The sequence below is a fragment of the Escherichia whittamii genome (genome assembly GCF_014836715.1).
Classification (GTDB): Bacteria; Pseudomonadota; Gammaproteobacteria; order Enterobacterales; family Enterobacteriaceae; genus Escherichia; species Escherichia whittamii.
This window is the reverse complement of record NZ_JACSQI010000017.1, coordinates 1-57,671: the sequence shown is the minus strand read 5'-3', so window position 1 is coordinate 57,671 and position 57,671 is coordinate 1. Positions and strand designations below refer to the sequence as shown.

General features: G+C 51.6%; 50 protein-coding genes, 1 pseudogene and 1 riboswitch (1 of these 52 running past the window's edge). Of the genes and pseudogenes, 19 read left to right on the top strand and 32 right to left on the bottom strand.

The features are described from left to right. The 11 genes from fcl to wza all read right to left on the bottom strand — a co-directional run. Positions 1-244 carry the beginning of a GDP-L-fucose synthase gene (fcl, locus tag H9644_RS19885; protein ID WP_064529446.1) on the bottom strand. It extends 722 nt beyond the left edge of the window, so only the first 244 of its 966 coding nucleotides appear in the window; its start codon is at positions 242-244; its stop codon lies beyond the left edge, outside the window. Positions 245-246: 2 nt separating this feature from the next. Then, positions 247-1,368, bottom strand: coding sequence for a GDP-mannose 4,6-dehydratase (gene gmd / locus H9644_RS19880; RefSeq protein ID WP_105289021.1), 1,122 nt, complete (start codon positions 1,366-1,368; stop codon positions 247-249). Between the two features lie 26 nt (positions 1,369-1,394). Continuing rightward, the gene (gene wcaF, locus H9644_RS19875; RefSeq protein ID WP_191776222.1) at positions 1,395-1,943 is read right to left on the bottom strand and encodes a colanic acid biosynthesis acetyltransferase WcaF; all 549 of its coding nucleotides are present in this window, start codon (positions 1,941-1,943) and stop codon (positions 1,395-1,397) included. Between the two features lie 15 nt (positions 1,944-1,958). Then, entirely contained in the window at positions 1,959-2,705 is a 747-nt protein-coding gene (gene wcaE, locus H9644_RS19870; protein WP_191776219.1) for a colanic acid biosynthesis glycosyltransferase WcaE, read from the bottom strand. A gap of 126 nt (positions 2,706-2,831) precedes the next feature. Further along, the gene (gene wcaD / locus H9644_RS19865; RefSeq protein WP_064529449.1) at positions 2,832-4,052 is read right to left on the bottom strand and encodes a colanic acid polymerase WcaD; all 1,221 of its coding nucleotides are present in this window, start codon (positions 4,050-4,052) and stop codon (positions 2,832-2,834) included. Then, positions 4,027-5,244, bottom strand: a complete 1,218-nt coding sequence (wcaC, locus tag H9644_RS19860) for a colanic acid biosynthesis glycosyltransferase WcaC (RefSeq protein WP_191776216.1) — start codon at positions 5,242-5,244, stop codon at positions 4,027-4,029. Before wcaC ends, wcaD begins: the two co-directional genes overlap by 26 nt. Beyond that, positions 5,241-5,729, bottom strand: coding sequence for a colanic acid biosynthesis acetyltransferase WcaB (gene wcaB / locus H9644_RS19855; protein ID WP_064529451.1), 489 nt, complete (start codon positions 5,727-5,729; stop codon positions 5,241-5,243). The genes wcaC and wcaB overlap by 4 nt, the downstream gene beginning before the upstream one ends. A gap of 2 nt (positions 5,730-5,731) precedes the next feature. Next, complete coding sequence (gene wcaA / locus H9644_RS19850) at positions 5,732-6,571, bottom strand: colanic acid biosynthesis glycosyltransferase WcaA (protein WP_064529452.1); 840 nt, start codon at positions 6,569-6,571, stop codon at positions 5,732-5,734. Positions 6,572-6,676: 105 nt separating this feature from the next. Next, on the bottom strand, positions 6,677-8,839 hold the full coding sequence (gene wzc / locus H9644_RS19845; protein ID WP_064529453.1) for a tyrosine-protein kinase Wzc: 2,163 nt from the start codon (positions 8,837-8,839) through the stop codon (positions 6,677-6,679). A gap of 2 nt (positions 8,840-8,841) precedes the next feature. Beyond that, entirely contained in the window at positions 8,842-9,285 is a 444-nt protein-coding gene (wzb, locus tag H9644_RS19840) for a low molecular weight protein-tyrosine-phosphatase Wzb (RefSeq protein ID WP_064529454.1), read from the bottom strand. 5 nt (positions 9,286-9,290) lie between these two features. Next, positions 9,291-10,430, bottom strand: coding sequence for a polysaccharide export protein Wza (gene wza / locus H9644_RS19835; RefSeq protein WP_064529455.1), 1,140 nt, complete (start codon positions 10,428-10,430; stop codon positions 9,291-9,293). Between the two features lie 657 nt (positions 10,431-11,087). On the opposite strand from wza, the gene H9644_RS19830 reads away from it, so the two are divergent. Then, positions 11,088-12,671, top strand: coding sequence for a TerC family protein (locus tag H9644_RS19830; RefSeq protein ID WP_064529456.1), 1,584 nt, complete (start codon positions 11,088-11,090; stop codon positions 12,669-12,671). A 534-nt stretch (positions 12,672-13,205) separates the two neighbouring features. Here H9644_RS19830 and asmA read toward each other — a convergent pair. The 3 genes from asmA to udk form a co-directional block, all read right to left on the bottom strand. Continuing rightward, positions 13,206-15,059 carry an outer membrane assembly protein AsmA gene (asmA, locus tag H9644_RS19825; protein ID WP_191776213.1) on the bottom strand — a complete coding sequence of 618 codons (1,854 nt, stop codon included), beginning with the start codon at positions 15,057-15,059 and terminating at the stop codon, positions 13,206-13,208. 21 nt (positions 15,060-15,080) lie between these two features. Then, positions 15,081-15,662, bottom strand: a complete 582-nt coding sequence (gene dcd / locus H9644_RS19820; RefSeq protein ID WP_001234767.1) for a dCTP deaminase — start codon at positions 15,660-15,662, stop codon at positions 15,081-15,083. Positions 15,663-15,753: 91 nt separating this feature from the next. After that, entirely contained in the window at positions 15,754-16,395 is a 642-nt protein-coding gene (gene udk / locus H9644_RS19815) for a uridine kinase (RefSeq protein ID WP_064529458.1), read from the bottom strand. 318 nt (positions 16,396-16,713) lie between these two features. Between udk and H9644_RS19810 the strand changes: the two genes are divergently transcribed. Next, entirely contained in the window at positions 16,714-20,031 is a 3,318-nt protein-coding gene (locus H9644_RS19810; RefSeq protein ID WP_191776209.1) for a diguanylate cyclase, read from the top strand. 110 nt (positions 20,032-20,141) lie between these two features. Here H9644_RS19810 and alkA read toward each other — a convergent pair whose 3' ends face one another. Then, the gene (gene alkA / locus H9644_RS19805; RefSeq protein WP_191776206.1) at positions 20,142-20,990 is read right to left on the bottom strand and encodes a DNA-3-methyladenine glycosylase 2; all 849 of its coding nucleotides are present in this window, start codon (positions 20,988-20,990) and stop codon (positions 20,142-20,144) included. A 133-nt stretch (positions 20,991-21,123) separates the two neighbouring features. On the opposite strand from alkA, the gene yegD reads away from it, so the two are divergent. Then, complete coding sequence (yegD, locus tag H9644_RS19800; RefSeq protein ID WP_064529461.1) at positions 21,124-22,476, top strand: molecular chaperone; 1,353 nt, start codon at positions 21,124-21,126, stop codon at positions 22,474-22,476. 12 nt (positions 22,477-22,488) lie between these two features. On the opposite strand, the gene H9644_RS19795 is transcribed toward yegD, so the two are convergent. The 4 genes from H9644_RS19795 to H9644_RS19780 all read right to left on the bottom strand — a co-directional run bounded on the left by H9644_RS19795 (position 22,489) and on the right by H9644_RS19780 (position 26,117). Next, positions 22,489-24,429: a helix-hairpin-helix domain-containing protein gene (locus H9644_RS19795; RefSeq protein ID WP_191776203.1), complete on the bottom strand. Its 1,941-nt coding sequence runs from the start codon at positions 24,427-24,429 to the stop codon at positions 22,489-22,491. Beyond that, complete coding sequence (locus H9644_RS19790) at positions 24,426-25,187, bottom strand: PP2C family serine/threonine-protein phosphatase (RefSeq protein ID WP_191776201.1); 762 nt, start codon at positions 25,185-25,187, stop codon at positions 24,426-24,428. The genes H9644_RS19795 and H9644_RS19790 overlap by 4 nt, the downstream gene beginning before the upstream one ends. Next, complete coding sequence (locus H9644_RS19785; RefSeq protein ID WP_191776199.1) at positions 25,184-25,843, bottom strand: vWA domain-containing protein; 660 nt, start codon at positions 25,841-25,843, stop codon at positions 25,184-25,186. The genes H9644_RS19790 and H9644_RS19785 overlap by 4 nt, the downstream gene beginning before the upstream one ends. Before the next feature lie 217 nt (positions 25,844-26,060). Further along, complete coding sequence (locus H9644_RS19780; RefSeq protein ID WP_012767741.1) at positions 26,061-26,117, bottom strand: type I toxin-antitoxin system Ibs family toxin; 57 nt, start codon at positions 26,115-26,117, stop codon at positions 26,061-26,063. Between the two features lie 277 nt (positions 26,118-26,394). On the opposite strand from H9644_RS19780, the gene mdtA reads away from it, so the two are divergent. From mdtA to yegS, 11 genes and pseudogenes are all read left to right on the top strand, one after another. Further along, positions 26,395-27,642, top strand: coding sequence for a multidrug efflux RND transporter subunit MdtA (gene mdtA / locus H9644_RS19775; RefSeq protein ID WP_191776197.1), 1,248 nt, complete (start codon positions 26,395-26,397; stop codon positions 27,640-27,642). Beyond that, positions 27,642-30,764 carry a multidrug efflux RND transporter permease subunit MdtB gene (gene mdtB, locus H9644_RS19770; RefSeq protein WP_064526978.1) on the top strand — a complete coding sequence of 1,041 codons (3,123 nt, stop codon included), beginning with the start codon at positions 27,642-27,644 and terminating at the stop codon, positions 30,762-30,764. Before mdtA ends, mdtB begins: the two co-directional genes overlap by 1 nt. Then, entirely contained in the window at positions 30,765-33,842 is a 3,078-nt protein-coding gene (gene mdtC, locus H9644_RS19765) for a multidrug efflux RND transporter permease subunit MdtC (protein ID WP_191776195.1), read from the top strand. Further along, on the top strand, positions 33,843-35,258 hold the full coding sequence (gene mdtD, locus H9644_RS19760; protein WP_191776193.1) for an MFS transporter: 1,416 nt from the start codon (positions 33,843-33,845) through the stop codon (positions 35,256-35,258). Next, complete coding sequence (baeS, locus tag H9644_RS19755; protein WP_191776190.1) at positions 35,255-36,658, top strand: envelope stress sensor histidine kinase BaeS; 1,404 nt, start codon at positions 35,255-35,257, stop codon at positions 36,656-36,658. Before mdtD ends, baeS begins: the two co-directional genes overlap by 4 nt. Then, complete coding sequence (gene baeR / locus H9644_RS19750) at positions 36,655-37,377, top strand: envelope stress response regulator BaeR (protein ID WP_064526970.1); 723 nt, start codon at positions 36,655-36,657, stop codon at positions 37,375-37,377. Before baeS ends, baeR begins: the two co-directional genes overlap by 4 nt. A 243-nt stretch (positions 37,378-37,620) precedes the next feature. Next, positions 37,621-37,953 carry a YegP family protein gene (locus H9644_RS19745; protein ID WP_064526966.1) on the top strand — a complete coding sequence of 111 codons (333 nt, stop codon included), beginning with the start codon at positions 37,621-37,623 and terminating at the stop codon, positions 37,951-37,953. 209 nt (positions 37,954-38,162) lie between these two features. Next, positions 38,163-38,460, top strand: a pseudogene (locus H9644_RS19740) (type II toxin-antitoxin system ParD family antitoxin). 1 nt (position 38,461) lies between these two features. Further along, positions 38,462-38,758 carry a type II toxin-antitoxin system RelE/ParE family toxin gene (locus tag H9644_RS19735; protein ID WP_064526965.1) on the top strand — a complete coding sequence of 99 codons (297 nt, stop codon included), beginning with the start codon at positions 38,462-38,464 and terminating at the stop codon, positions 38,756-38,758. A 102-nt stretch (positions 38,759-38,860) separates the two neighbouring features. Then, positions 38,861-40,222 (top strand): prephenate-dependent tRNA uridine(34) hydroxylase TrhP, encoded by a 1,362-nt coding sequence (gene trhP, locus H9644_RS19730; protein ID WP_000476028.1) that lies wholly within the window; start codon positions 38,861-38,863, stop codon positions 40,220-40,222. 258 nt (positions 40,223-40,480) lie between these two features. Then, entirely contained in the window at positions 40,481-41,380 is a 900-nt protein-coding gene (gene yegS / locus H9644_RS19725) for a lipid kinase YegS (protein WP_064526948.1), read from the top strand. A 90-nt stretch (positions 41,381-41,470) separates the two neighbouring features. On the opposite strand, the gene H9644_RS19720 is transcribed toward yegS, so the two are convergent. The 8 genes from H9644_RS19720 to fbaB all read right to left on the bottom strand — a co-directional run bounded on the left by H9644_RS19720 (position 41,471) and on the right by fbaB (position 49,004). Beyond that, a complete protein-coding gene (locus tag H9644_RS19720; protein ID WP_064526946.1) occupies positions 41,471-42,244 on the bottom strand; it encodes a DeoR/GlpR family DNA-binding transcription regulator in 774 nt (257 codons plus the stop codon). A gap of 105 nt (positions 42,245-42,349) precedes the next feature. Beyond that, a complete protein-coding gene (gatD, locus tag H9644_RS19715) occupies positions 42,350-43,390 on the bottom strand; it encodes a galactitol-1-phosphate 5-dehydrogenase (protein WP_064526943.1) in 1,041 nt (346 codons plus the stop codon). A gap of 48 nt (positions 43,391-43,438) precedes the next feature. Beyond that, positions 43,439-44,794 carry a PTS galactitol transporter subunit IIC gene (locus H9644_RS19710; protein ID WP_064526941.1) on the bottom strand — a complete coding sequence of 452 codons (1,356 nt, stop codon included), beginning with the start codon at positions 44,792-44,794 and terminating at the stop codon, positions 43,439-43,441. A gap of 3 nt (positions 44,795-44,797) precedes the next feature. Continuing rightward, entirely contained in the window at positions 44,798-45,082 is a 285-nt protein-coding gene (gene gatB / locus H9644_RS19705; RefSeq protein ID WP_000823263.1) for a PTS galactitol transporter subunit IIB, read from the bottom strand. A 34-nt stretch (positions 45,083-45,116) separates the two neighbouring features. Beyond that, positions 45,117-45,566, bottom strand: a complete 450-nt coding sequence (gatA, locus tag H9644_RS19700) for a PTS galactitol transporter subunit IIA (protein WP_191776187.1) — start codon at positions 45,564-45,566, stop codon at positions 45,117-45,119. Between the two features lie 12 nt (positions 45,567-45,578). Further along, complete coding sequence (gene gatZ, locus H9644_RS19695) at positions 45,579-46,841, bottom strand: tagatose-bisphosphate aldolase subunit GatZ (protein ID WP_191776184.1); 1,263 nt, start codon at positions 46,839-46,841, stop codon at positions 45,579-45,581. Positions 46,842-46,869: 28 nt separating this feature from the next. After that, the gene (locus tag H9644_RS19690; protein WP_064526935.1) at positions 46,870-47,724 is read right to left on the bottom strand and encodes a tagatose bisphosphate family class II aldolase; all 855 of its coding nucleotides are present in this window, start codon (positions 47,722-47,724) and stop codon (positions 46,870-46,872) included. Between the two features lie 227 nt (positions 47,725-47,951). Further along, positions 47,952-49,004, bottom strand: a complete 1,053-nt coding sequence (fbaB, locus tag H9644_RS19685; protein WP_064526933.1) for a class I fructose-bisphosphate aldolase — start codon at positions 49,002-49,004, stop codon at positions 47,952-47,954. Positions 49,005-49,260: 256 nt separating this feature from the next. On the opposite strand from fbaB, the gene H9644_RS19680 reads away from it, so the two are divergent. From H9644_RS19680 to H9644_RS19670, 3 genes are read left to right on the top strand one after another with little or no spacing between them, the layout of a single operon-like run. Next, complete coding sequence (locus H9644_RS19680; protein ID WP_064526931.1) at positions 49,261-50,538, top strand: nucleoside permease; 1,278 nt, start codon at positions 49,261-49,263, stop codon at positions 50,536-50,538. Next, entirely contained in the window at positions 50,535-51,539 is a 1,005-nt protein-coding gene (locus H9644_RS19675; RefSeq protein ID WP_064526929.1) for an ADP-ribosylglycohydrolase family protein, read from the top strand. The genes H9644_RS19680 and H9644_RS19675 overlap by 4 nt, the downstream gene beginning before the upstream one ends. Beyond that, positions 51,536-52,501, top strand: a complete 966-nt coding sequence (locus H9644_RS19670) for a carbohydrate kinase family protein (RefSeq protein WP_064526927.1) — start codon at positions 51,536-51,538, stop codon at positions 52,499-52,501. Before H9644_RS19675 ends, H9644_RS19670 begins: the two co-directional genes overlap by 4 nt. Here the strand turns inward: H9644_RS19670 and H9644_RS19665 are convergent. From H9644_RS19665 to rcnR, 5 genes are all read right to left on the bottom strand, one after another. After that, positions 52,475-53,221, bottom strand: a complete 747-nt coding sequence (locus H9644_RS19665; protein WP_064526925.1) for a GntR family transcriptional regulator — start codon at positions 53,219-53,221, stop codon at positions 52,475-52,477. The two genes, H9644_RS19670 and H9644_RS19665, sit on opposite strands and share 27 nt — an antisense overlap. A gap of 51 nt (positions 53,222-53,272) precedes the next feature. Next, entirely contained in the window at positions 53,273-54,091 is an 819-nt protein-coding gene (locus H9644_RS19660) for a glycoside hydrolase family 25 protein (protein WP_064526923.1), read from the bottom strand. 65 nt (positions 54,092-54,156) lie between these two features. Next, on the bottom strand, positions 54,157-54,957 hold the full coding sequence (thiD, locus tag H9644_RS19655) for a bifunctional hydroxymethylpyrimidine kinase/phosphomethylpyrimidine kinase (protein WP_191776181.1): 801 nt from the start codon (positions 54,955-54,957) through the stop codon (positions 54,157-54,159). Next, positions 54,954-55,742, bottom strand: a complete 789-nt coding sequence (gene thiM / locus H9644_RS19650) for a hydroxyethylthiazole kinase (protein WP_191776178.1) — start codon at positions 55,740-55,742, stop codon at positions 54,954-54,956. The genes thiD and thiM overlap by 4 nt, the downstream gene beginning before the upstream one ends. A gap of 34 nt (positions 55,743-55,776) precedes the next feature. Then, a riboswitch (TPP riboswitch) is annotated at positions 55,777-55,873 on the bottom strand. 91 nt (positions 55,874-55,964) lie between these two features. Then, entirely contained in the window at positions 55,965-56,237 is a 273-nt protein-coding gene (gene rcnR / locus H9644_RS19645) for a Ni(II)/Co(II)-binding transcriptional repressor RcnR (protein WP_137428176.1), read from the bottom strand. Here rcnR and H9644_RS19640 point away from each other — a divergent pair. Both H9644_RS19640 and rcnB read left to right on the top strand, forming a co-directional pair. Next, positions 56,229-57,020 carry a nickel/cobalt efflux protein RcnA gene (locus tag H9644_RS19640; RefSeq protein WP_191776175.1) on the top strand — a complete coding sequence of 264 codons (792 nt, stop codon included), beginning with the start codon at positions 56,229-56,231 and terminating at the stop codon, positions 57,018-57,020. The two genes, rcnR and H9644_RS19640, sit on opposite strands and share 9 nt — an antisense overlap. A gap of 217 nt (positions 57,021-57,237) precedes the next feature. Next, positions 57,238-57,576 carry a Ni(II)/Co(II) efflux transporter accessory subunit RcnB gene (gene rcnB, locus H9644_RS19635; RefSeq protein ID WP_000153060.1) on the top strand — a complete coding sequence of 113 codons (339 nt, stop codon included), beginning with the start codon at positions 57,238-57,240 and terminating at the stop codon, positions 57,574-57,576. The last annotated feature ends 95 nt before the right edge of the window (positions 57,577-57,671 follow it).

Below are 57,671 nucleotides of genomic sequence, written 5' to 3'. Positions count from 1 at the left end.
GGTAGATGAAATCCGCCGGATACGTGTTGTTGGCAACAATACCGCCCACTTTCGCCGCCGCCAGATAAACCTGGTCAATGCGCTCGCGGGCAAAGAAATCATGCACCGCGCGGCTGTCCAGCAGATTCAGTTCGTCGCGGGTACGTAATACCAGTTCCACATCACCACGCTGTTCGAGCTGACGTTTGATGGCGGAACCGACCATCCCGCGATGGCCTGCGATAAAAATTCGTTGTTTACTCATGCTTATGACTCCAGCGCGATCGCCACGTCGTAGCCGTGAGATTTCAACAGCGAGTGTTTTTTCGCCGCTTCAAGGTCGTTAGCCACCATTTCAGATACCATCTCTCTGAGGGTGATTTCCGGTTTCCAGCCCAGTTTTTCATGCGCTTTAGTCGGGTCGCCGAGCAGCGTTTCAACTTCAGCAGGACGGAAATAACGCGGGTCAACGGCGATAATCACATCGCCCGGTTTAACGCCCGGCGCGTCATGCCCGGTGACGGAAACCACAATGCCCTTCTCTTCAACGCCCGTGCCTTCAAAGCGCAGTTTGATACCCAGTTGTGCCGCTGCCATTTCCACGAACTGGCGCACGGAGTACTGAACACCGGTAGCGATAACGAAATCTTCCGGCTGTTCCTGTTGCATCATCAGCCACTGCATTTTCACGTAGTCTTTGGCATGGCCCCAGTCACGCAGGGAATCCATATTTCCGAGATACAGACAGGACTCCAGCCCCTGGGCGATGTTGGCGATTGCGCGGGTGATTTTGCGGGTGACGAAGGTTTCGCCACGGCGCGGGGATTCATGGTTAAACAGAATGCCGTTGCAGGCGTACATGCCATAGGATTCGCGGTAGTTAACGGTTATCCAGTAGGCGTACAGTTTGGCGACGGCATACGGAGAGCGCGGGTAGAACGGCGTGGTTTCTTTCTGTGGGATCTCCTGCACCAGACCGTACAGTTCAGAAGTGGAAGCCTGATAGAAACGGGTTTTCTTTTCCAGACCGAGGAAGCGGATCGCTTCCAGCAGACGCAGGGTACCCATCGCATCAACGTCAGCGGTATATTCCGGTGATTCAAAGGAAACCGCAACGTGGCTCATCGCGCCCAGGTTGTACACTTCGTCGGGCTGCACTTCACGCAAAATACGCGTCAGGTTGGAAGTATCACTCAGGTCGCCATAATGCAGATGGAATTTCGGGTTGCAGGTGTGCGGATCCTGATAAATATGATCCACGCGCTCGGTGTTGAATGACGATGCACGACGCTTAATACCATGCACTTCGTAACCTTTCTCCAGCAGCAGTTCTGCCAGGTAAGAACCGTCTTGTCCGGTTACACCGGTGATGAGAGCGACTTTTGACATGTCTTATTCCTCTGTATTTTTTGAATTTATTCAGTTTCAACGCGTTCGCGTATCACCACTGCGGGATTCCCCCGGCAAATGGCATTTGCCGGAAGCGATTTAAAAACACTGCTTCGCGCCCCCACGACGGTGCCGTCGCCAATCGTGACACCAGGGGCAACAAAGACATCGGTTGCCAGCCAGCATTTCTCACCAATCACAATGGGCGTGGCGTTAATGGTGAAATGTCGACTTGCATGGTCGTGGCTGCCGGTGCATAAATAACTTTTTTGCGATATCACCGAATGCGCACCAATGGTTATTTCGCCGAGGGTATATAAATTGACCTCATCACCAACCCACGCGTAATCACCTAAGGTTAATTTCCACGGATAGGTAATTTTTACTGACGGGCGAATCACTACGTTTTTTCCTATTTTTGCGCCGAATAAACGTAATAAAAATGCCCGCCAGCGATACAATACTTGTGGCGACCAGGCAAATACTGTTGCCTGTACCGCCCACCATAATTGAACTTTAATAGCGTTGCCGCCCCGGAACCCTTTCGGCACCGAGAAACCACTTAAATCTTGCATCGTTTCCCCTTATATTCAGCTTTTGTTATATAAGGCTTTCGTCTTTGAGGTAGTACGTTGGCGTAAATGCCAGGATAATTCAGCCCAAAAGCCAGGCACATGTAATATTTGCCGTTGGACTTTTTTGGCGTCAGCACACAACTCCATATTATTGGTGGTAGATACCCCACCCATAGAAAATTCAGACACCAGGCCATTGAGTTTTTTAAATGCATAACCGGCTTTATACATTTTGGCCGCCAACGCGTAATCGGAAGAAACTTTATATTCCAGGTCATAACGCCATTTTTTCAAGCCAGATACCGGGAAAAATATCGCCTGATGACTGGCAGGCAGGCTGTGATAAATATACCAACCCGGTTTGGCGCTACGTTTAATTTTATGCCCGTCGCCAAAGTCCAGCAGCGCATCGCCGGTGATCATCACGTTATCTCGTTGCATTTTTAACTTACGGACAAAATTTGCGGCATCCTGATGAAAAATATCACCTGAGTTGAGAAACAACGCGAACTTGCCTTGCGCCATCTCAATACCTTTATTCATGGCATCGTAGATACCGTTATCTGGCTCGCTAACAAAGCGTAGGTTATAGATACCATTGAGATTTTTCAGATACTCACGGGTGCCATCGTTAGAACCGCCATCGACAACAATCCATTCGAAGCTGATATCGACCGCCTGCGCCAGATGTGCCAGCGAGGCGTGTGTTTTGACTATCCCTTCAAGGTTACGAAACGCGACGGTGATTATACTAAGCAACATGTTCTTACCTCGTAATACCCGTCATACTTCAAGCTGCATGTGCGTTGGTTTTCCTCGCTCACCCTAGTCACGTACTCGTGTACGCTCCTGGGGATTCGCTGCGTCACCAACTTCCTGCAACTCGAATTATTTAGGGTGTATATTTAACGCCTTTCGCAAAATAAACGGACAGACGATTAAAAATGCATATTCCGGGCTAAATATCGAACCGGTAAAAAACAGCGACACAGGCGTAAAAAGATAAAGCTGCACGCGAAAATTGCGATTATCGCCAAAAGCGTTGAGCATCATTTTTATCACTTTCCCCATGTACCACAGCGATAAAAACACAGCAAACCAGGAAAAATAAATAATCAGCAGATACAAACCATTGTCTATGGTTTTTCCGACATCCGCACCGTTAAATATTCCGAATGATGCGACATATTCATAAAGTGAGCCAAATCTGACTACACCGTCAATATGGGTCAAAGAATAACCGACCATCACCAGCGGACCGACAATACGATAATACGATGACGATCCTTCCGTACCTAAATCTCCCAGACGGGTGGAAATATAAGGAAAAGCAATTACCACACCAACCAGGAATACAGCCAGAGAAATCAATGCTAACGGTAACTTTTTCTTAATCGCTTCTTTGTTCAGATATTGAAATGCCCACTCCAGCAAATAAAACAGGATAAAAGTCATAACCCCTGAAAACGATCCGGATAATATTATTCCTGCGAGAATCATAGCATCTGTTTTAGGCGTTTTGATACCAAACTGTTTGATACTGAGCCAAATTGAGATTAATGCCAGAGCGAAAAATGCCGGTTCGAAATAAAGTGCCGTAGTTCGCTTGCCGCCGAATTTAATGAAATTCAGTACATAGCTATTGCTGTAAATCAGATATTTCGAAATCGACTCCATAATACTGCTGCCGCCAGTGAGGATAATTTGCGCCATCTCCACCGCCGCCAGCGCCACCACCAGCCCGACCACCAGATAAAAGAAACGTAATATCTTGCGATGGTTGTGTGGCGAAATCGTTTTAAAGCGAATACTCCACACCATGCCAATAATGATCACAATATAGACAAACAGCATGGTTGAAGTGACGTATTTACTGGCATCCAACGACTGACCAAACAGGTAGTTGAACGCAGTGAGTCCCGCACCAACCCCTAAGGCAATCATCAATTTTTTAACGCTGATGCGCTCTAAAAACAGCAGTAACAAGACGGGTAAAAAAGTGACGATGGTGATGGGGAAACTTTCGCCAAGTTGGGCGATTTTGACGTTAACCAGCAGGTAAATCAGCGGCAGCAGCAGGTAGCTACAGATTCTGATAGAAGTTGACATACTCCTCCAGCATCTGTTGTCCACTGTAGGCGGCGCGGCTGCGTTGGCTGAACTCAGCCAGCGTGGTACCAAATATCGCCTGTGCGATTTCCGGTTTGCTTAACTGCACCAGTTGCAGCACATCTTCTTCGCTGACGGTTTTACCACCGGATTTTTGCAGCACTTCCCGCGCCGCATCGCTATGGGTGGCGATCACCGGCACGCCAATCGATAGCGCCTCACACAAAATCAGCGGGTAGTTATCGACACGAGAACTGAACACCAGCGCATCCATCTGGTTGAGCGCACTCATCAACTTGCGCTTGTCAGTTTCAAAGCCGTGATTAACAACGTTACCAGCGGTGAACGGCGAGAACTTACCGAAAGTATGCAGTTCGATTTTGTCGCCCAGCGCCATCATCTCGCGTACCAGTTGCTGGTTAGTCTTGCCGTCGTAACGCAGGTCATGCGCTACCACCGCGATTTTCGGCTTGCCCTGAGTTTCCCGCACCGGAGGCAAGTCCGCCAGAATCGCTTCGGTTGCCACATCAATACCGTTATTGATAATCCGGCAGCGTCCTGGTCCGTACAGGCTATTAAAAGCATCAGCGACATGCTGACTGGGGGAAATAAACTGACAGCCCAGCGCCAGCATCTCGCAGAACAACTGGCGTTTACCCGCCACCAGCTGGTGTGCGCGATCAATCTTTACCGGCGGATAGTTATTTAAGGTCGGGCATTTCTGACAGCCCGTTTTCCAGCCTTCGCAACCGTCGGTAAAGGCGCAGCGCCCGGTAACACTCCAGTGGTCGTGCAGCGTCCAGACCAGGGTGACATCCGGTTTGTGGTTTTTCACCTTTTCGCAAAAGCGCACTACGCTGTTAAGATTCAACCAGTAGCTGTGCAGTACATGAAAATGCAGGACTACCGGCCCCGATGTGCGGGTAATGGAACGGTATAACTCATTGAAATTGCCGAACAGATCGCGATTAAACAGACGAAACAGTGCAATGTTCACCATCGCCGTCATCCGCGGCGTATGTTTGATTACCTGCGGATAGTGTTGATGACTGACGCTCTCTTTGCCGCCTTTGCCGTAGCCGTAGACAAAATGTGACGCCAGCCCCTGTTGCAGCGCGCGCTGGTGGAGATCTAACGCCACACCTGCCGCTCCGCCTTCCGCCAGTCGCACATTAAATTGCAGAATATTCATTTAATTACCTTCACTCGCGCTTTTTCTCCCACCACCAGCGCATTGTCCGGGACAGAATCAAGCACCACGCTGCCCGCGCCCACGGTGACGTTGTTACCAAGCGTGATATCACCAAGAATAATGACGTTGGCACCAAGTTCGACGCCGTTGCCAATTTGCGGACATGCCATGTTGTCGGCGCCTCGATTGCCAATAGTGACGCCGTGGCGAATGATGAAATCATCCCCCGCCACCACGTTTTTATTGATCACCACGGCGTAACCGTGATGGATAGTAAAACGGCGGCCAATAGTCGCGGCGGCCTGGATTTCATAACCGAAAAAGCCTTCGGTGATAATGCGATACAGCACCAGCAGCGGAGCCGCCCACAGATTGTTAATAATGTTCTTTTTGCGCCACACTGAGCAAAAATGGGCGACGCGATAGGCGAGAACCATACAGCACGGGCGTAAACTCCAGCTGTTGGCGCGCAGATCTTCCAGCATCGTTAGCGCCCCCGAATTCCATCAGCCAGCCGTTTGCCGTTACGCACCGACAGTAGTGTTAGTAAGGTGCGCCAGGTCATGCGCTTATTGCGGATCTGGTAGAGGGTAAACAACTGATATTTTTTGCTGGCGCGGTCAAATTTGTCTTTGTGCTTGCGGTAAAAATGGAAGTATCCGGAGAATTTTTTTGGTGACGAAGTGATCTGCATTTCGCCATGATTGATATGCAGGATCTGCGTCGCCTCTTCCACTTTCCACGGTTCGCCGTACTCCACCACCATTCGCAGGAAGATGTCGTAATCCTGCGCTGCTTTCAGTTCGGTATCGAACAGGCACTCTTTGAAACGCCACGCCCAGGTAAAAACCTGGTTGCCGATGATATTGCGTTTGTAGAAAAGGCGGCGTGAATAGGGTGATTTGGGATACAGCGGCAAACTTGCCGGTTGGGAATAGACTTCGCCCTGGCAAACGTAGTCGTTGGCGTACAAGAACGCATGAGTGACCAGTTGCTGTTTATGGGCGAGGAAGACGCTCAGTCGATTGGGTGTCCATTCATCATCATCATCGATCCCGGTGATGTACTCCCCTTGCGCCAGCATAATCGCCTGATTGCGTACCGCGCACGCTCCGCTGTTATTGTCGTTGTGAATGTAAGTGATACGCGGATCGTTGAGGGCGATGACGTACTGCTGAAGCTGTTCCCAGGACGTGGAGCAATCATCCACGATGATCATCTCCCAGTTGCTGTAGTCCTGGCGCAGGACCGATTTTATCGCCCGAATCGCCAGTTGTTGGCGGTTCCAGGTTGGCATATAGATTGAGATTAGCGGATTGTCTTTCATAGGTTGTTCTCCCGGCTTATGAGCTGGTTTGCTTGCCGGATGCGGCGTGAACGCCTTATCCGGCCTACGGGACGGTGTGAATGCTGGTATCGGGCAACCGCCTCGTTATTTCGCATCCGACTTATATTCGTACTCGTAATAACCGTAATCCTGATACGCACTGGCGCGGCGGAAAATGGAGTTCAGAATCACTCCTTTCACCGGGATCCCGTTCTGCTCAAAGCGGCTCAGGCTGGTTTCCACTTCTTTCAAGGTGTTGACCGCATAACGCGCCACCATCAACGTGGTTCCGGCGTGACGACCAACAATCGCTGCATCGGTTACCGCCAGAATCGGCGGCGTATCAATCAACACCATGTCGTAGTTTTTACTTGCCCAGCTCACTAATTCGGCAAAGCGTTCGCTCATCAACAGTTCAGAAGGATTCGGTGGCACCTGCCCGCGTGGGATCAGGTCAAATTTGGCAATAGAGGTCGGTTTAGCTGCGGCGGTAATATCGCCCTGACCAAGCAAAATCTCCGACAGGCCATTAACGTTATTGGTGCCGAGCAATTCGTGGGTGTAGCCTTTGCGCATATCGCAGTCGATCAACAACACGCGTTTATTGGTCTGGCTAATGACCGCCGCCAGGTTGGCACAGACAAAGGTTTTACCGATTGATGGGCTAACCCCGGTCATCATCAACACATTGTTCTGCGCCTGCATCATCGCAAAATGCAAACTGGTACGCAGGCTGCGGATGGCTTCAATCGCCAGATCGGTTGGATTCCCCACTGCCAGCAACTGGCTCTGTTTATAGCGTTTGACCCCTTTGATGGTTTTGACGCTATCGCGCGCTTTTTGCCACTCCGACAGCGGGATGCTGGCATAGACGCTGATACCGTGTTCTTCCAGCACTTGCGGGCTTTCAATGCCGCGATTAAACAACGAGCGCAGCAGCACACCAACGATAGAGAGCATCAGGCCGAGGATAATCGCCCCAAGGATAATCAGCCCTTTCTTCGGTTTCAGTACACCTGGCTGGGTGATTGCCGGGTCAACAATGCGCACATCGCCTACGGTGCTGGCTTCGGTGATTTTCAGCTCCTGCTCTTTATTCAGCAGTTGCATATAGACCTGCTGACCAGACTCGACATCGCGGGTCAGGCGCACAATCTCCTGCTGGGTTTTCGGCATCGCCGTTACGCGCCCGTTAAGTTTGGCTTTTTCGTCTTCCAGCGCCTGCCGTTTCTCCAGCAGCGTGCGGTACGCCGGATGAACTTTGGTGAACAGCTTAGAAATTTCCGCCTCTTTAAAGGTCAGTTCGTTCAGCTGCGCGTCGATGTTCACCATCGAATCGAGTACCGCTTTTGCTTCCAGCGGCAGATCAACAGAATCTTTATCCTGACGGAAGGCGTTCAGTTTGTTTTCGGCAACATCAAGGCGGTTGCGCACTTCCGGTAACTGTTGTGCGAGGAAGGCGAGGCTTTTCGACGCTTCCGCCGATTTGCGCTCAATATTTTGTTCCTGGTAGTTACGGGCGATGCTGTTAAGAATGTCGCGGATCTGTTCGCGATCTTCACCGGTATAAGTGAGGCTCAGTACGCCTGCGTCTTTGCCGTTCTCCGTTACCGTCAGGCTGTTTTGCAGTTGATTGATCATCCCCAACGTGGAGTATTTGGTGACGGTAAACTCACTGCCCGGGCTGGCGTGAATGGCTTCAACCATCAGCGTGACGCCTTCTTTTTTCAGCATCTGGCCCGCTTGCCCACGGGCGCTAAAGCCGCCGTCGCTACTCAGTGTGTAGTTTTTGTTGTCCAGAACATTAAGCGTAAACACCTGATCCGCCATCTCTTTTGGGCGGTTAAAGGTAGTCACTTTCACCGTCTCATTCTGACGTCCCATCAGACGATCCCAGCCCGCACCGAAGACAGGGAAGGTGTTTTTACTCACCGCAATATCGAGGTCAAGATCGTCCACCGTTTTACCGAGCACCAGGCGCGAGCGAATCAACTGGATCTCAGCATCCGAGGCTGGCGGTTTGTTGGCTAACGCCGAACCAATGTCCTGCACCAGCGAATTGCCGCCGCTTTGTTCGATTTGTACCAGCGCGTCGGCGCTATAAATCGGCGTGGCGAAGAAGGTGTAAATCACAGCACAGAGGGCGAACACAGCGGTGATGCCAATCACCCACCAGCGCGCTTCAATGACGGTACCGACCAGGCGACCGATATCGATTTCATCACTGCCCGTTACCGGAGCGGCATGTTGTTTTACTTTTTCTGTCATTCTTATACCTGCTCTGCGTTCAATGCCTGCGCCCACTGGCGGGCAGATCGTTCAAGTAATGTGTACACCGCTGCAAATGTTTCCCGACTTTTGCGATACGGATCGGGGATTTCACATTCGTTATCCCAGTGACCAAACAGCATCACTTTGCCGCGCATCTCTGGCGCCATCTCACATAAGCGTTCGATATGGCGCTTTTCCATGGTCAAAATCAGGTTGTAGTTGCGACACAGGCGGCGGCTGATTTGCCGGGCGCAGTGGCCTTCCAGTGACAGTTGATGCTCGGCGGCGACGCTGATGGCAGTAGGATCAGCGCCCTTACCGACCAGCGCGCCGAGTCCAGCAGACTCCACATTCAGTTCCGGGTGATAACGTTGCAGTAAGCGTTCCGCCGTCGGGGAACGGCAAATATTGCCGACACAGACAACTAAGATGTTGTTAAACATGACGATTACCAGTTATGAATGTCGCTGGCTGTATCCGTCATGTAACGGACACCGCTAATAGTTGGCAGCAACTGATTGATCAGACGGTTCCAGCGGGAAACCGGAGCGGTGGTGACGTACACCACGTCATAAGGCTGCAGGCGGAATTCCGTCGCCATCACCAGCGAAGTGGCATCGGACATATCCAGCTGGTAAATGTTGGCAATTTTGCCGTTACGCCCGCCCTCGCCTTTCAGTGGACGAATGACAAAGATGCCGCTGGCGTTGGAGGTGGTCATGTCGATACCTTCGGCATTGCCCAGGGCTTCGGTCAGGGTCATGCCACTAAAGTCCATTTTCAGGGTGCTCTGTTTCTTCACTTCCCCCATCACAAACACTTTTAGATCATCATTACGCGGCACGTAGAGGATATCGCCGGGGTAAAGCAGTCGGTTCTGATTGAGGTCGCCGTTTTGCATCAGCGCCTGCAAAGAAATGCGTTCTTCACGACCATTGTGTGTTAGCACCACGTTGCGCCAGTCAGCGGTATCGGTCAGGCCACCTGCGGCGTTAATGGCGTCGAGAATGGTCAGTGGTACGTTGGTGATGGCCTGTTGACCGGATTTATTCACCTGACCGGAGATATAGGCCTTTTGCGAGCGGAAGGCGGCGATATTAACGTCCACCTGCGGGTCAGCGATGTACGTCGCTAAACGCCCGGTAATATCACTGCGGATTTCAGCGAGCGTTTTCCCCACCACGTGAACCTTGCCGATATACGGGTAGAACATGGTACCGTCAGGCTGTACCCAGTTGCCGGTGTCGCTGGAGCTGCGGTACTGACCAGCTGGCGTGGTGAGTTCCGGGTGATCCCAGACGGTGACATTAAGAACGTCGCCCGGCCCGACGCGATATTGATAATTAGCAATCTCGCTTTCCAGCGTCATATTGGGACGCGCGACGTTGGGGCGTGGGCGTAACTGATCAATCAGGCGCGGGGTCAGCGGATAAACATTCACCATTTTGTCGAGATCGAAATCAGCGTCCTGCTGTTTGATGACGTCTTTACCCATCGTAGACATATTGCTGCCCGGAAGTACTGTGCAACCGCTTATCAAGGTTACTGACACCAATAATGGCATCAATTTCATTTTGGATTTCGTCATTGTTTATTTATCACTTTGGCAGAGTAATTATCCTGTGCGCTATTAATAGCAATGTCGCATGCACATTTACCTTGCAGTTAATTGAATAAAAATTTAACTGGCATCAGTCCTAAAAAAATTGATTTCATCCGCAGGCTATTGACAGAATAATTCAGACTGGTCTTTCAGGCATCCAGACACGCTACCGCCCCTGGCTTTTAGCTACCAATACACTGATTTATCTTAGATTTTCCAACTCTTTCATCATGCAGCCGTTTATGAAAAAGCGTTATTCCGTAAATTAATTTTCCAGATATAAGGTGGCATTATGGTATTTGAATATTGGCTCTCCAATAATGCAGGAGGAAGTGTTACAGCTAACGGAATAGCAGGCAAGGTAACAAATCGGCAATTGGCTATTTTTAAGAATTATATTAAGTTTATTCTGCGGTGTTTTTTAGGAGTTTCTTTATGTTGACAATATTTAATATAGTATCTCTATATGCGATATTTCTTAAATAACGTTTAATTATTACCGCTTTTAATTCAGGGATAATGCGATGTTATAGCCCTCAAATAAAGTGAGATAAATAGTGCAGCAACATTGCATTTTGGCCCCGAATTATCCATGATCGAATTGTGACATTTGTCATACAACGAATAGGTTTTGTACTTACTATGGAATGGATTGCCGATCCGTCTATCTGGGCCGGGTTAATCACGCTGATTGTGATCGAACTGGTCCTCGGCATTGATAACCTGGTCTTTATTGCCATCCTCGCCGAAAAACTACCGCCGAAGCAGCGCGACCGCGCACGGGTTACCGGGCTGTTGCTGGCAATGTTAATGCGCCTGTTACTGTTGGCGTCAATCTCCTGGCTGGTCACCCTGACCCAACCACTGTTCAGCTTCCGCTCGTTTACCTTTAGCGCCCGCGACTTAATCATGCTGTTCGGTGGTTTCTTCCTGCTGTTCAAAGCCACGATGGAGTTGAACGAACGACTGGAAGGGAAAGACAGCAATAATCCCACGCAACGCAAAGGTGCGAAGTTCTGGGGCGTAGTCACGCAGATAGTGGTTCTGGACGCGATCTTCTCACTCGACTCGGTGATTACCGCCGTCGGAATGGTCGACCATTTACTGGTTATGATGGCCGCCGTCGTTATCGCTATCAGCCTGATGTTGATGGCCAGCAAGGCGTTAACTCAGTTCGTTAATAGCCACCCAACCATCGTTATTCTCTGCTTAAGTTTCTTGTTGATGATTGGCTTTAGCCTGGTGGCGGAAGGTTTCGGATTCGTCATTCCGAAAGGCTACCTGTACGCTGCAATTGGCTTCTCGGTGATGATCGAGGCGCTCAATCAGTTGGCTATCTTTAACCGACGACGTTTTCTCTCCGCTAACCAGACGCTGCGCCAGCGGACTACCGAAGCGGTAATGCGCTTATTAAGCGGGCAAAAAGAAGATGCGGAACTGGATGCCGAAACTGCGTCCATGCTGGTGGATCATGGCAACCAACAAATCTTTAATCCGCAGGAACGGCGGATGATTGAGCGGGTACTTAATCTTAACCAGCGTACTGTCAGCAGCATCATGACATCACGCCACGATATTGAACATATCGATCTCAACGCGCCGGAAGAAGAGATCCGCCAGTTGCTGGAGCGAAATCAGCATACGCGACTGGTGGTTACCGACGGTGACGACGCGGAAGATTTGCTCGGTGTTGTTCACGTGATTGACCTGCTACAACAGTCGCTGCGCGGCGAACCGCTCAACCTGCGGGTACTGGTTCGCCAGCCGCTGGTGTTCCCGGAAACCTTACCGCTGTTACCTGCTCTGGAGCAGTTCCGCAACGCTCGTACGCACTTTGCTTTTGTGGTGGATGAATTTGGCTCGGTAGAAGGGATTGTGACATTAAGTGACGTCACCGAAACCATTGCCGGTAACTTACCGAACGAAGTGGAAGAGATCGACGCCCGTCATGATATTCAGAAAAATGCCGACGGTTCCTGGACGGCGAATGGTCATATGCCGCTGGAAGATCTGGTGCAATATGTGCCACTGCCACTGGATGAAAAACGGGAATATCACACCATCGCCGGGCTGCTGATGGAATATTTACAGCGTATTCCAAAACCTGGCGAAGAAGTACAGGTGGGGGATTATTTGCTCAAAACGTTGCAGGTGGAAAGCCATCGCGTGCAGAAGGTGCAGATTATTCCACTGCGTAAGGATGGCGAGATGGAGTACGAGGTGTGATGGCATGTAGGCCTGATAAGACGCGTAAAGCGTCGCATCAGGCGTTTCATTCAACCGGGAGAGTATGTGACATTAGAAGCTGTTCCGTTCACTTTATGTTCCTCGCTATTTTGGAACGCTCAAGCCGGTGAACGTGCCAGGGTGGCTCAATCGCCACCACCCTGGCAACCCGGGCTCCCGGCGGTAAATCGCCGCTAGCGCGGAATATTCGGCCCATCCCTGGGCCTCACCCCTTCGGGGCCAGCGCAGGCGCTGTTCAAAATTGCTCCCGGCAATTTTGTCCTCATCTTATTCCTTTCGGCTATCAGGTACGGGCGCGAGGTAACATCCCTGTAAAACGCGCCCTCAGCCCACATCCATGTGGGCTGACCCGGCCTACAGGAAACGATTCGGCGATTTACAGCCGGACCAACACCTTCGCTGAAGTATCTTACTTTTACTGATAATTCATCTGTGCTGAAAGTAATCTAAGTGATTGCCTGATGCGACGCTTTACGCGTCTTATCAGGCCTACAGCATATGTCATCTGGAAACTTACATCTTCTCCAGCAACTTCTTCACATCTTTGCTATTGCGGGAATCTTTATTCCGCTCGGCCCAGTCGTTAAGACGGCGTTTGGCTTCATCCTGTAAGTGTTTACGCAGTAACTGATCTACTTGCAGGCTGTAATTGAGTTGCTGCCAGTTGCCATAAACCCGCAGAGGAACCGGCGTTTCTTTGAGGAAATCAATCAGTTTGCTTTCCCCGTTCCAGCCACCAATCACACGAATGTCAAACTGGGTGTCGCAGGTTTGCTCTGCCAGATTCAACGTGCCAGTCCCTGAAAGCGCCAGCACTGGCGATTGACCTTGCATGTCGTTTAACGTCACGACGCCATCCTTCAACGTCAGATCGGTGGTAAAGCTATCAAGCCGCGTCACGTTATCGAAGTTTTCAGCGACCTTCACATCACCGCCATTACGTTCTACCGCTTGTTGGATCATCTGCTGGAAGTTCATGCCTTCCATGCGCGTATCAGCCATTTCGACATGCGCCTGTCCTTGCCAGGTGTGACGGAATGCGTTGGCATCAATGTCAGCACCAGAGAAATCCCCTGCCAGCGACATTTTCCCCGTTAGTGAGATGGGGTAGTTGAAGGCATTCAGAATGGTGCCAATCTCGACATTTTCCAGCCGAGGATGGAAGACTATCCGTGGATGTGAGGCTGTTGCATCCAGCGTACCCGGTAACGACACGACACCGTCGTTAAGTTTGCCCTGCAACTGAATAATCTCCAGCAGCCCCGACCTGTTGGTCATTTGCGCAGTGACATCGGTAAAATCCATTCCACGCCAGCGCACATTATTGGCCTGCAACAAAATATCTGCCGCAAAGCCTTTCAGCCCCTGATACGCGGGCTCATCAATGCGTGAGGAAATTACCGGACGAGGCAACGTTGGCTGGTTTTGCCCCTGTTGAGCAACGCCATTTTGCGTAGTCATCGCCTCATTCATTGGCAGCAAATTATCCAGATTTAACTGGGCAAATTGCAGTCTGAGCAGCCATTCTGGCTTCTCAAGCAGCGCTACCTGCGCCTGACCGGTCAGATTACTGTCATTAGCGGTTAAATTGATTTGTTCAAAAACGAGACGTTTTTGCGCTTCCTGCCACTGAGCCTTGAACTGACCATGACCCTGAATCCCCTGCTTCGGGAGATCTGCGCCCTGCAGTTGCCAGTCAATCTGTTGAATATCCGCCGTTAAATCATGGGGGTAATCAGAAGCATCAACAGTCCCCTTGAGCGCTAACGTGAGATCGCGTTGGTCGCGATTTACCCGACCAGAGAATTCAAACGATCCGCGATGTTGTGGATCCTGCTCCATTTGCAGGCGGATATCACGTACCGTAACCTGTTCGTCATTTTCATGCTGGAACACCAACACGCTGTCACTGACTCGCAGACTGGCGATATCGAACGACCAGCCACGATCTTCCGCGTCATCGGGTAAGGTATTGTCTTTCGGGGCTATTGGGGCGTCTTCACTGCGCACCGCTTCTGTTTCCGGCGTCAGTTGAATGACCGCCCCTTTGAGCATGACTTGCTTAACGCTGAGTTGATGACTCAATAAAGGCCACAAGGCCACATCAAGGCGCATATTATCGGCACGTACCAGCGGTTGGCTGGCCCCGTTAGCCGTTAATATCATGCGACCAGAAAGGATACTAAGCTGCGGCCAGACGTGCCAACGCAGTGGCCCGTCGAGCTGCAATTGATAACCGCTACGTGCAGCAACCTGCTTGACCATATAGTCACGGAAATCATTCGGATTCACCAGCAACACCAACGCAGATAACCCAGCCACCAGCACGACCAGGAGTATCATCAGCGTCGTCAGAAATCGTCTCATGGTATCCTCAGTGAGCCTGAATTAGTCTTTATCGATACGACTGGCGACTGCGCCCTGCTGGTTGCGATATTTCGCATCTTCACGGCGGTTATACGGACGCGCTGCCGGACCTGAAAGCGGCTCAAAACTCAGCGCGCCAATAAGCATGCCCGGACGCAGGGCCAGCGGCAGTTTACCGGAGTTGTAAAATTCAAGCACAATGCAGCCTGACCAGCCAGGATCGATACGGTGCGCGGTAACGTGCACCATCAGCCCCAGACGCGCCAGTGAAGAACGCCCATCCAGCCAGCCCACCAGATCGGCTGGCAGCGTAACCGACTCCAGCGTCACCGCCAGCGCCAGTTCTCCCGGATGGAGATAAAACGCCTCGCCCTCATCAAGCACAATTTCATCGCTCATCACCCGGTCAAGCGCAGCGCTCACTTCGTCTTTGGGACCGCTCAGATCGATAAACGCTGCCGTGTGACCACGGAAGGTACGAAATTTATTGCCCAGGCGTACATCCACCGTCGCGCCATTAATACGCTCCACTGGTGGACGTGGGTTGATCGACAAACGGCCTTCATCAAGCCAGGCTTCAATATCTCGGTCACACAGACGCATGGCATTTTCTCCTTTCGCGCATCACTCCCTTAACGCCAGTTACGTCAAGGGCATACCAGGTTATCACTGAACGGTACACAATTTATCAAGCTTATTCAAAGAACTGACTTATTTTCGCTTTCAATATATCGATCGCGATGCGGTTTTTACCGCCGCGCGGCACGATGATATCTGCATACTGTTTAGAAGGTTCAATGAATTGCAGGAACATCGGGCGCACGGTTTTTTGATATTGCGCCATTACAGAATCCATCGAACGACCACGCTCATTAACATCGCGCTTAATGCGACGCATCAGGCAGATATCCAGTGGGGTATCCACAAAAATCGAGAAGTTCAACTCGTCGCGCAGACGCGCATCCGTCAGCAGCAAAATGCCTTCAAGAATAATGACTTTCTTCGGTTCAACCTTCACCGTTTCTTTCATACGCGTATGTTCAACATAGCTGTAAACCGGCAGGTCGATAGCCGAACCGCGTTTCAGCGCCTGCAAATGTTGCAACAGCAGGCTGTGATCCATCGCGCTGGGGTGGTCATAATTAGTTTTAACCCGTTCTTCCATCGACAGATGGCTTTGATCTTTGTAGTAACAGTCTTCCGGAATAACGCCGATGTGTTCATCGCCGACTTGTTCACGTAATTCACGATAAAGGGTACTGGCAATGAGACTCTTGCCGGAAGCCGATGCGCCTGCGATACCGATAATGACGCACTGATGAGACTGATCAGTCATAAATTTAGCGACCTGATTAACCTGGATGTTAGGAAGGGGGCGCCGAAGCGCCAAACGCGGCAATTATAGGGATTTCATCCGCGTGATACCAGTCGAATAGCGTTGCCTTGCTCTCAGAGTTAATTGTTGACGATCAATTCCCTGATGCAAATTTAATTGCTCAGTTATGACGCAAGGTGAAAAATGTTATGCAGAGTTGCGCAAATTATCCGCCATTACGTCACTTTATGAGCAATTTGCATATAAAATGTAAAACTTTTGTACTAGCATAAACACAGATACTAATACTGACGGCCTTGCCATACGGATAGAGCGGTAATGAGTAAACCATCACAGCGTGTTTTAATTACCTTGCCTCATCCCCTGCTTCACCTCGTCAGTTTAGGTTTAGTCTCATTTATCTTTACCCTTTTTTCGCTCGAGCTTTCGCAATTTGGCACTCAGCTTGCGCCGCTATGGTTCCCCACTTCCATTATGATGGTGGCGTTTTACCGCCATGCCGGACGCATGTGGCCAGGCATCGCGTTAGCCTGCTCGCTGGGAAACATAGCCGCATCCGTGCTGCTCTTTTCCACCAGTTCGCTCAATATGACCTGGACGGCTATCAACATTATTGAAGCCGTCGTGGGCGCAATGCTGCTGCGAAAATTATTACCGTGGTATAACCCGCTACAAAATCTGGCTGACTGGCTTCGTCTCGCATTTGGCAGCGCCATCGTGCCGCCAGTATTAGGCGGCGCGCTGATTATCCTGCTTACACCAGGCGATGACCCCCTGAGAGCATTTCTCATTTGGGTGCTTTCCGAATCCATCGGCGCCCTGGCGCTGGTACCGCTGGGCCTGTTGTTTAAACCGCATTATCTATTACGCCATCGTAACCCACGACTGTTGTTTGAAACGCTGCTGACGTTAGCTATCACATTGACGTTAAGCTGGCTTTCGATGCTGTACCTGCCGTGGCCTTTCACTTTCATTATTGTGCTGCTGATGTGGAGCGCCGTTCGCCTGCCACGAATGGAAGCCTTTTTGATCTTCCTCACTACAGTGATGATGGTGTCGTTAATGATGGCTGCCGATCCCACCCTGCTTGCCACGCCGCGAGCGTACCTGATGAGCCATATGCCGTGGCTGCCATTTTTGCTGATCCTGCTTCCCGCCAACATCATGACCATGGTGATGTACGCCTTCCGCGCGGAGCGTAAGCATATTTCCGAAAGCGAAACCCGCTTTCGGAACGCCATGGAGTATTCCGCTATCGGCATGGCGTTAGTGGGTACTGAAGGGCAATGGCTGCAAAGCAACAAAGCCCTATGCCAGTTTCTCGGCTACAGCCAGGAAGAACTGCGTGCTCTCACCTTCCAACAGCTGACCTGGCCGGAAGATCTCAATAAAGATCTGCAACACGTTGAGAAGTTGATTAGCGGTGAAATCAATACCTACTCGATGGAGAAACGCTACTACAACCGCCACGGCGACGTAGTTTGGGCGCTGCTTGCCGTCTCACTGGTACGCCACACCGATGGCAAGCCACTCTACTTCATTGCGCAGATAGAAGACATTAACGAACTAAAACGCACCGAGCAGGTGAATAAGCAACTGATGGAACGCATCACGCTGGCTAACGAAGCTGGCGGGATTGGTATCTGGGAATGGGAGTTGAAACCAGATATTTTCAGTTGGGATAAGCGGATGTTTGAACTATATGAAATTTCCCCGCATATCAAACCAAACTGGCAGGTTTGGTATGACTGCGTGCTGCCGGAAGATCGCGAACACGCCGAAAAAGTGATTCGCGATTCGCTGCAGGCTCGTTTGCCTTTTAAACTGGAATTTCGCATTACGGTAAAAGACGGTATTCGTCATATCCGCGCACTCGCCAATCGGGTTCTGAATAAAGAAGGTGAAGTCGAACGCCTGCTTGGCATCAATATGGATATGACAGAAGTAAAACAGCTCAACGAGGCGCTGTTCCAGGAAAAAGAACGTCTGCATATCACCCTGGACTCTATCGGTGAAGCCGTGATCTGTATTGATATAGCGATGAAAATCACCTTTATGAATCCAGTCGCTGAGAAAATGAGCGGCTGGAAGCAAGAAGAGGCGTTGGGCGTTCCGCTGCTGACGGTATTGCATCTTACAACTGGCGACACCGGACCGTTAATTGAGAACATTTACAGTGCCGACACGTCACGTTCTGCTATTGAACAGGACGTGGTCCTCCACTGCCGTAGCAGTGGCAGCTATGACGTCCATTACAGTATTACGCCGTTAAGCACCCTGGATGGTAGCAGCATTGGTTCGGTGCTGGTGATTCAGGACGTCACCGAATCACGCAAAATGCTACGCCAACTTAGCTATAGCGCCTCCCATGATGCCCTGACGCATCTGGCGAACCGTGCCAGTTTTGAGAAACAACTGCGAATACTGCTGCAAACCGTTCACAGCAGGCATCAACAACATGCACTGGTGTTTATCGATCTTGATCGCTTTAAAGCGGTAAATGACAGCGCCGGACACGCGGCAGGCGATGCTTTGCTGCGCGAGCTGTCTTCGTTGATGCTGAGTATGCTGCGCTCCAGCGATCTACTGGCACGGCTCGGTGGTGATGAATTTGGTCTGTTGCTGCCGGATTGTAATGTCGAAAGTGCTCGTTTTATCGCGACGCGTATTATCAATGCGATTAATGATTATCACTTTATGTGGGAAGGTCGGTTACATCGGGTAGGAGCAAGTGCCGGGATGACGTTAATAAACGACAGTAATCATCAGGCAGCAGAAGTTATGTCCCAGGCCGATATCGCCTGTTATGCTTCGAAAAATGGTGGTCGTGGTCAGGTCACTGTTTATGAACCACAGCAGGAAACGGCACATAATGAACGGACAGTGATGTCGCTCGATGAACAGTGGCGGATGACTAAAGAGAATCCGCTTATGATGATTGCCCACGGCATCGCTTCGCCACGAATCACGGAAACGCGTAGTTTGTGGTTGATTTCGCTTAAGCTCAGGAGTAGCAAAGGCGAGTTGATTGATGAACAGACATTCCGCCGTAGCTTCAGCGATCCGGCACTCAGCCACGCGCTTGACCGCCGGGTATTACGTGAATTTTTCCAACAAACAGCAAAAGCGGTTGCCAATAAAGGTTTAAGCATCGCCCTTCCCCTTTCCGTTGCGGGGCCTCACTGCGTCACTCTGGTAGACGAACTGCTTGAGCAACTGGAACAAAGTTCATTACCGCCACGATTGCTCCATTTGATTATTCCCGCAGAAGCGATTTTCGACCACGGGCTGGCTGTGCAAAAACTTCGGCTTGCCGGATGCCAGATCATACTCAGCCAGGTAGGGCGCGACCTGCAAATATTCAATACGCTCAAAGCAAATATGACGGATTATCTCCTGCTTGACGCCGAGTTATGCGCCAGCGTACAGGGCAATTTAATGGATGAGATGCTGATTTCTATCATTCAGGGTCATGCCCAGCGGTTGGGCGTGAAAACCATCGCCGGGCCAGTCGCGTTGCCATTGGTGTTGGATACGCTTTCTGACATTGGTGTTGACCTGATTTATGGCGATGTGATTGCCGAGGGCCAGCCGTTGGAATCACTGGTTAATAGCAGTTATTTCGCAATTAACTGAGTATTGCACTCCCCCTTTGCCTGATGCGACGCTGACGCGTCTTATCAGGCCTACAAATCGCTCATTCCCCAGGACGGATAAGGCGCCCGCGCCGCATCCGGCAACCAGAATCAGGTATCTTCGGGTAGCCAGCCTTCCGTATACCAGATATGCAGCAACGCATAAGAACGCCAGGGTTTCCAGCGTTCGGCATAACGGCGAATTTGTGCCGGCGTCATTCCCGCAAACCGCTGTTTAATCAGATAATCATCCGGCAGGAAAACGTCCTTCGCCTGCCAGCCACGTAAGGCAAAATAATTCGCAGTCCAGCGCCCGATACCAGGAAAAGTTTGCAGCGTTTTCATCGCTTGATCCACATCGCCCGGAATCGTCATTGGTAAGGAACCATCCAGTGTCGCATTTGCCAAATGGATCAGTGCCTCTGCCCGTTTCAGCGGCATGCCCAACGCTTTTAATGCCAGCGGGTCGGCTGCTGCCAGCCGCTGAGGCGTGGGAAAGCAGACATAATCCGGAAAATCATCCAGCCGTTCGCCATAAAGCTGTGCCACTTTGGCGGTCAATTTTGCCGCCATCGCCACGCTCACCAGTTGGCCTAAAATGGCGCGTACGCCCTGTTCAAAAGCATCAACGCTGCCAGGTAAACGCAATCCAGGCCGCGCCGCGCCTAACTCGCCCAACGCCCCGTTAACAATCTGCGGGTTACATTGCAGATCAAATAAGCGGCTCATTTTCGCCAGACACTCAGCGGCAACGGGTTCTAAACCTGCACTTAAATTTATGTGCAGAGTATGGCTGGTGATATCCGGAATAGCCGTCACCACGCCACGATATTCGCCCACAGCCAGGCTACGGGCATAATAATCGTCAGCGACCGTTTCCACACCGCTCACCGCACGGGCAGCAAGAAATCCCAACATCCACGACCAGTCATACGGCGGCTGCCAGTTCAGGGTATACATCGCATCTCCTTATTCATCCGCTTTCAGCATAAACGTTATTCAGACGCTGCGCTTTGCTTTCATATTCCGGTTGTCGCGACGGCAACATTTCGCTAAAGTCACGCCCCTTCTTCACCGGCATGGGGATTATTTCGTGTTTATTGGTTTTGATTACGGTACAGCAAACTGTTCAGTAGCGGTGATGTGCGATGGTAAACCGCAGTTGCTGAAAATGGAAAACGACAGCACGCTGCTGCCTTCAATGCTTTGCGCACCAACGCGTGAAGCGGTAAGCGAATGGCTGTACCGCCATCATGATGTTCCGACAACTGACGATGAAACACAGGCACTGTTACGTCGGGCGATTCGTTACAATCGCGAAGAAGATATCGATGTCACGGCGAAAAGCGTGCAGTTCGGTCTTTCCTCACTGGCGCAGTATATTGAGGATCCAGAAGAAGTGTGGTTTGTGAAATCACCAAAATCGTTCCTCGGTGCCAGCGGCTTAAAACCACAGCAGGTGGCGCTGTTTGAAGATCTGGTCTGCGCAATGATGTTGCATATTCGCCAGCAGGCACAAGCTCAACTGCCGGAGGCAATTACTCAGGCAGTGATTGGTCGCCCGATCAACTTCCAGGGGCTGGGTGGCGATGAAGCAAACGCCCAGGCGCAAGGGATTCTGGAGCGCGCGGCAAAGCGTGCCGGATTCAGGGATGTAGTATTTCAGTACGAACCAGTGGCGGCTGGGCTGGATTACGAAGCGACCTTGCAGGAAGAAAAACGCGTGCTGGTGGTCGATATTGGCGGTGGTACTACCGACTGTTCGTTGCTGCTAATGGGACCGCAATGGCGTTCGCGTCTCGATCGTGAAGCCAGCCTGCTTGGACACAGTGGTTGCCGTATTGGCGGTAACGATCTGGATATCGCACTGGCGTTTAAAAACCTGATGCCGTTGCTGGGCATGGGCGGCGAAACTGAAAAAGGCATCGCCCTGCCGATCCTGCCGTGGTGGAACGCGGTGGCGATCAACGACGTGCCTGCGCAGAGCGACTTCTACAGTAGTGCCAACGGTCGTTTACTTAATGATCTGGTACGCGATGCCCGCGAGCCGGAGAAAGTGGCCCTGCTGCAGAAAGTCTGGCGACAGCGTTTAAGCTATCGGCTGGTACGCAGCGCGGAAGAGTGCAAAATTGCGCTTTCCAGCGCAGCGGAAACCCTCGCGTCGCTGCCGTTTATCAGCGATGAACTGGCTACACTGATTAGCCAGCAAGGGCTGGAAAGCGCCCTCAGTCAACCTCTGGCGCGTATTCTGGAACAGGTGCAACTGGCGCTGGATAACTCCCAGGAAAAACCGGACGTCATTTATCTGACCGGCGGTAGCGCCCGTTCCCCGCTGATTAAAAAAGCACTGGCAGAACAGTTGCCGGGTATTCCGATTGCAGGCGGCGATGACTTTGGCTCCGTCACCGCCGGACTGGCACGCTGGGCGGAAGTGGTATTTCGTTAATTGAAACATGACTCAGCAGCGGCTTAAATCAGCCTGCGCCTGAGCCAGTTTTTCTGCCGCCTGACGTAGCGGTTCCATCAACGGCATAGCCCGTGCAGAGGCATGAAGATGGAATCGCTGCAACTCTGCCGCGCCCTCTGTCAATGCGGCTTCCAGCCGATGTCGTTTGGCGACCATTTTCGCCGTGACTGCTTGTCTGTCTGCTGGTGTTACCGCTTCATTCGGCCTGAACACAAAACGGCGTTCGCAACTCGCTTTCCAGTCGATAACCGCCTGTGTCAGATGGTCGCCAAATCCTTTCACTTGCTTAACGCCGCGCCGGGTCACATCTGCTGCTGTTTCAATCCCAAAGGACCGTAACGCCGCTTTACGCGCCGGGCCAACGCCCGGAATGGATGCCGCATCAATGAAAAATCCCTCCAGAAACTTCTGCTTCTGGCGTTCCCTTGCGGTGTCGTGAAGTGCTGCCAACGCGCGTTTTTCGTCTTCTGGCAACCCCAAAAGCTCATCCTTCATTTTTTCGAGCATTGTCCGTTTAGCGATAAAACCTTCCAGGCCACCCACCTGCTGGATCTGGCTGACTAAATGGTCATAGTCCATTTTCGCACAATTAAACGCCTCACGGCGTTGCTGGATTTCTGCTTTGTACGCTTTGCTTGTCAGGCTGCCAATAATCCAGATAGCCACCAGCACAGGAAACAAAATAATATAACGCGGTTCTGCCTGAAGGCCGCAAAGCAACAGCGATAACGCTGACAGTGCGATCTCAATCAGGATGATATATTCACGCCGTAACAGGCCTAAAGGAAGCGGCCTGCCCCCTGGTTGGAAATGAGTGGGCAACGGTAATTGTAGCGCTCGCGGTGCTACTGACGACATTACCACCGCCCAGACTTTAGCCAGTACAAAATTTCCGCCAGTGGTAATGACCTCTTCACCGAGATCAATAAAATAGATAACACCTTGATTATCCAGCGCACACCACGGGCAGTCGGTTAAATGTCCGGGGTAAACATGCATTGCTGAAACGGCACATTTCTTTAACTGTTGGCGTAAAGAATCAAGTGCCGCTACCCACGCATTTGCTGTAGGACGCGCGGTTGCCACGCCACTTTCAGTGAACGCCTGCTGAAACATGGCTTCAACATCACCCGGTAACATCGATAGCGGAATCGATCGTGGCGGCGGTTTTAAGCCACGTTGCTGATTGTCTGACGCGTAGGCATAGCGGAAATGGGCGATATCCGTCTCCAGCGCATTCCCCGCTGCAGAGATAAGCGGCACACCTGAATAAGGATGACGCCCACCAAACAAGACGTGAAAAATCAGCAACGCAAGGCCAAAATTATCGTGATTTACGGTGCGTTCAAAGCCAACAAATGACGGTAAGGTTTGCAACTCTGGCGGCGTAAAATGCGACACGCCGACTTCGCATAAATGCAGCGCGCCATTGGCGTTAATCTGGAAGGAGTCGCTATCGATCAACACCACTTTGCTGTCACGGCCTACCATAAAGCTGTTCTGGTTTACGTCACCCACGACGTGCCCGTGCTCGTGAACCGTAGCAAAAGATGAAGCAATATTGCGCGCAACATAGAGTAGAAAATCCCACGCACAATGAGGGTAACTCTGGCGACGATGTGCCGGGCTATAGATCATATGAATCGGTTCTTTGCCAGATATCTTCGGCATCATAAAACCGATAACCTTCCCGCCTCGTCCGCCGTGAAGGGTTGCCTGCGGCCAGGCGACATAATTCAGCAACTGTGCGTCAGCTGTCGCAGCCATAAAGGCAAGTTTGTCCTGTTTTAAGGCGGGTGGCGGCGTGTGGTAAATCTTGGCGACGCTATCGGCAAACTCCGCGATATCATAAACCGCGCCTTCACCACCTTTGCCCAGTTCACGACCTGGCGTCACGCAATCGCCAGCTGCGGTATATAAAGTTAATTTCACGGCAACCACATGGCCAGTGCCAGGGTTTTATCATCATCGGTACGCTCGTTTACCGCCGGGCTGGACAAAAACTGCTTTAACAATTCAGGTAATAAATCGAATTGTTCCTGCGTTGCTGACGCCAGTCCATTGAAAAACGGGGTAAAGAAAGGCACATGAGGAGAATTATCCAGCATATTTAACGCCAGTCGCTGTATACCGTCCGTAAATGCTGCAACTTTATGCGCACACTCAGTGCTGGTGTAAGTTTCCAGTCTGGAAATGGCATCTTCATCGGTAATAAAGTGCGTCATATTGGCATATTCACCCACCATCGGCGTGAGCGGCAGTTGCAGACCACGACCAAAATCCACCACCACACCGCCGTCGCCAATTTGCATAATCAATGTGCCGTTAGGCGATGAAATCAGTCCCAGAAATGTGCAGGCAAAATCGCGAACCGCTAATTCTTTAGCTTCAGCCTCAGCAAAAAGTCGCTGACGAATGTTCAGCACAATATCCGTAGCGAGGACATCATTGAGTCCAAATTCACCGTTCTGCACTTTTTGCGACACATAAGTCATCGCTTCATTGACAGTAAGCATCGCCCCCTCCCCGCCCTGCGAGACGCTACCTGCACCATCAGCAAGAAACATCACCAGTAATGGTTGCTGGTCTTTTAGCCATGCGACCTGTATCTGGCAGGCATCCTGACAAGGCAAATCAGCGCTAATGTGCGACGTTCCGACAGCAGAGGCATAAACCAGACGCCAGGTCACACTGATGTCCAGCCTTTTGGCGCTTCCAGCACAACTTCCGTTCCTGGCGTGGAGCGGGAAACCGAACGTAGCGAACTGGATAACCAGCTAAACAGTTCGCGGAATTGTAATCCTTGCAGGGACAAAGGCTGACGGACGCTGATTTGGGCCAGAGTCTTCATATCAGCCCCCTGGACACCGATGGTAAAGAAGGCAAACTTCTTATCTTCTTCTCCCTGAAACACCTTGTTGGCGGCAGCCTGCCATTCATCAGTTGGTGCACCATCGGTGATCAGGAAAATCCACGGGCGATAATAGGAAATACCATTTGCGCGGTACTCACGTTTCCGCTCTTCAACCATATCCAGGGCTTTGGTAATGGCGGCTCCCATTGGCGTATCGCCCTGGGCAAACAGGATGGGCGGGAAAAAATTAGCGGCGCTGGTAAATGGTTGTTCCACATGCACCGGGCCGAACGTCACAATACCGAGTTCCACTCTTTTTAAGGCCAGCGGATCGGCAAGCAGTTCATCGCGAAAGGTAACCAATCCGGCGTTAAGTTCATTAATGGGTCTGCCGCTCATCGAGCCAGAAACATCCAGCAGCAAAATACAGGGGCAACGCGGTTCCGGGTTACTAGCAAAATCGCTGGTAGCAAACGTGATTTGTTCGCTCATAAGAGGTCCTTTCTTAGAGAATTATTGAGGTCCGGTATCATAGCGACTGCAATAATGAAATAAGAGCAAACGAAGACATTTTCAGAATTAGGCCCGGCGGCGCAGATAATTTTGCTATTCGCCTCGCAAGAACGAAGAGTCGTCGATTGACAGTAAGGGCGGAGTGACATACTTTCAGGAGTGAGGGTTGAGCGGGGTTTCCCCCGCCCTGGTAGTCTTAGTAAGCCGGGAAGCTAATCACTAAGAGCACCACGATGATGATCCACTTCATCATGACCCTTTCCTTATTTAAGGCCCCTTCCTCGGGAGGGGCTTTCCCGTTTCAGCATCCCGCTGAAATCGTCGGCCTACCTCCTTTCGCCCTGAATGCAGTCTATCGCTGACTTGCGGAAAAAATAGTTTCGTGTGTCATTACTGGATGCGTGCTCGCAAAGTACCCGTCATTCAGACGATTCCCGAAACTGTTTCATAATTCCTCCATTTTTCTCCCTTATTGGCTGGCTACACTAGTATCATTCCGCGAAACGTTTCAGGAAGAGAAACTCTTAACGATGAAAGGCAGTTATAAATCCCGTTGGGTAATCGTAATCGTGGTGGTTATCGCCGCCATCGCCGCATTCTGGTTCTGGCAAGGCCGCAATGAATCCCAGAGCGCAGCACCAGGTGCGACGAAACAAGCGCAGCACCCACCTGCGGGGGGGCGCCGTGGTATGCGTTCCGGCCCTTTAGCGCCAGTTCAGGCGGCAACCGCCGTGGAACAGGCGGTTCCGCGTTATCTCACCGGGCTTGGCACTATTACCGCTGCTAACACCGTTACGGTGCGCAGCCGCGTAGATGGTCAACTGATGGCGTTACATTTCCAGGAAGGCCAGCAGGTAAAAGCAGGCGATTTACTGGCAGAGATTGACCCCAGTCAGTTTAAAGTCGCACTCGCCCAGGCCCAGGGGCAACTGGCAAAAGATAAAGCCACACTTGCCAACGCCCGCCGTGACCTGGCGCGTTATCAGCAGTTGGCAAAAACCAACCTCGTATCTCGTCAGGAACTCGATGCCCAACAGGCGCTGGTCAGTGAAACCGAAGGCACCATTAAAGCCGATGAAGCGAGCGTCGCCAGCGCACAACTGCAACTCGACTGGAGCCGGATTACTGCGCCAGTCGATGGTCGCGTTGGCCTGAAGCAGGTTGATGTTGGTAACCAAATCTCCAGTGGCGACACCACCGGGATTGTAGTGATCACCCAGACGCATCCTATCGATTTGCTCTTTACCCTGCCGGAAAGTGATATTGCTACTGTCATCCAGGCACAAAAAGCCGGAAAGCCGTTGGTGGTTGAAGCCTGGGATCGCACCAACTCGAAGAAGTTAAGTGAAGGCACACTGTTAAGTCTTGATAATCAAATCGATGCCACTACCGGTACCATTAAAGTGAAAGCTCGCTTTAATAATCAGGATGATGCGCTTTTCCCCAATCAGTTTGTTAACGCCCGCATGTTAGTCGACACCGAACAAAACGCGGTGGTGATCCCCACCGCCGCACTGCAAATGGGCAACGAAGGTCACTTTGTCTGGGTGTTGAATAGCGAGAATAAGGTCAGCAAACATCTGGTGACGCCGGGCATTCAGGACAGCCAGAAAGTGGTGATCCGCGCAGGTATTTCTGCGGGCGACCGCGTGGTGACGGATGGGATTGATCGCCTGACCGAAGGGGCGAAAGTGGAAGTGGTGGAAGCCCAGAGCACCACCGCACCGGAAGAGAAAGCCACCAGCCGCGAATACGCGAAAAAAGGAGCTCGCTCCTGATGCAGGTGTTACCTCCGAGCAGCACAGGCGGCCCGTCGCGCCTGTTTATTATGCGCCCTGTCGCCACCACGCTGCTGATGGTTGCGATCTTACTCGCCGGGATTATCGGTTATCGCGCCCTGCCCGTTTCGGCGCTGCCGGAAGTGGACTACCCGACCATTCAGGTGGTCACGCTCTACCCTGGCGCCAGCCCGGATGTCATGACCTCTGCCGTTACTGCGCCACTCGAACGCCAGTTCGGGCAGATGTCCGGCCTGAAACAGATGTCTTCGCAAAGTTCCGGTGGCGCGTCGGTTATCACCTTACAGTTCCAGCTAACGTTACCGCTGGATGTCGCCGAGCAGGAAGTGCAGGCCGCGATTAACGCCGCAACTAACCTGTTACCGGGCGATCTGCCTAACCCACCGGTTTACAGCAAAGTGAACCCGGCAGATCCGCCAATCATGACGCTTGCCGTCACCTCAACCGCCATGCCGATGACGCAGGTGGAAGATATGGTGGAAACCCGCGTCGCGCAGAAAATCTCGCAGATTTCCGGCGTCGGCCTGGTGACACTTTCCGGCGGCCAGCGTCCGGCTGTTCGCGTCAAACTTAACGCCCAGGCGATTGCCGCCCTCGGCCTGACCAGCGAAACCGTGCGCACCGCCATTACCGGCGCTAACGTTAACTCGGCTAAAGGTAGCCTCGACGGGCCTTCCCGCGCGGTAACGCTTTCCGCTAACGACCAGATGCAATCCGCCGAAGAGTATCGTCAGCTGATAATCGCCTATCAGAACGGCGCGCCGATTCGTCTTGGTGATGTCGCAACCGTAGAACAAGGCGCAGAAAACAGCTGGCTTGGCGCGTGGGCGAATAAAGAACAGGCTATCGTGATGAATGTTCAGCGCCAGCCTGGTGCCAACATTATCTCTACCGCCGACAGTATTCGGCAGATGCTGCCGCAGCTCACTGAGAGTCTGCCGAAATCGGTAAAAGTGACGGTACTTTCCGATCGCACCACCAATATCCGCGCATCGGTTGACGATACCCAGTTTGAGCTGATGATGGCAATCGCGCTGGTAGTCATGATTATCTACCTGTTTTTGCGCAATATTCCGGCAACCATCATTCCAGGCGTCGCAGTGCCGCTGTCATTAATCGGCACCTTCGCGGTCATGGTGTTTCTCGATTTTTCGATTAATAACCTGACGCTGATGGCGTTAACTATCGCCACCGGATTTGTGGTCGATGACGCCATCGTGGTGATCGAAAACATTTCGCGCTATATCGAAAAAGGCGAAAAACCGTTGGCGGCGGCGCTCAAAGGCGCAGGCGAAATCGGTTTTACCATTATCTCTCTGACCTTCTCGCTGATTGCAGTGCTGATCCCACTGCTGTTTATGGGCGATATCGTCGGGCGACTGTTCCGCGAATTTGCCATTACTCTGGCGGTAGCGATTTTGATCTCGGCCGTGGTGTCGCTGACCCTGACGCCGATGATGTGCGCGCGGATGCTCAGTCAGGAGTCGCTGCGTAAACAGAACCGCTTCTCCCGGGCCTCGGAAAAAATGTTCGACAGGATAATCGCCGCCTACGGTCGGGGGCTTGCGAAAGTGCTGAATCATCCGTGGCTGACCTTAAGCGTGGCGCTCAGTACGCTGCTGCTTAGTGTGTTGCTGTGGGTATTCATTCCGAAAGGCTTCTTCCCGGTGCAGGACAACGGCATTATTCAGGGTACCCTGCAGGCACCGCAATCCAGCTCCTTTGCCAATATGGCACAGCGGCAACGCCAGGTTGCGGACGTAATTTTGCAAGATCCAGCGGTGCAAAGTCTGACCTCATTTGTTGGCGTTGATGGCACTAACCCGTCGCTGAACAGTGCGCGTTTGCAGATCAACCTCAAACCGCTGAATGAACGTGATGACCGGGTACAAAAAGTCATCGCCCGTCTGCAAACGGCGGTGGATAAAGTGCCGGGCGTCGATCTCTTCTTGCAACCGACGCAGGACCTGACTATTGATACTCAGGTCAGCCGCACGCAGTACCAGTTTACATTACAGGCCACGTCACTGGATGCGCTCAGTACCTGGGTGCCGCAGCTGATGGAAAAACTCCAGCAACTGCCGCAGCTCTCTGATGTCTCCAGCGACTGGCAGGACAAAGGTCTGGTGGCGTATGTCAATGTTGATCGCGACAGCGCCAGCCGTCTGGGGATCAGCATGGCGGATGTCGATAACGCCCTGTACAACGCGTTTGGTCAGCGACTGATTTCCACTATTTATACTCAGGCCAACCAGTATCGCGTGGTGCTGGAGCACAACACGGAAAATACCCCTGGGCTTGCGGCGCTGGATACCATTCGCCTGACCAGCAGCGACGGCGGTGTGGTGCCACTTAGCTCGATAGCCAAAATTGAGCAGCGTTTCGCGCCGCTCTCCATCAACCATCTGGATCAGTTCCCGGTCACCACCATCTCCTTTAATGTGCCGGATAACTATTCGCTGGGCGATGCGGTGCAGGCGATTATGGACACCGAGAAGACGCTGAATCTGCCGGTGGATATCACCACACAATTCCAGGGCAGCACTCTCGCCTTCCAGTCGGCTTTGGGCAGCACTGTCTGGCTGATTGTCGCGGCAGTAGTGGCGATGTATATCGTGCTCGGCATTTTGTACGAAAGCTTTATTCATCCGATCACTATTCTCTCGACGTTGCCAACGGCAGGGGTCGGCGCACTACTGGCGTTACTGATTGCCGGTAGCGAACTGGATGTGATCGCTATTATCGGCATTATTTTGCTGATTGGTATCGTGAAGAAGAACGCCATCATGATGATCGACTTCGCGCTGGCTGCCGAGCGCGAGCAAGGTATGTCACCGCGCGATGCCATCTATCAGGCCTGCCTGCTGCGTTTTCGGCCGATCCTGATGACCACTCTGGCGGCACTGCTCGGCGCGCTGCCGCTGATGTTGAGTACCGGAGTCGGCGCGGAACTGCGTCGTCCGTTAGGCATTGGTATGGTCGGTGGTCTGGTTGTCAGCCAGGTATTGACGCTGTTCACCACGCCGGTGATTTATCTGCTGTTCGACCGTCTGGCATTGTGGACCAAAAGCCGCTTTGCCCGTCATGAAGAGGAGGCGTAAGTGAAGTTTTTTGCCCTCTTCATTTATCGCCCAGTGGCGACGGTTTTACTGTCGGTCGCCATTACCCTGTGCGGCATACTGGGTTTCCGTATGCTGCCGGTGGCCCCGCTGCCACAGGTCGATTTTCCAGTGATCATGGTCAGCGCCTCGCTACCCGGTGCGTCGCCGGAGACAATGGCGTCTTCCGTTGCCACACCGCTGGAACGATCGCTTGGGCGCATTGCCGGGGTCAGCGAAATGACCTCCAGCAGTTCGCTCGGCAGCACGCGCATTATTTTGCAGTTTGATTTTGACCGGGATATCAACGGCGCGGCGCGTGATGTACAGGCTGCGATCAACGCCGCACAAAGCCTGCTGCCCAGTGGGATGCCCAGCCGTCCGACCTATCGCAAAGCGAACCCGTCGGATGCGCCAATTATGATCCTGACGCTGACGTCCGATACTTATTCCCAGGGTGAACTGTACGATTTCGCCTCAACGCAACTGGCGCCGACGATTGCGCAAATCGACGGCGTCGGTGATGTCGATGTCGGCGGCAGCTCGCTGCCTGCGGTGCGCGTCGGGCTGAATCCACAGGCGCTGTTTAATCAGGGCGTCTCGCTGGACGATATACGCACCGCCATCAGCAATGCCAACGTGCGTAAACCGCAGGGCGCACTGGAAGATGACACTCATCGCTGGCAGATCCAGACCAACGATGAGCTAAAAACCGCCGCCGAATATCAGCCGCTGATTATTCACTACAACAACGGCGGTGCCGTTCGTCTGGGCGATGTGGCGACGGTGACCGACTCAGTGCAGGATGTGCGTAACGCCGGGATGACCAACGCCAAGCCAGCTATTTTGCTGATGATCCGCAAACTGCCGGAAGCCAATATTATCCAGACGGTAGACAGCATCCGGGCAAAATTACCGGAGTTGCAGGAGACAATTCCGGCGGCGATTGATCTGCAAATTGCTCAGGATCGCTCCCCCACCATTCGCGCCTCGCTGGAAGAAGTCGAGCAAACGCTGATTATCTCGGTGGCGCTGGTAATTCTGGTGGTCTTTTTATTCCTGCGCTCGGGTCGCGCCACCATCATTCCCGCCGTTGCGGTGCCGGTTTCGCTGATTGGTACGTTTGCGGCGATGTATCTGTGCGGTTTCAGTCTCAATAACCTTTCGTTAATGGCACTCACCATCGCCACTGGCTTTGTCGTGGATGACGCCATCGTGGTGCTGGAAAACATTGCCCGTCATCTGGAAGCGGGGATGAAACCGTTGCAAGCCGCACTGCAAGGCACCCGTGAAGTTGGCTTTACGGTGTTGTCGATGAGCTTGTCACTGGTGGCGGTGTTCCTGCCGCTGCTGTTGATGGGCGGATTGCATGGTCGTCTGTTACGCGAGTTTGCCGTTACGCTTTCAGTCGCCATCGGTATTTCGCTGCTGGTTTCTCTGACATTAACGCCGATGATGTGCGGCTGGATGCTGAAAGCGAGCAAGCCGCGCGAACAAAAGCGTCTGCGTGGTTTTGGTCGGATGCTGGTTGCGCTGCAACAAGGCTACGGCAAGTCGCTGAAATGGGTTCTCAACCATACCCGTCTGGTGGGCGTGGTGCTGCTTGGTACTATCGCGCTCAATATCTGGTTGTATATCTCAATCCCGAAAACTTTCTTTCCGGAGCAGGACACCGGCGTACTGATGGGCGGAATACAAGCTGACCAAAGTATTTCGTTTCAGGCGATGCGCGGCAAGTTGCAGGACTTCATGAAAATTATTCGTGACGATCCGGCGGTGGATAATGTCACCGGCTTTACCGGCGGTTCGCGCGTTAACAGTGGGATGATGTTTATCACGCTGAAACCACGCGACGAACGCAGCGAAACGGCGCAGCAAATTATCGACCGTCTGCGCGTGAAACTGGCGAAAGAGCCGGGGGCGAATCTGTTTTTGATGGCAGTACAGGATATTCGTGTTGGCGGACGTCAGTCGAACGCCAGTTACCAGTACACGTTGCTCTCTGACGACCTGGCGGCGCTGCGCGAATGGGAGCCGAAAATCCGCAAAAAACTGGCAACGTTGCCGGAACTGGCGGACGTAAACTCCGACCAGCAGGACAATGGCGCGGAGATGAATCTGGTTTACGACCGCGACACCATGGCGCGGCTGGGGATCGACGTGCAGGCTGCCAATAGCCTGTTAAATAACGCCTTCGGTCAGCGGCAAATCTCGACCATTTACCAGCCGATGAACCAGTATAAAGTGGTGATGGAAGTGGATCCGCGCTATACCCAGGACATCAGCGCGCTGGAAAAAATGTTCGTCATTAATAACGAAGGCAAAGCGATCCCGCTGTCGTATTTTGCCAAATGGCAACCAGCGAACGCGCCACTGTCGGTGAATCATCAGGGATTATCGGCAGCTTCGACCATCTCGTTCAACCTGCCGACCGGGAAGTCGCTCTCAGATGCCAGTGCGGCAATCGACCGTGCAATGACCCAGCTTGGCGTGCCTTCCACAGTGCGCGGCAGTTTTGCCGGAACGGCACAGGTATTCCAGGAGACGATGAATTCGCAGGTGATCCTGATTATTGCGGCGATCGCCACGGTTTATATCGTGTTGGGGATGCTGTATGAGAGTTACGTGCATCCGCTGACCATTCTCTCCACCCTGCCTTCGGCGGGCGTCGGGGCGCTGCTTGCGCTGGAGCTGTTCAATGCCCCGTTCAGCCTAATCGCCCTGATAGGGATCATGCTATTAATCGGCATTGTGAAGAAAAACGCCATTATGATGGTCGATTTTGCCCTCGAAGCCCAACGGCACGGTAACCTGACGCCGCAGGAAGCTATTTTCCAGGCCTGCCTGCTGCGTTTTCGCCCGATTATGATGACTACACTGGCGGCGCTGTTTGGCGCGCTGCCGCTGGTATTGTCGGGCGGTGACGGCTCGGAGCTGCGTCAACCCTTGGGGATAACTATTGTCGGCGGTCTGGTAATGAGTCAGCTCCTGACGCTGTATACCACGCCGGTGGTGTATCTCTTTTTCGACCGTCTGCAGCTGCGTTTTTCGCGAAAATCTAAAGAAACGGTAACCGAGTAAATGACAGATCTTCCTGACAGCACCCGCTGGCAATTGTGGATTGTGGCTTTCGGCTTCTTTATGCAGTCGCTGGACACCACCATCGTCAACACCGCCCTTCCCTCAATGGCGCAAAGCCTGGGGGAAAGCCCGCTGCATATGCACATGGTCATTGTCTCTTATGTGCTGACCGTGGCGGTGATGCTGCCTGCCAGCGGCTGGCTGGCGGACAAAGTTGGCGTGCGCAATATTTTCTTTACCGCCATCGTGCTGTTTACCCTCGGTTCGCTGTTTTGCGCGCTTTCCGGCACCCTGAACGAACTGTTGCTGGCACGTGCGTTACAGGGCGTCGGCGGGGCGATGATGGTGCCGGTTGGCAGGCTAACGGTGATGAAAATTGTTCCGCGCGAGCAATATATGGCAGCGATGACCTTCGTCACGCTGCCCGGCCAGGTCGGCCCACTTCTTGGTCCGGCGCTCGGCGGCTTACTGGTGGAGTACGCCTCCTGGCACTGGATCTTTTTGATCAACATTCCGGTGGGGATTATCGGCGCGATCGCCACGCTGATGTTAATGCCGAACTACACCATGCAGACGCGGCGTTTCGATCTCTCCGGCTTTCTGTTACTGGCGGTTGGCATGGCGGTATTAACGCTGGCACTGGATGGCAGTAAAGGTACAGGACTATCGCCGCTAACCATCGCCGTGCTGGTAGCTGTGGGCGTGGTAGCTATTGCGCTTTATCTGCTGCATGCCAGAAACAACCACCGCGCTCTGTTCAGCTTGAAACTGTTTCGCACCCGCACCTTCTCGCTCGGTCTGGCGGGGAGCTTCGCCGGGCGTGTCGGCAGCGGCATGTTACCCTTTATGACGCCGGTTTTCCTGCAAATTGGCCTCGGTTTTTCGCCGTTCCATGCCGGATTGATGATGATCCCGATGGTGCTTGGCAGTATGGGGATGAAGCGAATTGTGGTGCAGGTGGTTAACCGCTTTGGTTATCGTCGGGTACTGGTGGCGACCACGCTGGGCCTGTCGCTGGTCACCCTACTGTTTATGACCACCGCGCTGCTGGGCTGGTACTACGCTTTACCATTCGTCCTGTTTTTACAAGGGATGGTCAACTCGACCCGTTTCTCCTCCATGAACACCCTAACGCTGAAAGATCTGCCAGACAATCTGGCGAGCAGCGGCAACAGCCTGCTGTCGATGATTATGCAACTGTCGATGAGTATTGGCGTGACCATTGCCGGGCTGTTGCTGGGGCTTTTTGGTTCGCAGCATGTCAGCGTCGACAGCGGCACCACACAAACCGTCTTTATGTACACCTGGCTTTGCATGGCGTTTATCATCGCCCTTCCGGCGTTCATCTTTGCCAGAGTTCCGAACGATACGCATCAAAATGTGGCTATTTCGCGGCGCAAAAGGAGCACTCAATGAAGTTCTGGCGGCCCGGTATTACCGGCAAACTGTTTCTGGCGATTTTCGCCACCTGCATCGTCTTGCTGATCAGTATGCACTGGGCTGTGCGTATTAGTTTTGAGCGTGGATTTATTGATTACATCAAACATGGCAATGAGCAGCGGCTGCAAATGCTTGGCGATGCTCTGGGCGAACAGTATGCGCAGCATGGTAACTGGCGCTTCCTGCGCAACAACGATCGCTTTGTATTTCAGATCCTGCGTTCATTTGAGCATGATAATTCAGAAGACAAACCCGGCCCCGGGATGCCGCCGCACGGCTGGCGCACCCAGTTCTGGGTAGTTGATCAAAACAACAAAGTTCTGGTTGGTCCGCGCGCCCCCATTCCGCCGGACGGCTCGCGACGGCCAATTTTGGTCAATGGGATGGAGGTTGGCGCAGTGATCGCCTCACCCGTTGAACGGTTAACCCGCAACACAGATATCAATTTCGATAAACAGCAACGGCAAACCAGTTGGCTGATTGTCGCTCTGGCAACCTTACTCGCAGCATGTGCCACCTTCCTGCTGGCGCGCGGTCTGTTGGCCCCCGTCAAACGGTTAGTCGATGGCACGCACAAACTGGCGGCGGGCGATTTCACCACTCGCGTGACGCCCACCAGCGAAGATGAACTGGGCAAGCTGGCACAAGATTTCAACCAACTCGCCAGCACGCTGGAGAAAAACCAGCAGATGCGCCGCGATTTTATGGCCGATATCTCTCACGAATTGCGTACACCACTGGCGGTACTTCGCGGTGAACTGGAAGCTATTCAGGATGGCGTGCGTAAGTTCACCCCCGAGACGGTGGCGTCTTTGCAGGCAGAAGTCGGAACGCTGACCAAACTGGTGGACGATCTCCATCAGTTGTCGATGTCTGATGAAGGCGCCCTCGCCTATCAAAAAGCACCGGTAGATTTGATCCCTCTGCTGGAAGTGGCGGGCGGCGCATTTCGCGAACGATTCGCCAGTCGTGGCCTGAAACTGCAATTTGCCCTGCCAGACAGCATTACCGTATTTGGCGATCGCGACCGTTTAATGCAGTTGTTCAATAACTTACTGGAAAACAGCCTGCGCTATACCGACAGCGGCGGCAGCCTGCAAATCTCCGCCGAACAGCACGATAAAACAGTGCGACTGACCTTTGCCGACAGCGCGCCGGGCGTCAGCGACGATCAGCTGCAAAAATTGTTTGAGCGTTTTTATCGTACCGAAGGTTCCCGCAACCGTGCCAGCGGCGGTTCCGGGCTGGGGCTGGCGATTTGCGTTAACATCGTTGAAGCGCATAATGGCCGCATTCTTGCCGCCCATTCGCCTTTTGGCGGGGTAAGCATTACAGTAGAGTTACCGCTGGAACGAGATTTACAGGGAGAAGCATGACCGAGTTACCCATCGACGAAAACACGCCACGCATTTTAATCGTGGAAGATGAACCTAAGCTTGGGCAGTTGCTCATTGATTATCTGCGTGCCGCGAGCTACGCGCCAATGCTTATCAGCCACGGCGATCAGGTACTGCCGTATGTGCGCCAGACGCCGCCGGATCTGATCCTGTTGGATCTGATGTTGCCAGGTACCGATGGTCTGACGCTATGCCGGGAAATTCGTCGTTTTTCCGATGTCCCAATTGTGATGGTGACGGCGAAAATCGAAGAGATCGATCGCCTGCTGGGGCTGGAAATTGGTGCTGATGATTATATCTGCAAGCCTTACAGCCCGCGTGAAGTAGTCGCGCGCGTTAAAACCATTTTGCGCCGCTGCAAACCGCAGCGTGAGTTGCAGCAACAGGATACCGAAAGCCCGTTGATTATCGACGAAGGTCGTTTTCAGGCTTCATGGCGAGGCAAACTGCTTGATCTGACACCCGCGGAATTTCGCCTGTTGAAAACGCTCTCCCATGAGCCAGGTAAAGTATTCTCCCGCGAACAATTGCTCAATCATCTTTACGACGACTACCGCGTGGTAACCGACCGAACTATCGACAGCCACATTAAGAACCTGCGCCGCAAACTAGAATCTCTCGACGCCGAACAGTCATTTATCCGTGCCGTTTACGGTGTCGGTTACCGTTGGGAAGCTGACGCCTGCCGTATTGTTTAACCTGTTCTTTATGATGGCAGTTTCAAATTACAACGCGGACTGTACCCTCGCCCACTGAGTATTATTACCCTCTCTGAAAAAGAGAGGGATAAAGCCGTGCTCGTATTCAGATTCCAGCATATTTATCAGTAATCTCCCCCATGTATTAGAGGGTATTCCCCTGATTGGCAACCACCTGAATATCACCCATACTTAGGTCGTTACATACTGTTTTCGATACGCAATTTCAAGCAAGGAGTCAATATGGCTGGTTGGTTTGAACTTAATAAGAGCAGTGATAATCAGTTCCGTTTTGTGTTAAAAGCGGGGAACGGAGAAACCATTCTCACAAGCGAATTGTATGCCTCAAAAGCCTCTGCGGAAAAGGGTATTGCCTCGGTACAAAGCAACAGTCCGCAGGATGAACGCTATGAGAAAAAAACGGCGAGCAACGGCAAGTTTTATTTCAATTTGAAAGCTGCCAATCATCAGATAATTGGCTCCAGCCAGATGTATGCTACCGCTCAATCACGCGAAGTCGGAATTGCTTCTGTAAAAACCAATGGCGTAAGTCAGACGGTGAAAGATAAGACTTAATCATTGTGCCGGGCGCGGATGACGCGTCCGGCTTTATTTCCAATAAACACTGACTTATTGATTTTCAGGATTAATCTGCGCCGTTAAAATAGTAGGCACAGGCAAGCACTCATTGTGCTCTCTTTGTTTGACATTCCCCATCCTTATCCTCCTGAACATGTTCATATGGCAAAATATCTTCTAATACTTTGCGTGACGCTCCCCGGTTTATGACATACACTGACGTAAGACTTTTACTTACAAGAGAGCATAAACATGGCCAGAACGATGACGGTTGATCTTGGCGATGAGCTGCGCGAATTTATCGAGTCCTTGATTGAATCCGGCGACTATCGCACCCAAAGCGAAGTGATCCGTGAGTCACTGCGCTTACTTCGAGAAAAACAAGCAGAGTCTCGCCTGCAAGCGTTACGTGACATGCTTGCGGAAGGGTTGAATAGTGGTGAAGCCCAGCCGTGGGAAAAGGATGCGTTTTTACGGAAGGTGAAAGCAGGGATAAGGAAATAATGTGCGTATTATTAAGCTCATGCCAAAAGCCAACGAGGATTTAGAAGGCATCTGGTATTACAGTTATCACCATTTCGGCGAACCACAAGCCGACAAATATGTTGAACATCTTTCAGAAGTTCTCCAGATTCTGAGTAACAATAATATAGGTACTCCCAGACCTGAATTAGGCGAAGGCATTTTTGTTCTTCCTTTTGAACGCCACCTCATTTATTTCCTGCAATCACCAAGGGAAATTATCGTCATTCGCATCCTTAACCAAAACCAGGACGCTACCAGACATTTGCACTGGAGCTAAACCCACCGATTGCGCTACAATGCCCGCCCTTAAAGTGGGGACACTCCCCTAACCGCTTCATCTGGTGAAGCGGGTCTGACCTGTCATCAGAACGAGAGAATTATGTTTAAACCGGAACTCCTTTCCCCGGCGGGAACGCTGAAAAATATGCGTTACGCTTTCGCCTATGGCGCAGATGCTGTTTATGCGGGCCAACCGCGTTACTCCCTTCGTGTGCGCAACAACGAATTCAACCACGAAAACCTTCAGCTCGGCATCAATGAAGCCCACGCACTGGGGAAAAAGTTTTATGTCGTGGTGAACATTGCACCACATAACGCCAAGTTGAAAACCTTTATCCGTGACCTGAAACCGGTTGTGGAAATGGGGCCGGATGCGCTGATTATGTCCGATCCTGGGCTAATTATGCTGGTACGTGAGCACTTCCCGGAGATGCCTATTCATCTTTCCGTGCAGGCTAACGCCGTAAACTGGGCAACGGTAAAATTCTGGCAGCAGATGGGCCTGACCCGTGTGATCCTCTCTCGCGAACTGTCACTGGAAGAGATTGAAGAGATCCGCAATCAGGTGCCAGATATGGAGCTCGAAATCTTCGTTCACGGCGCACTGTGTATGGCCTACTCCGGCCGCTGCCTGCTCTCGGGCTACATTAACAAACGCGACCCGAACCAGGGAACCTGCACCAATGCCTGCCGCTGGGAGTACAACGTGCAGGAAGGCAAAGAAGATGACGTCGGCAACATCGTACACAAGTACGAGCCGATTCCGGTGCAAAACGTTGAGCCTACGCTGGGTATTGGCGCGCCAACCGACAAAGTGTTTATGATCGAAGAGGCCCAGCGTCCGGGCGAGTATATGACCGCGTTTGAAGACGAACACGGCACTTACATCATGAACTCGAAAGATCTGCGTGCCATCGCCCACGTCGAGCGCCTGACAAAAATGGGCGTGCATTCGCTGAAAATCGAAGGCCGCACCAAATCTTTCTACTATTGTGCACGCACCGCGCAGGTTTATCGTAAGGCTATCGATGATGCCGCTGCAGGCAAACCGTTCGACACCAGCCTGCTGGAAACGCTGGAAGGCCTGGCGCATCGCGGCTATACCGAAGGTTTCCTGCGTCGCCATACGCATGATGATTATCAGAACTACGAATACGGTTATTCCGTTTCTGACCGTCAGCAGTTTGTTGGTGAGTTTACCGGTGAGCGTAAAGGCGACCTCGCGGCGGTAGCGGTTAAAAACAAATTCTCCGTTGGCGACAGCCTTGAGCTGATGACTCCACAGGGCAACATCAACTTTACCCTTGAGCATATGGAAAACGCCAAAGGCGAAGCGATGCCGGTTGCACCGGGCGATGGTTATACTGTGTGGATCCCGGTCCCGCAGGATCTCGAGCTGAACTATGCGCTACTGATGCGCAATTTCTCTGGGGAAACCACGCGTAATCCGCACGGTAAGTGATTAATTTCGACTATTTTTCCCGGATAGAAAATTCTTAGAAATCGATCACATACAGCTGCATTTATTAAGGTTATCATCCGTTTCGCTGAAAAACATAACCCATAAAATGCTAGCTTTACCAGGAACCACCTCCTTAGCCTGTGTAATCTCCCTTACGCAGGCTTATTTTTTTTGCGCCACGACTTTCATCCTGTTCTGACGCCACCTTCTCTTTTCTGCTCTACACTTTCTAAAGATCAATAATAAAGGCATACGACGATGGCCGATTTTCCCGCCAGTTTGCTGATTCTTAACGGCAAAAGTACTGACAATGAAACATTGCGCGAAGCGATTATGCTGTTGCGTGAAGAAGGAATAACCATCCATATACGGGTCACCTGGGAGAAAGGTGATGCGGCGCGTTTTGTGACTGAAGCGCGCCAACTTGGTGTCGCGACGGTGATAGCAGGCGGTGGCGATGGCACCATTAATGAAGTCTCCACGGCGTTGATTCAGTGTGAAGGCGATGACATTCCTGCTTTGGGGATTTTGCCGCTAGGTACAGCGAATGATTTCGCCACCAGCGTGGGGATCCCTGAGGCGCTGGATAAAGCATTGAAACTGGCGATTGCCGGTAATGCTATTGCGATTGATATGGCGCAGGTTAACAGGCAAACCTGTTTTATCAATATGGCAACGGGCGGGTTTGGTACGCGCATCACCACCGAAACACCGGAGAAGTTAAAAGCTGCACTAGGGGGCGTCTCTTACATCATTCACGGATTAATGCGCATGGACACGTTACAGCCAGATCGTTGTGAGATCCGTGGTGAAAATTTTCACTGGCAAGGAGACGCCCTGGTTATTGGCATTGGCAACGGACGTCAGGCCGGTGGCGGACAGCAATTGTGCCCAAATGCGCTGATTAATGATGGTTTGTTGCAGCTGCGTATTTTCACCGGAGATGAAATTCTTCCTGCCCTCGTATCAACATTAAAATCTGATGAAGATAACCCGAATATCATCGAAGCCGCTTCGGCGTGGTTCGATATTCAGGCCCCCCATGAAATCACTTTTAATCTTGATGGCGAACCGTTGTGTGGGCAAAACTTTCATATTGAAATACTTCCGGCGGCGCTGCGTTGCCGATTACCACCGGATTGTCCGCTGTTGCGTTAATCAAATTATTCTCTCTTGAATCAGGGAGAGTCAGTTCTGCCGGATGCGGTGTAAACACCTTATCCGGCCTACAAACTAAACAGATGAGTGCTACACCGTAATTAATTTCACCCGCGTTTTCTGCAATGCCATTTTATCGACTTCTGACACCGCATCATCGGTAATAATAATATCGATTTTTTCGATCGGTAGTACCTGATTAAATCCACGACGGTTAAATTTTGTTGAGTCGAGAACGGCAATAACTTTATTCGCCGCTGTTACCATAGCACCGCTAATGGAATAACCTTCATTAAATGTTGTAATGCCATTAACTGCATCAATCCCATCAGCACCCACAAACATTAAATCCGCATTAATATCCTGCAGGGAACGTTCAGCAATAGATCCATGCATAGATCGCGTTTTATGGCGCACCGTACCACCACAAACGACCAAAGTGATGTCTTTATTTTCAGACAGGGCAAATGCAGCAGGAAGGCTATTGGTGATCACCGTGATATTTTTAGCCGTCATTAACCCTTCAGCGATAAGCATTGTCGTACTTCCGCTATCGAGGATAACCGTCATTCCTTCGTGGATCATTTTTACTGCCGCCTGCGCAATTCTGTTTTTCGGTGCGCTGGCTAACTGAAATCGCTCTTTAAATCCGATTTCCTGCGTCTCGGTTTCACTATTACCGGACATTATTTTCGCCGCACCGCCATGAAAGCGCGTTACCACGCCTTTTTGTTCGAGAAAGCGCAAATCGGCTCGAATTGTCGCTTCCGATGCAGCAAATATTCCCGCCAGATCCTGAACAAGCACGGTTCCCTGTTCATTCACTAATTGGATGATCTTATTCCTTCGCTCGAATGAATTCATCGTCATTTACCCATATTCAATTGTGACTAGTGTAAACGAAGGGGGACCATTGGTGAATGATCTGTTTTGCACAATACCGGGCCAGCATCACACTGGCCCGCGGTTTCAGGGAATGAGTAACACTTTACCCGACATGGTATTGCGAGCGATGTCACGCACCGCCTGGGCGAAGCTTTCAAAGCTTCCACGGTGAGCGATTAACGGCTCCAGGCTTAACTTTCGTTCTGTCAGCAACCGGCTCGCCGTTTCCCATTCCTGCCCAGGCCACGGGCTTGAGTAATTCATCCAGCTACCGATAACCGTCAGCTCTTTACGCAATATTTTGCCAAATGTCGCTGATGTTAAATGCAGATCCTGATGTAACGTTCCCACCAGCGCCAGTTGTGCGTGAGGCCCGGCGATTTCCACCCCCAGTTCGACGGTTTGCGGTACGCCCGCTGTCTCGAGAATAAGCTGGTTGAAGCGCAGTTCGCGTAAAACGGCCTGCATTTGCGGCGCGCTCATTTCGCTACTGTTAAATGTTTGCGTAGCGCCGAAGGATTTTGCCAGTGCCAGTTTTTCTGGGCTAATGTCGATAGCCGTCACGCTCTTTGCCCCCAGCGCGACTGCGCACTGGATCGCAAGCAGGCCGATGGTTCCGGCACCAATAATAATAACGTTTTTATTCTCACATCCTTGCGCTAAATGGAACGCATGCAGGCCAACGGTAATCGGTTCAATAAAAGCGCCATCCTCAATAGGCATATCCGCAGGTAGTGCAAAGACATTGTTTCGCTTAAGGACAATATATTCGGAAAATCCGCCATCACGTCGCGAACCAATAAAATCATATTTCGCACACTGGGAATAATAGCCTTTCAGGCACTCCGGGCAATGAAAACAAGGTAATAACGGCACACAGGCAACTGCATCGCCAGGTTGTAAATCATTAACATCGGTCCCCACCGCATCGATATATCCGCTAAATTCATGGCCTAACGTTATTGGATAATAATGGGCACCATTTTTAAATATTCTGGGCAAGTCGGAACCACATATCCCCGAGCTGGCAATTTTTACCCGCACCTCGTCCTGATGATTAATTTCAGGCATGACTCGCTCTTCAACTTGCACGATACCATCAGTATCATTAACAACTGATTTCATAAAAGCTCCAGATTGGTTAAGGGGGATATTCTCCCCCTCAGGTATAAATTATTCTGCGAGAGCAGTTTTCTCTTGTTTGATAAAACCACGTGCTCTACGCCAGGTCATGAAAATACCGGTGAGATAAATGGCACCGATAATAATGAAACCGGGAATATTTTGCGGTGAGAAAACCTGAATCAATAACCAGGTAATGGGTGAACCGCCCTGATCCATCGAAGCCACCATGCCTCCGGCTTTTAATGCGCCAGCATTGGCAGCCAGTTGCGTGTGCAGACCAATTGTTTGCGTCGCAATCCACAGGGTGATACTCATTATGATGACGCCAGAAATTAAGGTGCGGAACAGGTTTCCACGATGCACCGCTACCGCCATTGCCACAAAGAAGCCAATGGTTGCAAGGTCACCAAACGGCAACACCTGATTACCCGGAACACATACCGCAATCAGAATGGTGAGCGGGATAAAAATCAGGCTTGCCGACACCACCGCCGTATGCCCCAACAGCAATGCCGGATCCAGACCAATCAGAAACTCCTGACCGCCGAACTTCGCCTGCAAACGGCTGCGTGCCTGCTTCGCAATAGGCGTTAAGCCATCCATAATAGGCTTGATCACTCGAGGCATCAGCAACATAACGGCCGCCGTTTTTACTGCCAGTTGCAATACGCCTTTGACGTCGTAACCTGCGAGAATGCCGATGATCAGCCCCATCACAAACCCCACGGTGACAGGTTCACCAAAGGGACCAAATTTGCGCTGGATATCATCAGCACTGAATTTAATCTGGTTAACGCCAGGGATTTTTTCAATGATGGCATCGACCACCACCGCTATCGGCCCCATATACGCCGACGTACCATGCGGAATGGCAATACCTTCCAGTTCAAAGAAATCACGGGTATCACGGGCAAACCAGTCGCCGAGTTTATAAACAAATGCCGCGTGAATCACCACGCCCGCGATCCCAATCATCCATGAACCGGTCGCAAGATGCAGCAACGCACCGGTGAAGGTCATATGCCAGATATTCCAGATATCGACATTCACCACCCGCGTCATACGCGTGAGCAACATTGCCACGTTAACCAGAATCGCAATCGGAATCGCCACCAGCGCAATTTGCGATGCCCAGGTCATTGGTGAAGACCCCGGCCAGCCGACATCCACCACATGGAGATTTAAGTCGAAATTTTCCGCCATCGCTTTTGCCGCCGGACCGATAGAATCGAGCATCAAACCAATAACCAGACCGATGCCAACAAAGCCAATCCCGATATGCAGTCCGGCTTTAAAGCAGTCACCAGACTTCATGCCTAATATTTTGGAAAATATGATAATAACAATCGGCAACATGACCGTGGGGCCGAGGTCGAGGATATAACGCATGACTTCTGAAAACATAGATCACCCCTGTAAAATTGTCAGAATCTTATTTTGTAATGCTTCGATACCTACACCAGAAACAAAAGGCATACCGTGAACTAACGGAATATCGCCAAAACTGCGGTCAACTCTGGCGGTAGTACAAATAAGATGTACACCATCCATATAGGTTTCTATTTCATTAACCCGACACTGGATTAATTCAACGGGGATATTATGGCTATGACACAACTCTTTAATTTCTTCCGCCGCCATCGTAGAGGTCGCAACCGCGCCTCCGCAAGCGACAATTATCTTGCGTTTCATAATCAATCCTTTTTATTGGTACAGAGGTGTTTGGTTATTCGGAATATAAAATATGCTGTGTAAAATATTCCTTTAATTGCGCTTCAGAAATGGTGATTAGCGTTTCAACGACATCGGGCTGCTGCAACTTGCCAAATAAGCACCGCAAAAGCCTCAGTTGCTGCTGCGGATTTTCGACAATCAGCGCGATAATCAACGACACCGCCACGTCGTTATCATCATCAGCTTGCTGAAACTTAATTTTATTCGCCGGTCTTAACAGATAAATGGCTGACGATTTGGCGTGAATCGCCTCACAGTGCGGTATGGCGATAGCGTGCTGCTCGAGCAATATCCCGGTGGGAAATTCCGCCTCTCTGGCAATTAATGCCTGCGGCCAGGAGTCATGAACTACGTCTTGCGCGACCATTTCATTGCCGATATGGGTCAGTGCTTCACTGCGATCGGCAAAAGAGATTCCGCTGCGAACAAAGAGCTTTGTCATATACCGTCCTTATTATTCTGCACAACCGTAACGATAGGCACGTAAAACATCATAAATTTTATCCATAATCAGCGGATGCGGTATTGCTGATAATTCCCCGGCCTGAATGCGCTCAAATTGTTTGGGAAGATACTGACTAATTATTCCCAACGGGATTTCCACACCTTCCAGATTCGCCATCATCGTTTCGACGCTATTTTTAATCCGGCTATGCGGCCAGTAATAACGAATACGATCCGAAAGACTGTAACGAATATCCAGTAATGAATCGTTAAAACCAGGACGATAATATTTTTTCCAGTATTGTGGTTCGTCGAGCATCACTTCTTCAATCACGTCCAGACAACCGCTGCGATTTTCCGGCACTATAAGCTCCTTTTCAATTTGCGCCAGCGCAAATATCGCTTCCCGTAAAGCAAAGGTTAATGCCGGGCCGACTTTCAAAATCGCAAAGTGATCGCGTACTAATTCCCGATAAGCCGTCTGGGTCTGGTAATCGGTGGAATGCGCTTCATAAACCATTTTGGTGTTGATTATCCATTCGGCCAATGCCTGCGCTTCTTGCGCCTGATAATGGATAATATTGCTATGGTCAAACTCCACCCCAGGCTGCACCACGATGGCAATCACGCGCGTTAACGCCTCTGCCAGGCCACGGGCGATAAACGCTTTTTGATGCGTGCGTAACGTATTCGCGGCATCTTCTACCCGAGTGATGTGTACCGACTGAATGGCGCTGGCCTCACCGCCCGGAACCGGAACTTCGGTGCCAATAACATAGCTCAGTTGCTCACGCTGGCAATCTGTCGCCACGCTTTCCGCTGCATGGCAGAGTACAGCAGCACGTTCAGCTACCGTTTCTGGGGCTAACGGCACTGGATCGCCAGCGCAGGACATTGACGCATCAAGATGAATTTTACTGAAACCTGCGCGAACGTATGCCTTTACCAGTTCGACGGATTTTTCCATCGCCGCATCCACGCTTTCCTGCTGCCAGCAATTCGGCCCCAGATGGTCGCCACCGAGAATGATGCGCTCACGTGCAAATCCGACTTTATCGGCAATCGCGAACACAAATTCACGAAAGTCCGCTGGCGTCATTCCGGTATAACCGCCAAATTGATTGACCTGGTTTGACGTTGCTTCAATTAATACTTTGCGCGTGCTGTTGCGATCAAAAGCCAGCGCCGCTTCGATAACCAGCGGATGTGCAGAACAGACTGAACATATGCCGATATGTTCACCGGCTTTATGCCGGGCAATTAACGTTTTCATTGTTTTTCCTTGTTAAATGGCAGGTGCGTTATGCCCTGCCCTCACAGCCACAATCGGCGATAACTTTACTCACGACATCGCGCATCGCTAATTTGGCCGGTTGCAAATAATCCCGAGGGTCGGTTGTCTGGGGATGTTCGGTCAGGTATTTTTTTAACCCCTGCGAGAAGGCATTTTTTAGCTCTGTCGCAACGTTGATTTTGCATATGCCCAGATTGATGGTTTGCCGAATATCCTGAGTCGATAATCCTGACGCACCGTGTAGCACCAACGGCAAGTCTACCCACTGGCGAATGGTTTCCAGCCGCGAAAAATCGAGTGCTGGGGCGCTGGCATACATACCGTGAGCAGTGCCGATCGCGACCGCCAGAGAATCAATGCCGGTTGCTTCGGCAAACTCGCGGGCCTGAACAGGATTGGTATAAAACGCATCGGCTTCATCTACTTGAACATCTTCTTCCTGGCCGCCCAGTTGCCCCAGTTCCGCTTCGACACTGACATCAAAGCGATGGCAAAAATCCACCACATCTTTGACTCGGGCAATGTTTTGCGCATAAGGCAGATGCGAAGCGTCAATCATCACCGAGCGCACGCCGGAGCGGACTTTTTGAGCTATATCATCAAAATTAGTGTGATGATCGAGATGAATCGCCAGCGGATGGTTGTATTGCTTCGCCATTGCGCTGACCAGCGCCAGTAGATTTTCTGTTCCAGCATGAGTAAACGTGCCGGGCGTTCCGGCGATGATGACCGGTGCCTGCAGGTTGGCAGCGGTTTCCACCACCACTTGCATCGTTTCGAGATTGTGAATATTGAATGCAGGAACCGCGTAGCCGCCGCGTTGCGCGTTGTTCAGCATCTGCTTTGTCGATACCACGTACATTTTCATATCCTATCGTTTATTTTCGATTTCAAAATATAATGAAATTTTTTGTTTTTAAATGTCGCGATAACGATCACAAAAACGACAATATGAAAATTAATCCAGAATGACAGGCAAAAAAAATGGCCTCCCGGGGGAAGCCGTAACAAAGTGCACGTGGTTTTATGCCGGATGCGGCGCGAACGCCTTATCTGGCCTACGGGGCTGTGCTGTTCGTACGAAGCGTATCAGGCAATCGTAATTTTTTTATCGAGATAAACATCCTGCACGGCGTTAATCAGTCTTACACCGTCGGCCATCGATTTCTTGAACGCTTTACGTCCGAGAATCAGCCCCATTCCGCCCGCACGTTTATTGATGACCGCAGTACGCACCGCATCACTAAGATCGGTTTCACCGCCTGCTGCACCACCGGAGTTAATCAGCCCTGCGCGCCCCATATAACAGTTGGCTAACTGGTATCGCACCAGATCAATCGGGTTTTCGCTGGTCAGCTTGCTGTACACACGATCGTCGGTATAACCGTAATTAATCGCTTTATAGCCGCCGTTATTTTCCGCCATTTTTTGTTTGACGATATCTGCGCCTATGGTCGCCGCCAGATGGTTCGCCTGGCCGGTCAGGTCAGCGGAAACATGGTAATCGACACCATCTTTCTTAAAGGCTGAGTTACGCAAATAGGCCCACAGCACAGTCACCATGCCCAGCTCATGCGCGCGTTCAAAGGCCGCAGAAATTTCTTCAATCTGACGACGTGATTCTTCCGAGCCAAAGTAGATGGTCGCACCAACCGCCACCGCCCCCATATTGAACGCCTGCTCCACGCTGGCATACAACGTTTGATCATAGGTATTCGGGTAACTTAGCGTCTCGTTGTGATTAAGTTTGACGAGGAAAGGAATGCGGTGCGCGTAACGCCGCGATACCGATGCCAGCACACCGTAAGTTGACGCCACACAGTTACATCCCGCTTCGATCGCCAGTTCAACAATGTTCTTCGGGTCAAAGTAGAGCGGGTTAGCGGCAAATGAAGCCCCGGCAGAATGCTCGACGCCCTGGTCAACCGGCAGAATAGAAAGGTATCCTGTGCCGGCCAGACGCCCGGTGTTGTAAAGCGTCTGCATATTACGTAACACCGCTGGCGGACGATTATTGTCAATCATCACGCGGTCTACGTAATCATGTCCGGGGAGATAAAGCTGGTCAGAAGGAATAGTCATACAACGGTGCTGTAAAAGGTTGTCGGCGTCTTTGCCAAGCAACTGCGCAATATCTGTCATTACTATGCTCCCGTAAATTCCGATTAGATTTCGGCTATGGATTGTCCTGGCCCACCTTTGGCGGGCAATCATAATCCTGGTCGTTACGGGCTGGTTTTTCCATCTTCTGGATGTTTTTTCAGCGTTTTCTGTTGGCACGATTCATCAGAAAAAGTGTTACAGCGGTCAAGCTTTCACCGCAAAGGTATTTAAAAGGTATTATTAAGTGGTATTGTCAGCGCGTACCTTACATTACCTGTCATGAAGGAATTAAAAGATGAAAACAACAGCAAAGCTGTCGTTCATGATGTTTGTTGAATGGTTTATCTGGGGCGCGTGGTTTGTGCCATTGTGGTTATGGCTAAGTAAAAGCGGTTTCAGTGCCGGAGAAATTGGTTGGTCCTATGCCTGTACAGCCATTGCAGCGATCCTGTCACCTATTCTGGTTGGCTCCATCACTGACCGCTTTTTCTCGGCGCAGAAAGTGCTGGCTGTATTGATGTTCGCTGGTGCGGTGCTAATGTATTTCGCCGCGCAACAGACCACCTTTACCGGATTCTTCCCGTTACTGCTGGCCTACTCACTGACCTATATGCCGACCATTGCGCTGACAAACAGTATCGCGTTTGCTAACGTCCCGGATGTGGAGCGTGATTTTCCGCGCATTCGCGTACTGGGGACGATAGGCTGGATTGCCTCTGGTCTGGTCTGCGGATTCTTGCCTCAGATGCTGGGATATGACGATATCTCACCGACCAATATTCCGCTGTTAATTACCGCCGGAAGTTCCGCATTGCTCGGTGCATTTGCCTTGTTCCTGCCAGACACGCCGCCAAAAAGCACCGGCAAAATGGACATTAAAGTCATGCTCGGTCTGGATGCGCTGATCCTGCTACGCGATAAAAACTTCCTCGTCTTTTTCTTCTGTTCATTCCTGTTTGCGATGCCGTTGGCGTTCTATTACATCTTTGCCAACGGTTATCTGACCGAAGTCGGCATGAAAAACGCCACCGGCTGGATGACGCTCGGCCAGTTCTCTGAAATCTTCTTTATGCTGGCATTGCCGTTTTTCACCAAACGCTTTGGTATCAAAAAGGTATTATTACTTGGTCTGGTCACCGCTGCGATTCGTTATGGCTTCTTTATTTACGGTAGTGCGGATGAATATTTTACCTACGCGTTACTGTTCCTTGGCATTTTGCTGCACGGCGTGAGTTACGATTTTTACTACGTTACCGCCTACATCTACGTCGATAAAAAAGCCCCCGTGCATATGCGTACCGCCGCGCAGGGCTTGATCACGCTGTGCTGCCAGGGATTCGGCAGTTTGCTCGGCTATCGTCTTGGTGGCGTGATGATGGAGAAGATGTTTGCTTATCAGGACCCGGTAAACGGGCTGACCTTCAACTGGGCCGGGATGTGGACTTTCGGCGCGGTGATGATTGCCATTATCGCCGTGCTGTTCATGATTTTTTTCCGCGAATCCGACAACGAAATTACGGCCATCAAGGTCGATGATCGCGATATTGCGTTGACACAAGGGGAAGTTAAATGAAAACAGAACGTATTCTCGGTGCTCTTTACGGGCAGGCGTTAGGGGATGCGATGGGTATGCCGTCCGAGCTTTGGCCGCGCTCCCGCGTCAAAGCACACTTTGGCTGGATTGACCGTTTTTTGCCTGGCCCAAAGGAGAATAACGCAGCCTGTTATTTTAACCGCGGCGAATTTACCGACGACACCTCGATGGCGCTGTGTCTGGCGGATGCTTTACTGGAACGTGAAGGCGAGATCGACCCGGATCTGATTGGACGTAATATTCTCGACTGGGCGCTGCGTTTCGACGCTTTCAACAAAAACGTGCTTGGCCCGACCTCGAAGATTGCACTTAACGCCATTCGCAACGGTAAACCTGTAGCTGAACTGGAAAACAATGGCGTGACCAACGGCGCGGCAATGCGCGTCTCGCCATTAGGTTGTTTGCTTCCGGCGCGCGATGTTGACTCTTTTATTGATGATGTGGCGCTGGCGTCAAGCCCGACCCATAAATCCGATCTGGCGGTTGCAGGGGCGGTTGTTATCGCATGGGCGATTTCTCGCGCGATTGACGGAGAACGCTGGTCAGCAATTGTTGATTCCCTGCCCTCAATTGCGCGACATGCACAACAAAAACGCATCACCACGTTCAGCGCCTCTCTGGCGGCGCGTCTGGAGATTGCGCTGAAAATTGTGCGCAATGCCGACGGCACCGAGTCCGCCAGCGAACAGCTTTATCAGGTCGTTGGCGCAGGCACCAGCACCATTGAGTCCGTGCCGTGCGCCATTGCGCTGGTTGAGCTGGCACAAACCGATCCTAACCGTTGCGCCGTTCTGTGCGCCAATCTTGGTGGTGACACTGACACCATCGGCGCCATGGCAACAGCAATTTGTGGCGCGTTGCATGGCGTTAACGCTATCGATCCTGCGTTAAAGGCGGAACTGGATGCGGTAAATCAGCTTGATTTCAACCGCTATGCCACGGCACTGGCGAAATATCGTCAACAACGGGAGGCAGTATGAGCGGCGCTCGATTACACACGCTGCTGCCTGAATTAACTACGCGTCAGCCGGTGATGGTGATTGGTGCGGCGGTCATTGATGTGATCGCCGACGCTTACGCCCTGCCCTGGCGCGGGTGCGATATCGAGCTGAAACAGCAGAGCGTTAACGTTGGCGGCTGCGCACTGAATATTGCCGTGGCGTTAAAGCGCCTCGGCATCGAAGCGGGTAACGCCTTGCCGCTCGGTCAGGGAGTGTGGGCGGAGATTATTCGCAACCGGATGGCAAAAGAGGGATTAATCAGCCTGATTGATAACGCCGAAGGCGATAATGGCTGGTGTCTGGCGCTGGTTGAGCCGGATGGCGAACGCACGTTTATGTCATTCAGTGGTGTGGAAAATCAGTGGAATCGCCAGTGGTTGGCGCGATTAACCGTTGCGCCTGGCAGCCTGCTCTATTTTTCCGGTTATCAACTGGCCTCGCCCTGTGGCGAATTGTTAGTGAAATGGCTGGAAGAGCTGCCAGACGTGACGCCGTTTATCGATTTTGGCCCCCGTATTGGCGATATCCCGGATGCATTACTGGCGCGCATCATGGCCTGTCGACCATTAGTGTCTCTCAATCGTCAGGAGGCTGAGATTGCCGCCGAACGTTTTGCTTTATCCGCAGATATAACAACGCTTGGCAAGCAATGGCAGGAGAAATTTGCCGCACCGTTGATCGTTCGCCTCGATAAAGAAGGTGCCTGGTATTTCAGCGATAACGTTTCAGGCTGTATACCGGCATTTCCAACGCATGTCGTAGATACAATTGGCGCAGGTGATAGCCATGCCGGTGGCGTACTGGCCGGGCTGGCATCCGGTCTGCCACTGGCAGATGCAGTATTGCTGGGCAATGCGGTGGCGTCGTGGGTTGTCGGGCATCGCGGCGGGGATTGCGCGCCGACGCGCGAGGAACTACTCCTCGCACACAAAAACGTATAAATCGCTGCGACAGCGGCTGATGCTGTATTCAATAGGCCGTTGCTGTTGGTCAAGCGCTACTTGCTTGATCACCAGCACCGGTATTTTGCTATCTAACTGAATATGTGACTGAAACTCGGCATCCGGCATTCGGGCGCTAACGCGGGAACGGGTACACTTTGGAAAAATATGCTGACTGCGGAAGTAGTCATAAAGAGAAATACCGATGGCATCAACATCATGAATTAAATGAGCAGGAACCCACGACTCCTCAATCGATACCGCTTCTTCATCCACATAACGAATACGCTTAAGCAAGAAGACATCACTTCCCGCTTCAACCGCCAGTTGCTGTGCCACCTCTTCAGGGCACTTTACCACTCGCTTGTTAACCCATAGCGTATCGGGCTTTTTACCGCGCAACACCACCTGCTGAGAAAAACCTCGCGCTTCTTTCAGCGAGTATTCGAAGATGTTGTTGATCTGCGTACCGTAGCCACGCGAACGCGTCACCACGCCCTCTTCTTCCAGCGTCTGCATCGCTTTGCGCACCGTAATACGCGAAACGCCGGTTAACTGACTTAAATCGCGCTCGCCGGGTAAAATATTGCCATGCTCCAGCACTCCGCTGCGTACGGCATTTTTTACCGTTTCCGCAAACTTAATATAAAGCGGCGTGTTGTCCGCCGCTAAAATACGTTCGTTCAGTTGGGCGATAAGCTGGGTATGCGCTTGTTCCATTTGTCTTTTTCCTGCCGGGGAATCTGGTAGGAGTATATCACTGCTGGTTATTTAAGGCGTTTCTTTAATGCCATCAACGAAAGCCTGCAACTCCTCCGCTGTGCCATTAAACACATTAAAATCCACCGGGCCATTAATGCCATCTACCTGTCCACGGTCGGAATGCTGCCAGAAACGCCAGGCCATGCCGTCATTGTCCGGACGACGTTGATAATAGTGAGCCACCCACCACGGATATTCATTGAAATAGCCCGCCAGATTCGTGTGATAAAAAACGGCTCCGGAGTAAATAATCGGCTTTTTTCCCGTGCTTTTTTCGACCATTTTTAGCCACTGACTTACCCGCTTGCGTAATTCCTTCGCCGATAATTTTCCCCGTTCTTCTACGTCCAGTACCGCGGGGAGATCGCCTTGAGAGAAATCCACCGTTTGCAGAAATAATTGCGCCTGATCGGTGGCGGATACCGACGGAGAAAAATAATGATACGCGCCACGCAGCAGGCCATTTTGACGGCTTTGACGCCAGTTACGCGAAAAATAGGGGTCCACCAGGTTTTCGCCTTCCGTCGCCTTAATAAAAGCAAACTGTAAGCGGATACCGTTGTCGCGCATTTTTGCGACACGCTGCCAGTCGATCCGCGCCTGCCAGCGTGAAACATCAATACCGTGAATGGTGTAATTGGCAGGAATGCGAATAGCAAAAGATTTGACCGGACGATAGCCATAAAAGTAGATGTAGTCTTTAATCTGAATTGCTGTCGAATAGAAAAAATTCACCGTCTGGCCAGGATGAATCGCAACAATGGAAATTAGCCCCAGAGTGCATAGCAAAGCGGTGAATTTTTTTCGACTGGCGATTCTTAGCTGCATTGGTTTCATCCCTGAATTTCAGCGCGAAAAAGCTGAAAAATGCCAAAGCAGCTATAGTACGGTGCTCACCACCACGCGTGAAAGTGGTGAACCGGACCAATCCCGTGACCGACTTCCAGCGTGTCTGCCTGCGCTAACGCCGCTGAAAGCCAGCTTTTTGCTTCCTGAACGGTGTCGCCCCAGTTTGTATGGCGCAGACGCAATGCCGCCAGCGCCGCAGAGAGCGTACAACCCGTGCCATGGGTGTTTTTGGTCATAATGCGCGGCGCGGTAAACCGCTGTTCGCCGTCGCGAGTAAACAGCCAATCCGGGCTTTGCTCATCATCCAGATGACCGCCTTTCATCAGCACTGCACCGCAGCCCATCGCCAACAGTGCTCGCCCCTGCTCCCGCATTTCCTGTTCGTTATGCGCATGTGGCGCGTCGAGCAAGGCGGCAGCTTCGGGCAAGTTTGGCGTTATTAATGAAACCCGTGGCAATAATCGACTGCGCAGCGTGGCAACCGCCGAAGGTGAAAGTAGCGGGTCGCCGCTTTTTGCCAGCATGACGGTATCCAGTACCACGTTTTGGATCTGGTAACGTTGCAGCCGTTCTGCCACCGCTTCAACGATATCGGTTTCCGCCAGCATGCCGATTTTAGTGGTGTCGATTCGTACATCGCTGAACACCGAATCGAGTTGGGCGGCGACAAAATCTGGCTCAATACGATACACCGACTGTACGCCACGGGTATTTTGCGCCACCAGCGCGGTGATTACCGAGCAACCGTACGCACCTAGCGCCGAGAAGGTTTTAAGATCGGCCTGAATTCCTGCACCACCACTCGGATCAGTACCGGCAATCGTCAGAGCGTTAATCCGTTTCATGCCAGTACCTCCTGCGTCAATTGCCAGAGCGCATCAAGGAAATGTGGAACAAAACTGCCCGGCCCCTCGCTTCTGGCGACTGCGCGCTCTCCGGCTTGTTTCATCCAGTGACAGCCAGATGCGACGTTTTCCAGCGTATCGCCAGGTAATGCACAACAGGCAGCAACAACCGCCGATAATGCACAGCCAGTTCCTACCACTTTGGTCATTAACGGATCGCCGCCGTGAATACCAACGGTGCGACGACCATCGGTAATATAATCCACCTCGCCAGTGACCACGACGATTGCGCCAGTTTCCCGTGCCAGAGTTTGCGCAGCAGGCAGTGCGCTTACTGTGGCGTCAGTGGAATCCACACCACGGCCACCATTGGAAATGCCCGCTAATGCCATGATTTCCGATGCATTACCGCGTATCGCTGCCGGTTTAAAAGATAAAAGTTCATGACAAAAACGGCGACGATAATCGAGCGCACCAACCGCGACCGGATCAAGCGTCCAGGGTGTTTGGGAGTGTTTTGCCTGTTCAACGGCGGCACGCATCGCCCGTGCGCGTGGCTGCGTCAGTGTGCCAACGTTAATCAGCAAAGCACTGGCGATGGCCGCAAATTGACTGGCCTCTTCGGTTTCGATAACCATCGCTGGCGATGCACCGAGCGCCAGCAAGGTATTGGCAGTAAAGGTTTGCACCACATCATTGGTCATGCAATGCACAAGGGGGGAATGTTGGTGAAAAAGGTGTAACGCGTGCGCAGGTTGCGCCGGACTCAGCAGGTCGATTTGCATAGTTTGCTCCTGCCATAACGTGAAGAAGCAATGACCTGGCGGCCTGTGACTTCCCTACGCTGGCATTATCCAGATCAGGTGATACGGGTATTTCTCAGCCTTCACGTAGAAGGGCACCCCGAGTCGTTTGGTTGCGATGATGAATCGCAGATGAGGATGGTAATGTCCCGCGCACACGTTGTAAACGAGGAAAAACGGCGGTATTACAATAACGTTGTGAAATTATTTGATATAAGAATCCAGCACCTTAAGAACAACATCCAGGTCTTCTTCACGCTTTAGCTCATCCCCCTGGTGAACTATGTGTTCCGTCAGATGACCTTTAATCACTTCCCGCATCAAACCGTTTACCGCACCACGGATAGCGGCAATCTGTTGTAGAACGGCAGCGCATTCGTGCGGCTCGTCGAGCATTTTCTTGAGCGCAACGACCTGTCCCTGAATCTTACTGACGCGTGCTTTCAGTTTCTGTTTATCGCGAATGGTATGAGACATGGTAACGCCTGGTTTTTCATCCCCAGCGCCATCTTACTTGGTGCGCTACATGGTCTGGAGCCAGGACACTCAAAAACGATGATGGCGGCGTTTATTATCGCCATTAAAGGCACCATCAAACAGGCGGTGATGCTTGGACTGGCGGCAACCATATCGCATACCGTGGTAGTCTGGTTGATTGCTTTTGGTGGGATGGTGATAAGCAAACGCTTTACTGCGCAGTCAGCGGAACCGTGGCTCCAGCTGATTTCCGCGGTGATCATTATTGGCACCGCGTTCTGGATGTTCTGGCGCACCTGGCGCGGCGAACGAAGCTGGCTTGAGAATATGCACGGGCATGATCATGAACATCATCACGACCACGAACATCACCACCATCATGAACATAGCGACAGCGAAGAGTATCAGGATGCCCATGCACGAGCCCATGCCAATGACATTAAACGCCGCTTCGATGGCAGAGAAGTGACCAACTGGCAAATTTTATTGTTTGGTTTAACAGGTGGACTGATCCCCTGCCCAGCGGCAATTACCGTGCTGTTGATTTGCATTCAGTTGAAAGCCCTGACACTGGGCGCAACACTGGTCGTCAGTTTCAGCATTGGCCTGGCGTTAACGCTGGTCACCGTAGGCGTTGGGGCGGCAATCAGTGTTCAACAGGTTGCAAAACGCTGGCGCGGATTTAACACTGTCGCTAAACGCGCCCCCTATTTCTCCAGTCTGTTAATTGGCTTAGTCGGGTTGTATATGGGAGTGCATGGCTTTATGGGTATTATGAGATAAAACAATTACCTGGGCTTCGCTATCCCTTTAGCCCAGGATGATTCTTAAATCAACTTATTCCGCTGACTTCTCGTTCAATGAGGATGCTTTTGCTGCATCCTTTCATTTACACTTTTTACGAAATCATGGGATCACTAACAAAATATCTCTTGTCGGTTATATTGTATGGCAGGAAAGATATGCGACTGATTTTACTGATCCCCAAAGTGGAGAGTATATGACCATAAAAAATAAGATGTTGCTGGGTGCGCTTTTGCTGGTAACCAGCGCAGCATGGGCCGCACCAGCCACCGCGGGTTCGACCAATGCCTCGGGAATTTCAAAGTATGAGTTAAGCAGTTTCATTGCTGACTTCAAACATTTCAAACCAGGTGACACTGTGCCAGAAATGTACCGTACCGATGAGTACAACATTAAGCAGTGGCAGTTGCGTAACCTGCCCGCCCCTGACGCCGGAACCCACTGGACCTATATGGGCGGTGCATATGTGCTGATCAACGATACCGACGGGAAAATCATTAAAGCCTACGATGGTGAGATTTTTTATCATCGCTAAAAAAAGCCCCCTCGGAGAGCTGTCTCTTATACACAAGTCCCCACCCGGGGATTTGTGATGTCTGTCAGTCTGCTTTAGGGGGGACTCTTTCCATC

Coding starts and splice junctions, on each gene's coding strand:
- gmd (WP_105289021.1), bottom strand. CDS start 1,368: ATGTCAAAAGTCGCTCTCATCACCGGTGTAACCGGACAAGACGGTTCT.
- wcaF (WP_191776222.1), bottom strand. CDS start 1,943: ATGCAAGATTTAAGTGGTTTCTCGGTGCCGAAAGGGTTCCGGGGCGGC.
- wcaE (WP_191776219.1), bottom strand. CDS start 2,705: ATGTTGCTTAGTATAATCACCGTCGCGTTTCGTAACCTTGAAGGGATA.
- wcaD (WP_064529449.1), bottom strand. CDS start 4,052: ATGTCAACTTCTATCAGAATCTGTAGCTACCTGCTGCTGCCGCTGATT.
- wcaC (WP_191776216.1), bottom strand. CDS start 5,244: ATGAATATTCTGCAATTTAATGTGCGACTGGCGGAAGGCGGAGCGGCA.
- wcaB (WP_064529451.1), bottom strand. CDS start 5,729: ATGCTGGAAGATCTGCGCGCCAACAGCTGGAGTTTACGCCCGTGCTGT.
- wcaA (WP_064529452.1), bottom strand. CDS start 6,571: ATGAAAGACAATCCGCTAATCTCAATCTATATGCCAACCTGGAACCGC.
- wzc (WP_064529453.1), bottom strand. CDS start 8,839: ATGACAGAAAAAGTAAAACAACATGCCGCTCCGGTAACGGGCAGTGAT.
- wzb (WP_064529454.1), bottom strand. CDS start 9,285: ATGTTTAACAACATCTTAGTTGTCTGTGTCGGCAATATTTGCCGTTCC.
- wza (WP_064529455.1), bottom strand. CDS start 10,430: ATGACGAAATCCAAAATGAAATTGATGCCATTATTGGTGTCAGTAACC.
- H9644_RS19830 (WP_064529456.1), top strand. CDS start 11,088: ATGGAATGGATTGCCGATCCGTCTATCTGGGCCGGGTTAATCACGCTG.
- asmA (WP_191776213.1), bottom strand. CDS start 15,059: ATGAGACGATTTCTGACGACGCTGATGATACTCCTGGTCGTGCTGGTG.
- dcd (WP_001234767.1), bottom strand. CDS start 15,662: ATGCGTCTGTGTGACCGAGATATTGAAGCCTGGCTTGATGAAGGCCGT.
- udk (WP_064529458.1), bottom strand. CDS start 16,395: ATGACTGATCAGTCTCATCAGTGCGTCATTATCGGTATCGCAGGCGCA.
- H9644_RS19810 (WP_191776209.1), top strand. CDS start 16,714: ATGAGTAAACCATCACAGCGTGTTTTAATTACCTTGCCTCATCCCCTG.
- alkA (WP_191776206.1), bottom strand. CDS start 20,990: ATGTATACCCTGAACTGGCAGCCGCCGTATGACTGGTCGTGGATGTTG.
- H9644_RS19785 (WP_191776199.1), bottom strand. CDS start 25,843: ATGAGCGAACAAATCACGTTTGCTACCAGCGATTTTGCTAGTAACCCG.
- mdtA (WP_191776197.1), top strand. CDS start 26,395: ATGAAAGGCAGTTATAAATCCCGTTGGGTAATCGTAATCGTGGTGGTT.
- mdtB (WP_064526978.1), top strand. CDS start 27,642: ATGCAGGTGTTACCTCCGAGCAGCACAGGCGGCCCGTCGCGCCTGTTT.
- mdtD (WP_191776193.1), top strand. CDS start 33,843: ATGACAGATCTTCCTGACAGCACCCGCTGGCAATTGTGGATTGTGGCT.
- baeS (WP_191776190.1), top strand. CDS start 35,255: ATGAAGTTCTGGCGGCCCGGTATTACCGGCAAACTGTTTCTGGCGATT.
- baeR (WP_064526970.1), top strand. CDS start 36,655: ATGACCGAGTTACCCATCGACGAAAACACGCCACGCATTTTAATCGTG.
- H9644_RS19745 (WP_064526966.1), top strand. CDS start 37,621: ATGGCTGGTTGGTTTGAACTTAATAAGAGCAGTGATAATCAGTTCCGT.
- trhP (WP_000476028.1), top strand. CDS start 38,861: ATGTTTAAACCGGAACTCCTTTCCCCGGCGGGAACGCTGAAAAATATG.
- yegS (WP_064526948.1), top strand. CDS start 40,481: ATGGCCGATTTTCCCGCCAGTTTGCTGATTCTTAACGGCAAAAGTACT.
- H9644_RS19720 (WP_064526946.1), bottom strand. CDS start 42,244: ATGAATTCATTCGAGCGAAGGAATAAGATCATCCAATTAGTGAATGAA.
- gatD (WP_064526943.1), bottom strand. CDS start 43,390: ATGAAATCAGTTGTTAATGATACTGATGGTATCGTGCAAGTTGAAGAG.
- H9644_RS19710 (WP_064526941.1), bottom strand. CDS start 44,794: ATGTTTTCAGAAGTCATGCGTTATATCCTCGACCTCGGCCCCACGGTC.
- gatB (WP_000823263.1), bottom strand. CDS start 45,082: ATGAAACGCAAGATAATTGTCGCTTGCGGAGGCGCGGTTGCGACCTCT.
- gatA (WP_191776187.1), bottom strand. CDS start 45,566: ATGACAAAGCTCTTTGTTCGCAGCGGAATCTCTTTTGCCGATCGCAGT.
- gatZ (WP_191776184.1), bottom strand. CDS start 46,841: ATGAAAACGTTAATTGCCCGGCATAAAGCCGGTGAACATATCGGCATA.
- H9644_RS19690 (WP_064526935.1), bottom strand. CDS start 47,724: ATGTACGTGGTATCGACAAAGCAGATGCTGAACAACGCGCAACGCGGC.
- fbaB (WP_064526933.1), bottom strand. CDS start 49,004: ATGACAGATATTGCGCAGTTGCTTGGCAAAGACGCCGACAACCTTTTA.
- H9644_RS19680 (WP_064526931.1), top strand. CDS start 49,261: ATGAAAACAACAGCAAAGCTGTCGTTCATGATGTTTGTTGAATGGTTT.
- H9644_RS19675 (WP_064526929.1), top strand. CDS start 50,535: ATGAAAACAGAACGTATTCTCGGTGCTCTTTACGGGCAGGCGTTAGGG.
- H9644_RS19670 (WP_064526927.1), top strand. CDS start 51,536: ATGAGCGGCGCTCGATTACACACGCTGCTGCCTGAATTAACTACGCGT.
- H9644_RS19665 (WP_064526925.1), bottom strand. CDS start 53,221: ATGGAACAAGCGCATACCCAGCTTATCGCCCAACTGAACGAACGTATT.
- H9644_RS19660 (WP_064526923.1), bottom strand. CDS start 54,091: ATGCAGCTAAGAATCGCCAGTCGAAAAAAATTCACCGCTTTGCTATGC.
- thiD (WP_191776181.1), bottom strand. CDS start 54,957: ATGAAACGGATTAACGCTCTGACGATTGCCGGTACTGATCCGAGTGGT.
- thiM (WP_191776178.1), bottom strand. CDS start 55,742: ATGCAAATCGACCTGCTGAGTCCGGCGCAACCTGCGCACGCGTTACAC.
- H9644_RS19640 (WP_191776175.1), top strand. CDS start 56,229: ATGAGACATGGTAACGCCTGGTTTTTCATCCCCAGCGCCATCTTACTT.
- rcnR (WP_137428176.1), bottom strand. CDS start 56,237: ATGTCTCATACCATTCGCGATAAACAGAAACTGAAAGCACGCGTCAGT.
- rcnB (WP_000153060.1), top strand. CDS start 57,238: ATGACCATAAAAAATAAGATGTTGCTGGGTGCGCTTTTGCTGGTAACC.